Genomic DNA, 56,336 nt, shown 5'->3' with positions numbered 1-56,336 from the left:
GGCTTCCGGAGCGAGGCGCCGGAGTTCGCGGCTGTCGATTCGGAAGAGGACTCCGCGGAGGAGGCGTAAGCCTCTTCTGACGGGTCATTCCCCCAACCTTCCAGGAAACGAGAACGTTCATGAGCAACGGCATGGATAGCAAGCAGGGCGCGGGCGCTTCCCGCGGCCCCGGTGGTGGCGGTGGCGGCTACGGCGGCGGTTCGCGCGGTGGCGACCGTGGCGGTGATCGCGGCGGTGACCGCGACCGTGGTGGTGATCGTGGCGACCGCGGCGGCATGGGCGGCGACGACGACAAGCGCGGTGGTCGTGGCTTCGGCCGCAAGAAGGTCTGCCGGTTCTGCGCGGAGAAGAACGCGTCGGTGGACTTCAAGGACCAGGCGACGCTGAAGTACTTCGTCACCGAGCGCGGCAAGATCATCCCCCGCCGCATCTCCGGCAACTGCGCGAAGCACCAGCGTGAGGTGGCGATCGCCATCAAGCGCGCCCGCGGCATCGCGCTCCTCCCCTACAACGCGGTGGTCGGCTAGCCGCCGGTCCGCAACACAGGAGACAGAAACATGAAGGTCATTCTGCGTGAGGACATCGACAACCTCGGCAAGTCCGGCGAGCTCGTCACGGTGAAGGACGGCTTCGGCCGCAACTTCCTTCTGCCGCGCAAGAAGGCGGTCCTGGCGAGCGAGCAGAACATGCGCCAGCTGGAGCACGAGAAGTCCGTGCAGACCGCTCGCAACGCCAAGCTGAAGGGCGCTGCCGACGAGCAGGCCAAGAAGCTGGGCAACGTCAAGGTCACCATCAAGCGCAAGGTCGGCGAGCAGGACAAGCTGTTCGGCTCCGTCACGGTGCTGGACATCGCCGAGGCGCTCGCGTCCCAGGGTCAGCAGGTGGATCGCCGCCAGCTGCACCTGGCCGAGCCCATCAAGTCGCTGGGCAGCTACGACGTGGAGCTGCGCCTGCACCGCGAGGTGACGGCGAAGATCAAGGTCGACGTGGTGGCCGAGTAGTCCACCGCTTCACCTGAAGCGCTCCATGGCTTCACGGGAAGGGCCGTCCGGGCAACCGGGCGGCCCTTTTCGCGTCTCGAGGGGCCCCCCAGGTCGCCGGGGGAGTCCGGCTCGCGCCGCTGCCGGTCCGTTCCACGGCATCCGCGTGGAGGCGGAGGCCCGGGCGTGGGTACTTCAGCGGCGGACACCGCCTGGAGGTCCCTGCCCATGAACGCCCCATCACGCCCCGCCGCCGCGCACCACCCCGACCTGGACTGGCTCCGGGTGCTGGCCATCGTGGTGCTGCACCTGTTCCACACAGGGATGATGTTCAACACCTGGGAGTGGCACATCAAGAGCCCCCAGGCGCTGCCCCAGCTGGAGCCCGTCATGGGCGTCCTGCACCTGGTGCGCATGCCGCTCTTGATGGTCATCTCCGGCGCGGGCACCGCGTTCGCGCTCCGGCGGCGCACGTTGGGGGCGTTCGCGAAGGACCGGACGAAGCGGCTGTTGCTGCCGCTGGTGTTCGGCATGTTCGTGGTGGTGCCGCCGCAGATCTACGTGGAGCGGCTGTTCCGGGGGCAGTTCCAGGGCGGCTACGCCGCGTTCTACCCGACGGTGTTCGACTTCGTGCCCTACCCCGCGGGCAGCTTCAGCTGGCACCATCTGTGGTTCGTGGCCTACCTGTTCCACTACTGCATCCTGGCCCTGCCCCTGTTCGCGGCGCTGCGAACGGAGCGCGGGGAGCGGTTCCTCGCGCGGGCGGACGCGTGGCTGTCGCGGGGGGTGAACGTGCTGTGGCTCGGGGTGCCGCTGGTGCTCGTCCGGGTGCTCCTGCGCGGCTTCCCGGAGACGCACGCGCTGTTCGATGATCCGCGCACCTTCCTCATGTACGGCCTGCTCTTCCTGTACGGCCACCTGCTGGGCCGCTGCCCGGGCGTGTGGGGCCGGCTGGTGACGCTGCGGCACGGGCTGCTGGCCCTGGCGGTGGCGGCGCTCGTGGTGGAGGTGGTGTGGCCGTGGCCGGTGATGCCGGTGGTGCCCGCCATCGTGGGGGGCTCCATCCTCATCTGGAGCGGGCTGCTGGTGGCGCTGGCCTACGCGCGGCGGCACATCCGCGTGTCCCCCGCGTGGCTGCCGCACGCGCAGGCGCTGTCGTATCCGTTCTACATCTTCCACCAGACGGTCATCGTGTGCGTGGGCTACCTGTGCCTGCGGCTGCCGGTGGGGCCCTGGGCCATGCTCCTGACGGTGCTGATCGTGTCCTTCGCCCTCACGCTGGCGCTGTGCGAGGCCGTGTCCCGCGTGGCGTGGCTGCGGCCGCTCTTCGGCATGAAGCCCCGCGCGGCACGGACGGTCGTCCTCGCTCAGGAGGCGGTGGGGTGAGGGACCGGGACGAGATGCCTGCCAGGCCGTGGCGCTGGCCCCAGCTGCGACTGCGCCCGGCGCTCAAGCTCCTGGCGTTCGGGTTGGCCCTGGGGCTGTGGCAGGGCAGCGCGGTGCGGCTGACGCAGCTCATGCAACGGGACCCGGGCCACTGGGCGCCGGCCTTCATCTGGGAGGTGACCAGCGCGCTGGTCGTCACGCTGCTCCTGCCCATCTTGATGACGGCGGTGCTCAACGCGCCGTCGCCTCGCGTGGGTTGGGCGCGCTTCCTGGGCATCCACGCCGCGGCGTTCCTCCTCTTCACGTCGCTGCACATCGCGGGGATGGCGGGGCTGCGGCACGCGGTCTACGCGCTGCTGGAGCTGGGGGACTACGACCTGGGGCCTCCCGTGTACGCGCTGCCGATGGAGGCCCAGAAGGACCTCATCACCTACGGCCTGGGCTGCGCGGTCATCGCGCTCGTGTACGAGTGGCGGGAGCGGCAGGCGCGAGCACTGCGGTCCGCGGAGCTGGAGGGTGAGCTGCGGGCCGCGCAGCTCCAGTCGCTCACGGGCCAGCTGCACCCGCATTTCCTCTTCAACGCGCTGCACACCATCGGGTCGGTGATGTACGAGGACCTGTCGCGCACGGACCGGCTGCTCAGCGACCTGGGCCAGCTGCTGCGCGCGAGCCTGGAGCGCACCGAGCCCACCTGGACGCTGGCCGAGGAGCGGGGACACACCGAGCGCTTCGTCGCGCTGCTCGCGGCGCGCTTCGGCGACCGGCTGGAGGTGCGCTGGGACGTGGCGCCGGGACTCGAGTCCCAGCGCGTGCCGTGCTTCGCGCTGCAGACGCTGGTGGAGAACGCGGTGAAGCACAACCAGGACCGGGTGGGGACACTGGAGGTGCGCATCCGCGCGCGCGCCGGAGCGGACCGCTGGGCGCTGGAGGTGGAGGACACCGGGCGCGGTTTCGGAGCGCCCTCCCCTGCTTCAGGGCCCGGCGTGGGGCTGACACAGCTGGGGCGCGTGCTCGCGCTGCTGCATGGCGACCGGGCCCGCCTGGAGCGCGGCGCGGGACCGGAGGGCGGCGCGTGCGTGACGGTGTGGCTGCCGCGAATGGAGGCCGCGTCATGACGGTGTTCCGCGTGCTGGTGGTGGACGACGAGGCGCCCGCGCGCGCGAAGGTGAAGCGCCTTTTGGAGGCCGACGCGCGCTTCACCTGCGTGGGCGAGGCCCCGGATGGGACGGAGGCGCTCGCGCGCATCGAGTCGCTGCGGCCGGACCTGGTGGTGCTCGACGTGCAGATGCCCGGCCTCACCGGCTTCGAGGTGCTGGAGGCGCTCGGACCGGACGCCTGTCCCGCCGTCATCTTCTCCACCGCCTACGAACGCTTCGCGCTCCAGGCCTTCGAGGCGCACGCGGCGGACTACCTCCTCAAGCCCTATGACGCCGGCCGCTTCAGCCGGGCGCTCGACAAGGCCCATGCGCTGCTGAGCGCGGGCACCCACGGCGCGGCCGCGCTGGACGCCCTGCTCGCCACGGTGGCCCGGGCCCGCCCGGAGCGCCCCCTGGAGCGGCTGGTGGTGAAGGTGGGCGAAGGCTGGGTCCCGCTGCGCCTGGACACCGTGTGGCGCCTGTCCTCGGAGGACAAGTACGTGCGGCTGTACACCGCCCAGGGCGAGCACCTGGTGCGACAGACGCTGCGGGCCCTGGAGGAGCGCCTGGACCCGACCCGCTTCGTGCGCGTGCACCGCGGCGACCTGGTGAACCTGGAGGCCGTGGCCCGCCTGGAGCCGTGGACCCACGGGGACGGCATCCTCGTGCTGAAGGACGGCGCCACGGTGATCCTCAGTCGCACCTACCGGGAGGCCTTCCTCCAGCAGTGGGGCGCCGCCGAATAGCCCGACGCGCCGGGTCGGTTCACCCGGCGACCGGGCGGAGGTGCCACGGCGGGTCATGGCATCCCTCCCAGACCTACCGGGTGCTACAGGTCTGTTGAATGGAAACTGGACGTTCGCTGGAACGTGTCAGACGCTGCCTGTAGAGGTTCCAAGCAGCCATGCAGAACGTCCTGGACGGTAGGGAAGGACGGCGGGTCCACGAGGATCTCGCCGCGGAGCGTGCGGTGCTGGGCGCCGTGCTGGCGGACAACGGGCTCATCACGCCCGTGGCGGAGGTCGTCCACGCGGACGACTTCGCCAGCCCTTCGCACGCGCAGATCTTCGCCGCGATGATGCGGCTGGATCAGCAGAGCAAGCAGGTGGACCACCTGACGCTCGCGGAGGAGCTGAAGATCCTCGGCCAGCTGGTCGCGGTGGGCGGCCCCGCGTACCTGATGGGCCTGGACCAGGTCGTCCCGCTGGCGGCCAACGCCGTGCAGTACGCCCACATCGTCAAGGACCAGGCGCTGCGGCGGCGCCTGGCCAACGTGGGCCGGGAGATCCAGGACCTCGCCAGCCAGGAGACGGGCGAGCTGGACGTCCTGCTCGACGAGGCCGAGCGCAAGGTCTTCCTCCTCGCGGAGAAGAAGCGCGAAGGCGACCTGCGGCCGGTCAGCGAGCTGATGGAGCAGACGCTCGACCTGCTGGACAAGATGAAGACCGCGGCGACGGGCGTGACGGGCCTGTCCACGGGCTACATCGACCTGGACAACCAACTCACTGGCCTGCACGCCGGCGAGCTCATCATCCTCGCGGCGCGTCCCGGCGTGGGCAAGACGTCCTTCGCCATGAACATCGCGGTGCACGCGGCGCTCAAGGAGAACAAGGCGGTCGGCATCTTCAGCCTGGAAATGCCCGCGGATCAGCTGCTCATGCGTCTGCTCGCGTCCACGGCGCGCGTGGACATGAAGAAGCTCAGAGGCGGCCGGCTCTCCCCGCACGACGAGGAGAAGTTCCAGGAGATGGCGGGCGCGCTCTACAACGCGCCCATCTACATCGACGACTCCGGCGGCCTGTCCCCGTTCGACCTGCGCGCGAAGGCGCGGCGCGTGAAGCAGAAGGACCCCCGGCTGTCGCTGCTCGTCATCGACTACCTCCAGCTGATGCACCAGAAGGGCAAGGTGGAGAGCCGCCAGTTGGAAGTGGCGGAGATCTCCCGCGCGCTCAAGCAGCTGGCCAAGGAGCTGGAGGTGCCCATCATCGCGCTCAGCCAGCTCAGCCGTAAGGTGGAGGAGCGCAAGGGCGGCAAGCCCATGCTGTCCGACCTGCGTGAGTCCGGCTCCATCGAACAGGACGCCGACGTGGTGATGTTCATCCACCGCGAGACGGAGGAGGACGGCGGCGAAGGGGGTGGCGGTGGAGGGGGCGGCGGTGGCGGTGGCGGCGGAGGGGGCGCGAGCAGCACGGTCATCCCCGTGGAGCTCATCGTCGCCAAGCAGCGAAACGGCCCCATCGGCTCCATCGACCTGGTGTTCCTCGCGGAGTACACGCGCTTCGAAAGCCGCGCCCGCAGCGAGTAGCCCTCTTTTGCGTCAGTCCCGGCCGGTGCGCAGGTAGCCCGTGACGTGCTCGCGGGCCGCCCGCACCGCGGCCTCCGGCCCGGTGCCCCGGCCCAGCTCCGCCGCCAGCGCGGACGCCAGCCGGCAGCCCGTGCCCCGGCGCTCCGGAGGCCGCTTCAGCCTCCGCCCCCGCATCACCAACGTGCGCCCGGAGAAGGCCAGCACGTCCGCCAGGCCCTGCCCTTCCGGCAGGTGCCCGCCCTTCACCAGCACCGCGCCGAAGCCGCGCTGACACAGCGCCTCCGCCGCCTCCTGCGCGTCCTCCACCGTGCCCAGCGCGGGCCGGCCCAAAAGCCACGCGGCCTCGTCCAGGTTCGGCGTCACCAGCACGCGCGGGCCCGCCAGCGCCAGGTAGTGCCGGGGCGTCAGCCGCGACAGCTGCTGCCCTCGCGACGAGCGCACCACCGGGTCCACCACCCACCAGGCGTCCGCGTCCTTGAGCGCCGCCTTCGCCGTGGAGAGCTGCGACGGGCCGGGCACCACGCCCCACTTCACCGCGTGCACGGGGCCCCACTCGCGCGCGGCCGCCACCTGCGCGGCCAGCATGCGCGGGGAGGCCGGCACCACCGCGAACGTGTGCGAGCCCTGCGCCGTCTGGGCCGTGGGCACCGCCACCGCGTCGCCGCCCCGCGCCCGCACCGCGGCCACGTCCGCCAGGAGCCCCGCCCTGCCCGTGGGCTCCAGTCCCGCCAGGAGCAGGACGCGCGGCCTCACCGGCGGTGCTCTCGCGCCTTCTGCACCAGCGACTTGTAGACGCCCAGGTGCACCGGGATGGTCCCCAGCATCAGCTCCGGGTGCCACTGCACGCCCAGCGCGAACGCGTGCGCGGTGGATTCAATCGCCTCCACCACGCCGTCCGGAGACACCGCGCTCACCGTCACGTCCGTGCCCGGCTTGTTCACCGCCTGGTGGTGCGTGGAGTTCACCATCAGCTGCCCGTGCCCCACCGCCTCCGCCAGCAGCGTGCCGTTCTTCACCTCCACCGGGTGCTGCGGCTGGGTGCGGTCGTGCTTCTGCTCGTGGTCGCGCGCGCCGGGCACCTCGCGCGGGATGTCCTGGAACAGCGTGCCGCCCAGCACCACGGCCAAGAGCTGCATGCCGCCGCACACGCCCAGCACCGGCAGGTTGCGCTTGAGCGCGCCCCGGATGAGCTGCGCCTCGAAGGCCGTGCGGCCCTCCTTCAGCGGCCCCATGCCGTCCCGGGCCTCCTCGCCGTACGCAGACGGAGGGATGTCGAACGCGCCGCCCGTCACCACCAGCCCGGACACCCGCTCCAGGTAGGCGTCCACGCAGGACGCGTCGTCGGTGTACGGCAGCACGAAGGGCAGGCCCCCCGCGCGCAGCACCGCCTCCGCGTAGGGCACCTTCAGCTCGTAGCGGGGGAAGGCGGAGTCGGCCGGCTGGACCCAGTCCGGGCTGAGGCCGATGTTGGGACGACGCGGGGTCGTCCCGTGATGACGCGGTGGAGGATGGTTCATGGTGGGGGAGCTCCCTCGGGTTAGAGGCCAGTCCCCCGCGCGCTGTCAAACGCGGCGGCAAGCTGGCGCACCCGCTCGGCGATGTCCTGGGCGAGCAGGGCGTCGGACACCACCGCCGCGCCGTGCGCCCCCGTCGCCGCCACCTGCGCGATGTTCGCCAGGCCCACCCCGCCAATCCCCACCACCGGCAGCGGGCTCTCCGCCACCACCCGCCGGAAGGCCTCCAGCCCCAGCACCGGCGCCCGCACCACCTTCGTGGTGGTGCCGAACAGCGGCCCCACGCCCACGTAGTCCGCCCCCGCCGCCAGGGCCGCCCGCGCCCCTTCCGTCCCCCGCGCCGTGACGCCCACGTACCTTGCCGGGCCCAACAGCTCCCGCGCCGCCTCCGGGGGCAGGTCCTCGTCCCCCACGTGCACCCCGTGCGCGTCCGACAGCAGCGCCAGGTCCACCCGGTCGTTGATGAGGCACACACAGCCCGCCTCCCGGCAGCGGGCCACCACCTCCCGGGCCGCGGCCAGCGCCTCCCGGGGCGGGGTGTGCTTCATGCGCAGTTGGAGGACGCGGGCGCCGCCAGCGAGCAGGCGCAGGGCCTTGTCCACCAGGGACAGCTCCGGGCGGACGCTGTCGTCCACCAACAGGTACGGGCCTTGGGGAAGCGGAGGGCGGGGCGAGACGTTCATCGGATTCCGGGCCTGGGGACAGCGGCGTTGACAGGCGCCCCTCCTGCTATAAGGTGCCGCGCTGTTTTCCAAGCAATTCCGAGGATTTGAATCATGGCTGAAGGCATCAACCCGAAGCACCTCGACAAGCGCACCGCGGATCGCTACCAGCGCAGCGGCCAGGTGGACGAGGACGCGTACAAGAAGCACCTCGAGGAGCTGCCGGACGTGGCCGACAAGGCCGTCCCCATCGAGACGCTGATGGATGGCGACATCGAGGACGACTTCGATGACGAGGACGAGGACGAGGACGACACGGACGACGACGCCTCCGACGAGGACGACGCGGACGAGCCGGCCGACGAAGAGGACAAGGCGTCCGAATGAGCCCTTCGGAGAAGCGGGGTGAGACCTTCGTGATGACGGGGGAAGCGAGCCCCGCCTCCGAGGAGTCCCTGTCTTTCAGCACCTTCGTCGTCGGGTTGGGCTCCGCCGTCCTCATCCACCTGGGGGGCGCGCCGAACCCGGAGACGGGCCGCATGGAGAAGGACCTGTCCGCGGCCCGGCAGAACCTGGACCTCCTGGCGATGCTCCGCGAGAAGACGCGCGGCAACCTCACCGCCGAGGAGGAGAAGCTGGTGGACAACCTCCTGTCCGACCTGCGCCTGCGCTACGTGGAGGCAAGCCGGAAGTGAAGCCCCCTGAAGTCACCCGCCCGGGGGCGCTGCCCCGGGGCGTCCGCATCGCCGCCGCGCTGTGCCTGGTGCTCTCCTCCGTGACGGGGTTCCTCGCCTGCAACGAGGCCTCCGTCATGATGAACTTCGAGGCGCACCGGGAAGCGCAGCGGGAGCACACCCCCGCCCTGGCCCTGCTGGGCAAGGACCCCGCCGTCACCCAGGCCATCATGGAGGCGCAGCTGTCCGCGCTCTCCCCCATGCGCGAGTCCCGCGCCCTGGTGCTGACCGGGCTGACCATGGCCTGCACCCTGCTCTTCTTCGCCTCCAGCCGCATGCTGCGCTCCCCGGAGGGCATGCCCCGGGACGGCTTCCGGCAGCTGCTGGGCGGCGCGAGCATCTTCGCCGCGCTGATGCGCACCATCGACGGGGCCCAGTGGACCGTCGTGGCCCGGCACACCAGCCAGGCCATGGTGGAGGGGCTCAAGGGCCTGCCGGAGTTCAAGGACCCGGCCGCCGCCGAGCAGCTCCACGCGCTCGTCCCGTCCCTGATGACCCTCAGCGCGGTGCTGTCCACGGTGCTCGTCGCCGGTGGCTTCGCCCTGCTCGCCCAGTACTTCCGCAGTCAGGGCGTGCGCGAGGCCATCCTCACGCTCGACGGGCCCACCGAAGACCGCTGAGGTTGCTGGTGCGGGGCTGACGCGGCGCGGCGCGAAGGCCGTCCGCCTGCTTCAGCCCGCGTCCGTCTCCGCGCGGGGCTGGGCGGGCCCCAGCAGCAGCGCCTCCAGGGAGGCCATGGCGTCCGCTTCGGAGCCGGCGGCCGTGCCTTCCAGCGGCAGCACGCGGGCCAGCGGGGCGCGGGGCATGCGCAGGAGCTCGTCCCGGGTCAGGCCGTAGACGTACGCCAGGTGCCCCATGGGCCAGCGCGACTGGAGCCGGGCGAACGCCTCGTCGTCCAGTTCCTCCAGGGGACACGGCAGCTCCGCGTCCTCGTACACCACCTTCTCCCCACCCACCCGCCGGCCGTTGCCGTAGGCAATCACTTCCTCGCCCTCGTCCGCGTCGTACACGTAGGCGTGCACGGTGGCGTTGGCGGCGGCGGAGAGCAGGCGGGCCAGGGCGTGGTGGGCGGCGTACCAGTGGGCGCCCTGCCGGCCCTGGGAGAAGGGCCCCAGGAAGGCCAGGCGCACCACCTTGCGGCGGCGGTTGATGGTGACGCGCAGCGCCGTGGCGGCCGGGACGCTGTCCGTCGACAGGGCCTCCCGGGCCAGACGCACCAGCGCCAGCCCGGAGAAGGTGTCGAGTCGAACGAGATAGCCGCCGTGTGCGTCCAGAGTGAAGCCCCCGAGGATGGGCGCCGCCTATAACCGACCCCCCCACCCCCTGGCAACTTCGCCACCACGATTACCCGGCTGCTTCCAGCAGCTCAAAGTATTCCGGGGAAATCGCAGGGCGTACGGGCAGTGTCGCCTTGCCAAGGGGTCCCCGGCCCTTACGTTGAGTTCATGCGACTCGACAAATACACGGTGAAGGCACAGGAGGCGATCCAGGAGGGTCAATCCCTGGCTCGCCGGGCCGACAATCCCCACTACGAGCCGGAGCACCTGGCCACGGCGTTGCTGGGGCAGAAGGACGGCATCGTCGACCCCCTGCTGCGCAAGATTGGCGTGGACGTGAAGCTCTTCGCCGGCCGGCTGGGCGAGGCGCTCCAGAAGCTCCCGCGCATCCAGGGCGGCGAGAGCGCCATGCTCAGCCAGCGCCTGATGAAGACCTTCGACAAGGCGGAGGACGAGGCCAAGGCGCTGAAGGACGACTTCACGTCCTCCGAGCACCTGCTGCTCGCGCTGACCCAGGACAAGGGCGCCGTCGGCGAGGCCATGAAGTCCTCCGGCGTGACGCGCGAGCGCGTGCAGGCGGGCCTCAAGGAGGTGCGTGGCTCCTCGCGCGTGACGAGCGCCGACGCGGAGTCCACCTACCAGGCCCTGGAGAAGTACGGCCGCGACCTCACGGAGGCCGCGCGCAGCGGCAAGCTGGACCCCGTCATCGGCCGCGACGAGGAGATCCGCCGCTGCATCCAAGTGCTCAGCCGCCGCACCAAGAACAATCCCGTGCTCATCGGTGAGCCGGGCGTGGGCAAGACGGCCATCGCGGAAGGCCTCGCCCGCCGCATCGTGGACGGCGACGTGCCGGAGGGCTTGAAGAACAAGCGCCTCATCACCCTGGACCTGGGCGCCATGGTGGCCGGCGCGAAGTACCGCGGCGAGTTCGAGGAGCGCCTCAAGGCGGTGCTCAAGGAGGTCTCGGACGCGGCCGGGGAGATCATCCTCTTCATCGACGAGATGCATACGCTCGTGGGCGCCGGGAAGGCCGAGGGCGCCATGGACGCGGGCAACATGCTCAAGCCGGCGCTCGCGCGCGGCGAGCTGCACTGCATTGGCGCGACGACGCTGGACGAGTACCGCAAGCACATCGAGAAGGACGCCGCGCTGGAGCGCCGCTTCCAGCCGGTGTTCGTGGGCGAGCCCTCGGTGCACGACACCATCAGCATCCTGCGTGGCCTGAAGGAGCGCTACGAGGTGCACCACGGCGTGCGCATCCAGGACTCCGCGCTCGTCGCGGCGGCCACGCTCAGCCACCGGTACATCGCGGACCGCTTCCTGCCGGACAAGGCCATCGACCTCGTCGACGAGGCCTCCAGCCGCCTGCGCATTGAAATCGACTCCATGCCCACGGAGATCGACGACATCCGCCGCAAGGTGACGCAGCTGGAGATTGAACGCGAGGGCCTGCGCAAGGAGACGGACCCGCACTCGCGCGAGCGCCTGGCCACCATCGAGAAGGAGCTCGCGAACCTCAACGAGAAGTTCAACTCGCTCAAGGCCCACTGGGACGAGGAGAAGAAGGCCATCGCGGCGCTGCGCTCGCTCAAGGAGAAGCAGGAGAAGGCGCGCAACGACCAGGCCGCGGCCGAGCGCCAGGGCGACCTCAACCGCGCCGCGGAGCTGAAGTTCGGCGTCATCCCGGGCCTGGAGAAGGAGGTCGCGGCGCAGAACGCGAAGCTGGCGGAGCTGCAGAAGAACCAGAAGTTCCTCAAGGAGGAGGTGGACTCCGAGGACATCGCCTCCGTGGTGGCCAAGTGGACGGGCATCCCGGTCTCCAAGCTGATGGAGGGCGAGATGCAGAAGCTGGTCAAGATGGAGGACCGGCTCGCCGAGCGCGTGATTGGCCAGCGCAGCGCGATTGAGGCCGTGTCCAACGCCGTGCGCCGCGCGCGCAGCGGGCTGCAGGACCCCAACCGGCCCATCGGCTCGTTCATCTTCCTGGGCCCCACGGGCGTGGGCAAGACGGAGACGGCGAAGGCGCTGGCGGAGTTCCTCTTCGACGACGACACGGCCATGGTCCGCATCGACATGTCCGAGTACATGGAGAAGCACGCGGTGTCGCGGCTCGTCGGCGCGCCCCCGGGCTACGTCGGCTACGAGGAGGGCGGCCAGCTCACGGAGGCCGTGCGCCGCAGGCCGTACACGGTGGTGCTCTTCGACGAAATCGAGAAGGCGCACCACGACGTGTTCAACATCCTGCTGCAAATCCTCGACGAGGGCCGGGTGACGGACAGCCAGGGCCGCACGGTGGACTTCCGCAACACGGTGCTCATCCTCACGTCCAACATCGGCTCGCAGGCCATCCAGGAGGGCATGGCGGGCACGGACGTGCTGAACGAGAAGACGCGCGGCGAGGTGATGGAGGCGCTGCGCGGCCACTTCCGGCCGGAGTTCCTCAACCGCGTGGATGAGATCGTCGTCTTCGAGCCGCTGCGCAAGAAGGACATCTACCGCATCGTCGACATCCAGCTGGGCAAGCTCCAGAAGCTGCTCCAGGCCAAGCGCCTCACGCTGGACCTGACGGACAGCGCGCGGGAGCTGCTGGCGGAGCGCGGCTACGACCCCACGTACGGCGCCCGGCCGCTGAAGCGCGCCGTGCAGAAGTACCTGCTGGATCCGCTCGCGCTCAAGGTGCTCAACGGCGAGTTCGCGCCGGGCGAGCACATCCAGGCGGACGCGGGCCCCGACGGGCTCACCTTCGCCAAGGTGCTGGTGGACAACTCGAAGGGCGTGAAGAAGACGGCGTAGTCCGCTTCACGAGACCGGGGATTCGCTTCAACGGCGGGCCGCCTTCCCTCACGGGGAGGCGGCCCGTTGTCTTGTCACGCGCGGCGGTGCTTGTCGTAGAGCGCGTCGCGCCACGCGAGCAGGTCCGGGAAGCGGGCGGCGAGCCCCGGATGCGTCCACACCTCGCGCGTGCCCGGGCCCATGGGCAGGTGCCGGTCCGCCGGCGGCCCCAGGAGCACGAGCATCACCGCGGCGGTGACGTCGGCGTAGGTGAAGCCCGTGCCCAGCAGGTAGGACCGGCCGCCCAGCGCCGCGCGCAGCTTCTCGTAGGCGGGGGCGACCTTGGCCTCGATGACCTCCGGTGTGCCGTCCGCCACCTGGTGCTTCTTCACCACGTAGCGCATGCCCAGGCGCGCGGAGGGCGCGAACAGCGGACGCAGGAAGCCGGGGACGAACTTCGGCAGGGCCTCCGCCTGGGCGCGGGAGATCGTCAGCATGCGCGGCATGGCGTAGGCGCGCGCCGCGTCCAGCACCTCTTCGCTGGTGTCGTTCCACGCGGTGATGGCGTCCAGGTGCGCGGCCGGGAAGAGCGCGCTCCCCTGCCCCAGCTCCTCCGCGCGCTTCGCGATGGCGAACGAGCCGTGCGTGGCCGGCTGGGGCGGATCCACGAGCAGCGGCACCGAGGGCTTCACGCCGGGCGCCACCTGCTTGCGCAGCCAGCGCTCCTGGATGAGGGGGACGTAGTCCTGGTAGCGGTAGGCGACGCGGTGGTGGTCCAACGCCCACCGGGCCTTCTCCGTCCAGCCCGAAGAGGTCAGTCCGACGAGGGTTCGCATAGGGGGCGGGACCCTAGCAGGCCCGACGAGGCGGGCCTCAACGTTCGCGCAGGAAGGCGTCCAGGTCGGAGAGCTTGAGCAGCCGGGGCTCGGCGGTGGAGAGCACGGCGTCGCGCGCGGCGGTGGCCAGCGCGCGGACCCGCTCCGGCTCGCGGTGGGCCTTGCGCAGGGCACGGGCCAGGATGAAGCGGATGTTGGCCATCTCCAGGGGCGGGGCCGCCGTCTGGCTCCAGGCCTCCAGGGAGTGCTCCGCCCACTGGCGGGCCTCCTCCACCTCGCCCCTCGCCAGGGCAAGCTCCGCCATCATCTCCTCCACCTCCATGGGAGGCCGGGCCTCCTTGCCCGCGAGCTTGTGGTGCAGGGCCAGGTACTCGCGCGCCGCGTCCCGGGCCTCGTTGAGCTGCTTCGCCCGGGTGAGGGCCACGGTCAGGACGCGCAGTGATTCGCCCAGCTCGGTCTCCGCCTTCAGCTCCCGCAGGATGGCCACGGAGCGCTTCGCCGCCGCGACGGCGCGCTCGGTCTGCCCCAGCCGCATCCAGGCCTCCGCCTGGCATCGCGACGGCGCCGCGAAGATGGGGTCGCTGCGGCCATCGGCCCGGGCTGTCTTTACCTCGTCCTCCATCTCCTGGATCAGCGCCAGGGCGTCCGTCAGCCGGCTCTGGTTCATGAGGATCTGGGACTGGTTGGTGCCCGAGCGGATGCGGAAGACGGAGCCCTTGGGGTACAGCTGGTTGTAGATGTCCCGGGCCTCCTGCATGCGGCGCTCGGCCTCGTCGTAGCGGCCCATGCGGTAGGCCGCCGCGCTCAGGTTCGACCGCAGGCCGCCGACGTAGCGCAGGGGCTGGTGGTCCGGGCCATAGATGCGCGCGTAGCGGCGCAGGCTCTCCAGGAAGGCCTCATAGCCCTCCTGGTAGCGCCGCAGCTCGACCAGGGTCCCGCCCAGGTTGTTGATGGCCATGACGGTTTTCGGGTGGTCCGGACCGTAGGCGGCCTCCAGCACGTCCCTGGCGCGCTGAATGGTCGCGAGCGCCTCCTCCGCGCGCCCCATCGAGCGCTGGATGGAGGCCATCGTGAGCAGCGCGCGGGCGAGCCGTGGCGAGTCACGGCCGTGCAGCCGCTCCTGGAGCGCCAGCGCCTGCTGGAGCACGGGCAGCGCCTCCGACGAGCGCGACTGCTGCTCCAGCGAATTGCCCTCGTACGCGAGCAACTGGGACTCCAGCTCCAGGCTGCCGCCGGAGCGCTCCAGGAGCGCCCGGGCCTCCTCGGCGTGCGCCTTCGCCTGCTCCGGACGCTGGGTCACCTCACCGTCCACGAAGACCAGGTAGACGACGGCCTCCGCGGCGCGCAGGTCGTCGCGTCCCGACAGCGACGCGAGCATCGCGCGGCGCAGCGCCGGCTCCGCGGACTCGTCTCGCAGGTAGGAGCGGGCCTCCCCTTCGATGAGCAGGGCCTCGCCCAGCAGCGGCTTGTAGCCCAGGGCTTCCGCCTCCTTCACGATGGGGGCGACGCGATCCACGGCGTCCTGCCACCGGTCCGCGCCCAGGCGGGCCCGCGCTTCGTCCAGCTTCGCGTACGCGGCCTTCACGCGAGCGGCGACCTCCGGCCGCTCCGGTGGGGGCACGGGCTGGGACAGCGCCTCCACGTCCGCGCAGCGCGACAGCGGGCTCAGCGCCTGCGCGGCTTCTGGAGCGGTGGCGACGCCCGCCCGGTCCGCGGAGAGGAGCACCTCCGTGAGCGCGGTGAGCTCCCGGCGGCGGCGCTCCAGGCAGTTCGTGCGCAGGTCCAGCACCGCGGTGGACTGCGTGCCGTGCTCGTGCGTGGCCATGCACGCGTCGCGGCGGCTGTCGTTCCAACGCGACACATAGGTGTCCAGCGCGCGGGCGGTGGTCTCGTAGGCGGCGACGGCGTCCGGAGCGCCCGTGGCCTGGAAGGCCTCGAGCAGCGCCGCCTTGCGGTCCGCGTCCCAGATGCCCTGGAACCGGGTGGGGTCGTCCGCGCAGGGCGACGGGCCCCGGGCGACCACCACCGCGGCCGCGATGGCGAGCACGCCCACGCCCACGCCCGCCGCCGCCATCTTCGCGCCGGTGCGCGGGAAGGCCGCCCGTTCCAGCGCGTCGAGCAGGACCGCCATGGAGGGATGGCGGGCTCCCGGCTCCGGCGACAGCCCGCGCACGATGAGCGCGTGCACGGCGCGCGGGACGTTGCTCCGGTTCGCCACTCCTCCTGCTTCAGCGGTGGAGGGCCGCTGGCCGTGCAGGGCTTCGTACAGCGAGATGCAGAAGGCGTACTGATCCGACCGCGCATCCGCGGGCGCTCCCGCGAGCACCTCTGGCGCGATGTACCCGGGCGTGCCCGCGACGCTGGTTGCCAGAGGGGGCTTCTTCTGCGACGCGGGCTCGGCCGGGGCTGGCGAGTCTGCGTCCGGGACCTCGGTGGACTCCAGGCGCGCGAGCCCGAAGTCGGTCACGCGGGCGCGGCCCTCCTTGTCCACGAGGACGTTGTCCGGCTTGAAGTCCCGGTGCACGACGCCCGCCGCGTGCGCCGCCGCGAGCCCCCGGCCCGCCTGGAGGTACAGCCGCACCACGTCGCGCCAAGGCCGGGGCGCGGCCTTCAGGTGCTGGCGCAGCGTGCCGCCGTCCACCAGCTCCATCGCGATGAAGACGACGTCCCCGAACGTCCCCACGTCGTGCACGGTGACGACATGCGGATGGCGCGTGCGCGCGGCGGCCTGGGCCTCTCGCAGCAGCTGCTCCGTCAGCCCCGTGGCGCCGCCCGTCGAGGGCAGCGTGCGCAGCAGCTTCAGACCGATGCGCCGGTCGAGGCTCGGGTCATAGGCCGCGTGGACGACGCCCATCCCACCCGCGCCCAACCGCTCCAGCACCACGTAGCGTCCCAGCAGCGCGCCCTGGGCGACCTGCGGGAAGCCCGACCGGGAGACCCGCGTGCGCGGCGCTTCCGACAGCACCACCGCGGTGGGCGCGGCGTGCACGTCGGGCGAGGAAGCGGCGCGCACGCGCAGGAAGTCCGCCAGGGCCTCACGGCAGGACGCACAGGTGTCCAGGTGGGACTCGGCGCGCTCGCGCAGGGACTGGGACGGGATGCCGTCCGCGAGGTCGAGCAGCTCGACCTCCTGGAGGTGGGCGGAGGACTCGGGCATGGATGGGCTCACCCTTTCTTCAGGAGGGACGCGAGGCTGAGCTCCAGGCTGCCGTCGAGCACTCGCAGCAGGCTGTCCAGCTGGGACGTGTTGAGCGCGAGCCTCCGGGCCAGGCCCTGGCGGGTGTCCTCCAGGAGCGCTTCACGCGCCTTCGCCATCCACCGGGACACCGTGGAGGCGTGCACCTGGTGCAGCGCGCCCAACGACTCCACGCCCAGGCCCTGCACCAGCCCCATGCGCAGCAGGTTGCGGTCCCGGGGTGATAGCCCGGCCAGGGCCTCCGCGAAGGCGGCGCGGAAGGCGGGACGGTAGCGGTGGCGGATGTGCTCCAGCTCCGGATCCGCGGCGCCCAGGTCCGCGGCGATGAGCGCGTCATCCAGCGGCGTGCTGCGCTCCGGCCTGCGCTTGAGCGACAGCGCGACGCCCAGCGCCACGGCCTCCGCCCACCGCCGCAGCGGCCCCCGCCCCGCGTACTCCGTGAGGCGTGGCGCGCGGCCCCCCTCCTCCACCAGCAGCCGCAGGCGCGTGAGCTGGAGCACCTCGTCCACGAAGGCCCCCGAGTCCTCCACGCGGCGCACCGCGCGTCCCGCGGGCACCAGCACGGTCGCCTCCAGCGCGTCCAACGCGGCCCGCTGACCCTCCACCGCCGCCAGCGCCAGGTACAGGTCCTCGCAGTGCAGCGAGGCCAGGGCCTGCGTGGGGGGCTCGCCCGGAGGCGTGTGCAGGCCCAGGTGCGCGGCGAAGGTATTGGGCGGAAGCCAGCCGCCCGGCCACGCCGCCTCGCAGCGCTCCAGGATGGCGCTCAGCACGGGCACCAGCCCCGCGTCCTCCTCGGAGGTCAGGGGTCGCGCGGCCCCCCGGAATGCCGCGACCAGCTCGGATGGAAGGTGCGCCATGTCAGCGAGGCCGGCCTCCCAAGGACCGGCAAGACCAGGACGTTAGCGAAAGCCCCGGGCCGTGAGGAAGGGCCCGCTACGCCAGGAAGGTCTCCAGGTCAGCGACCCACCGCCAGGTGCCGGAACGGATGGGGGAGGCAGCGCCCGCGTGGAAATCCCACCGGGGCCGCGCATCGCGCGTGCGGGTCATGCATCCGACCGGCGCGTGAAGTCATCGGGCTCACTTCCCGGAGGAGTGCGACATGAAGATCGGAATCATTGGCGCGGGGTTGATCGGCGGAACCCTGGCTCGCAGGTGGACGAAGCTGGGGCACGAGGTGTCCATCGCGAATTCGCGCGGGCCGGAGACCCTGCGTGACCTGGCGAAGGAGACGGGCGCGAAGGCCGTCACCGTCCAGGAGGCCGCGAACGCCGGAGAGGTCGTCGTCGTGACCATCCCCCAGAAGGCAGTGCCGGACCTGCCCAAGGGCCTCTTCGCGAAGGTGCCGAAGGACGTCGTGGTCATCGACACGGGCAACTACTACCCCGTGCGCGACGGGCAGATCGCGGACCTGCTCAGCGGCACCACGGAGAGCGAGTGGGTCGCGAATCATCTGGGCCGCCCCGTCATCAAGGCCTTCAACAACATCTTCTTCCAGAGCCTGCTGGACAAGGGCACCCCGAAGGGCACGCCCGGCCGGGTGGCCCTGCCGGTCGCGGGGGATCCGCCCGAGCACCGCGCGAAGGTGCTCAAGCTGGTGGAGGAGCTCGGCTTCGACGCCATCGACGCGGGCAGCCTCGCCGACTCCTGGCGCCAGCAGCCCGGCACCCCGGTCTACACGCACGACCTTGATGCCGCGGGCGTGAAGAAGGCCCTCGCCGCCGCCGAGCGCTCGCGTCTGCCGGAGTACCGGAACAACGCCGACACCTCGCTGAAGAACTTCCTCGCGTCGCAGAAGTGAGCAGGACGCGCAAGCCAGCGACTTGAGCACCTCGGAGTCGAACGGCGCGGCGGGCGGCCTCTCCCGCCGCCGCCGTGAGTCGTAGCGTAGAATGCGCGTGCGCCCATGACCTCCGCCTCCGAAGCCCCGCTGCTCGTCACCGCTGAGCTGGAGCCGGAGACCTTCGCGCGCCTGGACGGCCTGCGCCGCCGCTACTTCCCGCCCGAGCGCAACGTCATCCCCGCGCACGTCTCCCTCTTCCACCACCTGCCCGCGTCCGAGCAGGCCGCCGTGGAGGCCGCGCTCGAGGTCGTCACCGAACGTCCCGCGCCCACGCTGCGCTTTGGAAAATTGCGAAGCCTGGGGCGCGGCATGGCGGTGGACGTGGAGGCGCAGGGCCTGGTCCCCGTGCACCGCGAGCTGACCCGAGCGTTCGCGGAGTGGCTCACGCCGCAGGACCGGCAGCCCTTCCGGCCCCACGTCACGCTGATGAACAAGGCCTCCGTCGAGGAGGCGAAGGCCGCCCTCGTGGAGCTGGGCGCGGGCTGGTCCTCCTTCGAGTCTCCCGCCCCGGCGCTGCTGCTCTGGCGCTACCTCGGAGGCCCGTGGGAGCTCGTGCGGCGCTTCCCGTTCACGGGCCGCGCTGGATGAGCTGCTCCACCGCCTCGCGCACGTCCTGCAGGAGCGACGGATCCCTCACCGCGATGAAGATGGTGTCGTCGCCCGCGACCGTGCCCGCCAGGCCCTCCACCTCCTCGCGGTCCAGCGCCAGCCCGAAGATCTGCGCGTAGCCGGGCGCCGTCTTCAGCACGAGCATGTTGGGCGGCGCCTCGATGATGGTCACGCGCGGCGCGAGCGGCACCGGCACCACCGGCGGCTCCGTGCGCTGATAGCGCCCGTTCACCTTCTGCACGCTCAGCTTCTTCAGCCGCCGCGACAGCGTGGACTGGCTGGGCGCGTGCCCCGCCTCCTCCAGCAACGTCTGCAGCACCGCCTGATCCGGAACGTCCTGCCGGGAGATGAGCTGAAGGATGGCGTCGTCCAGGTTCATTCACGTTCACCATGCATGCGGCTGAATACGCACGCAAGGCGCATGAAAAATCCCAGTGAATGTTCTTGCGCGCTGCGCCGTTCTGCATAATATCCGCGCCTCCTCAGCGAATATGCACGAATTCAAGTGCATATTCAGCAGTACCCCATCCATCCGGCGCGGCCGGGGGAGCACGAAGCCCATGAAGCATGTCACCCGCATCCAGGACCTGGGCCCGGAAGGCGTCGAGGCGGTCCTCTCGCAGGCGGCCGCGTGGAAGCAGAAGGACCCCGGGGCGCTGTTCCCCGGGAAGATCCTGGGCATGGTGTTCTTCAACCCGTCGCTGCGCACGCGTACGTCCTTCGAGGCCGTGATGCTGCGCGCGGGCGGGCACGCCATCGTGCTCGACGTGGGCTCTGGCGTGTGGAAGCTGGAGGACCGGCCCGGCGCGGTGATGAACGCGGACCGCGCGGAGCACATCAAGGAGGCGTCGCCCGTCCTGTCGCGCTTCGTGGACATGCTCGGCATCCGCACGTTCTCCCAGGGCGGCGGTGACGAGGAGGACGAGGCCGACCCCGTCATCAACGCCTTCCGCAAGTGGGCCACCGTGCCGGTGGTGAGCATGGAGTCCGCGCGCGAGCACCCCTGCCAGGGCCTGGCGGACGCGCTCACGCTGCGCGAGACGTTCGGCACCACGAAGAAGCTGCCGGTGACGCTCACCTGGGCGCCGCACATCAAGCCCCTGCCCAAGGCGGTGCCCAACTCGTTCCTGCTGTCCGCAGCGGCCGCGGGCTGCGAGGTGCGCGTGGCGCATCCGCCGGGCTTCGACCTGCACCCGGCCGTGCGCGCGGAAGCCGAGGCCTACGCCAAGGCCACCGGCGGCAGCATCACGTACACCCACGACCAGGACGAGGCGCTGGTGGGCAGCCGCGCTGTCTACGCGAAGTCCTGGGGCCCCACCGCGCAGACCGCGAGCACGCCCACGGACGTGGCGGCGCTGCTCGCGTCGTACTCGGGGTGGATGCCCACGCGCCGGCACATGGCGAAGGCCGCGAAGGACGCGGCGTTCCTGCACTGCCTGCCCGTGCGCCGCAACGTGGAGGTCGCCGACGAGGTGCTGGATCACGCGAGCAGCCGCGTCGTGGACGAGGCGGGCAACCGCTACCACGTGCAGCGCGCCCTCCTGGCCTGGATGCGCGGCGGCTGAGCCGTAGAAGCCCGCCGCCCCACCCTTCTTCGTCCCCTTTTTGATTTTCCAGAGGTCCACCGTGCCTTTGTCTCCCGACCCGTACGCCGCCCTTCGCAACGCGGCGAAGTACGTGAAGCAGTTCCGCAGCAAGACCTTCGTGGTGAAGCTGGGCGGCGCCGTGCTGACGGATCCGCGCACGCGCAAGACGGCGTGCGAGCAGATCGCCCTGCTGTGGGCCTTCTCCATCCGCCCCGTCGTGGTGCACGGCGGCGGTCCGGAGCTGGACGCGCTCTGTGACGCCCTGCACCTGCCCATCGAGAAGGTGGCCGGCCGCCGCGTCACCTCCGCGCCCGTGCTGGACGCGGCGAAGATGGTGCTCGCGGGCAAGCTGCACACGGACCTGCTCGCGGACCTCCAGGCCGCGGGCGTGCCCGCGGTGGGCCTGTCCGGCGTGGACGCGGGCCTCATCAAGGCGCGCAAGCGTCCGCCCGTGCTGGTGACGGAGCCCGGCGAGACGCAGGGCCGCATGGTGGACTACGGCCTCGTGGGCGACATCGAGTCGGTGGACACGCGCGTCGTGGAGCACCTGCGAAGCGCGGACTACGTGCCCGTCATCGCCCCGCTGTCGGGCGGCCAGGACGGCGCCGTGTACAACACCAACGCGGACACGGTGGCGGCGGCCCTGGCGGCGGCGCTGCATGCGGAGAAGCTCTTCTTCATGGTGGAGGTGCCGGGGCTCCTCAAGGACGTCTCCGACCCGTCGTCGCTCATCTCGCTGGCCACGCTGTCGGACCTGGCGTCCCTGGAGGCGGAAGGGCGGCTCACGGGCGGCATGCGTCCCAAGGCGCACGCCATGCGCCACGCGCTCGTGGGCGGCGTGGGCAGCGTGCACCTGGTGAGCGGCAAGCAGTCCGACGCGCTCCTGGAGGAGGTGTTCACCAACGAGGGCAGCGGCACCATGGTCGTGCGCGAGCACCCGGTGAAGCACGGCGAGGCCAAGGGTTGAACCCCGCCGAGCTGCTCACCGCGCTGGTCGCCACGCCCAGCGTCTCCGGCGACGAGGCCCGCATCGCGGACCTCGTGTCGGGCCATGCGGAAGGCTGGGGTGCCCGCGTGCACCGCCAGGGCCACAACGTGTGGTTCAGCGTGGGCAGCGGTCCGAAGCGCCTGCTCGTGAACTCCCACCTGGACACGGTGAAGCCGTGCGCCGGGTGGGACACGGAGCCGCACGAGGCCGTGTGGAAGGACGACACGCTCTACGGCCTGGGCGCCAACGACGCCAAGGGCTGCGTCACCGCCATGCTCCTCACCGCGAAGGCGCTCCTGGAAGAAGGCGCGCCCTCCGGTGTCGAGTGCGTCTTCGCGCTCACCGCCGAGGAGGAGACGGGCGGCAAGGGGCTGGGCCCCCTGCTCTCCACGCTGGGGCCGCTGGACGCCGCCATCGTGGGCGAGCCCACGTCGCTCAAGCCCTGCACGGCGCAGCGGGGCATGCTGCTGTTGCGCTGCGTGGCGCACGGCAAGAGCGGCCACGTCGCGCACGCGCACACGGGAGGCCTGGGCTCGGAGTCCAACGCCATCCTCAAGGCGGCCCGGGACATCCAGGCAGTGTCCGCGCTGCGCTTCCCCGCGCACCCGCTGTTGGGTGAGGCGCGGGCACAGGTGACGCAGGTGTCCGGCGGACTGGCGCGCAACCAGGTGCCGGACCGGTGCGAGTTCTTCGTGGACCTGCGCACCACGCCGGGCATGGACCACGCGAAGGTGGCGCAAGACGTGGGCGAGGCGTTGGAGAGCGAGGTGGTGGTGCACTCGGCGCGCTACCTGCCCAAGGGCACGGACGCGTCGCACCCGCTGGTGCGCGCGGCGGTGGCGGCGTCGGGCCAGGGGACGGTGGGCTCCAGCACCACGTCCGACTGGGCATTCCTGGGCGACATCCCGGCGGTGAAGGTGGGCCCGGGCGACACGCTGCGGAGCCACCAGGCGAACGAGTACCTCACGCGCGCGGAGCTGGAGGCGGGGCTCGCGTTCTATCGACGACTGCTGCACGGCTATGCCGGGGAGGTGTCGCGTGGCTGAGACATTGTGGGGCAAGGGCCAGCCGCTGGACGCGGCCATCCACGCCTTCACCGTGGGCGATGACCCGGTGGTGGACCTGTCGCTGGTGCCGCACGACGCGCTGGGCAGCGCCGCGCACGCCCGCATGCTCGCGCACGTGGGGCTGCTCGCGCCGGACGCCGCGAGCTCGCTCGTGGCCGCGCTGCACGCGCTGCACGACGAGGCGCGCGCGGGCCGCTTCACCATCCGCCCGGAGCAGGAGGACGGCCACACCGCGCTGGAGGCCGCGCTCGTGGAGCGCACCGGCGAGGCGGGCAAGCGCATCCACCTGGCGCGCTCGCGCAACGACCAGGTGCTGCTGGCCCTGCGCCTCTTCATGCGCGAGGAACTGCTCGCGCTGGGCGCGCGCACGGCGGAGCTGGCGGGCACGTTCCTCGACTTCGCGCAGGCGCATGCGGACCTGCCCCTGCCCGGCTACACGCACCTGCGCCGCGCGATGCCGTCCACCTTCGGCCTGTGGGGCATGGCGTTCGCCGAAGGGCTGCTGGAGGAGTTGGAGGCGCTGAAGGGCGTGTGGGGGCGGCTCGACCGCTGCCCGCTGGGCGCCGCCGCGGGCTTCGGTGTGCCGCTGCCCATCGACCGTGAATATGTCGCGCGGTTGCTCGGTTTCAGTCGAGTTCAACGCAGCCCCATCGACGCGCAGGACAGTCGGGGGCGGCATGAAGCGGCGCTGCTCACCTGGGCGTGCTCGGTGGCGGGCACTCTGGAGAAGTGGCTTTGGGACGTGCAGCTCTACAGCATGGACGAGTTCGGCTTCCTGGCCCTGCCGGATGCCTTCACGACCGGCTCGTCCATCATGCCGCAGAAGAAGAACCCGGACGTGGTGGAGCTGGCCCGGGGCCGCTGCCGCGAGCTGCGCGGCCTGGCGCATCAGGTGGAGGCGGTGGCCGGTGGGCTTCCCTCCAGCTACCACCGTGACTTCCAGCTGCTGAAGCGCCCCACCCTCCAGGCCCTCACCAGCGCGAAGGCGCTGCTGGAGGTGCTGTCGCGGCTGGTGCCCGCGCTGAAGGTGAACGCGGAGAAGGCTCGCGCGGCGTGCGACGACACGCTCTACGCCGCGCACCACGCCTACGCGCTCGTGGCGAAGGGCCAGCCCTTCCGCGACGCGTACCGGGAGGTGGGCCGTCAGTTGAACGACGGCAGCTTCCAGCCGGACCGCGGCGCGCTGACGGCCACCCACCTGGGGGGCGCCGGCAACCTGGGCCTCGCCACCGCGCGCGAGGAACTGAACGACGCGCGCGACTGGCTCACGCGCACCCATGCACAGCAGGCCGAGGCCGCCGCGCGCGTCTGGGCCCCCTGAACCCTTCCTCACCCCCTTTCGCAGCAACAGGAGTCCGAAGATGAGCAAGAAGTCCGTGGTGCTGGCGTTCTCAGGCGGCCTCGATACCGCCTTCTGCACGGTGTACCTGCGCGAGCAGGGCTGGGACGTCACCACCGTCACCGTGGACACGGGCGGCTTCCCGCCCGAGCAGTTGGAGCGCATCCAGGCCCTGTCCCAGAAGCTGGGCGCGGTGGCGCACCACACGGTGGACGCGCGCGACACCCTCTTCCAGGGCTACCTGCGCTTCCTCATCGCCGGCAACGTGCTGCGCGGCCAGCTCTACCCGCTGAGCGTCTCCGCCGAGCGCGCCTGCCAGGCCGTGGAAGCGGTGCGCATGGCGGAGAAGCTGGGCGTGCAGGCCGTGGCCCACGGCAGCACCGGCGCGGGGAATGATCAGGTCCGCTTCGACGTGGCCTTCCGCACGCTCGCGCCGCAGCTGCAGCTGATCACCCCCATCCGCGACCTGGCGCTCTCCCGCCAGCAGGAGATCTCCTTCCTCGCGGAGCGCGGCTTCCACCTGCCGGCGAAGACGGGCACGTACTCCGTCAACGAGGGCATGTGGGGCACGTCCGTGGGCGGCCGCGAGACGCTGGACTCGTGGAGCACCCTGCCGGAGGCAGCCTTCCCCGGCGGAGAGATCCCGACCGACCTGAAGCCGCTGCCGCTCGTCATCTCTTTCGAGAAGGGCGTGCCGGTGGCGCTCGACGGCAAGGCGCTGTCGGCGGTGGACGTGGTGGAGAAGCTCAACGCCATTGGCCGGCCGTACGGCATTGGCCGGGGCGTGCACCTGGGCGACACCATCCTGGGCATCAAGGGCCGCGTGGGCTTCGAGGCGCCCGCGGCGCACCTGCTCATCGCGTCGCACCGCGAGCTGGAGAAGCTGGTGCTGTCGGGCAAGCAGCTCTTCTGGAAGGAGACGGTGGGCAACCTGTACGGGTCGCTCTTGCACGAGGGTCACTTCTTCGACCCGCTGGTGAAGGACCTGGAGGCGTTCCTCGCCTCCTCGCAGGACCGCGTGACGGGCGAGGTGAAGCTGGTGCTCACCCCGCGCGCCCACGTCGTGGAAGGCGTGCGTTCGCCGCACTCGCTGATGGACGCGAAGGTGGCGACGTACGGAGAGGCCAACGTGTTGTGGACGGGGACGGAAGCGGCGGGGTTCGCCAAGCTCTACGGCGTCGCGCAGATGCTCTCGCAGAAAGCGAAGTGACGACATGAAGATCCACGTCGACAAGGTGGGCAGTGTCACGCGCAACCTCCAGGTGGGGCGCACGGTGCACCTCACGGATGAAGTGCGGTGCGAGGAAGGCGCCGTCATCGCGGTGCGCATCCACGGGGAGAAGAGCGTCTACAACCAGTTGGAGGACGTGAACGGCCGGCTCGTCACGCTCCACGCGGGCGACATCGTCGTGGGCGCGCTGGGCCACCGCAACGCCCTGCACGGCTACGAGGGCGTGGTGCCCGCGTCCGTCACGGTGGGCGACAAGCTCAACATCCTCAACATGGGCGGCGTCATCGGGAAGTGCACGTCGCACAACCCGGGCGTGGGGCCGCCGTTCGAGGCGGAGGTGCTGGGCCAGGTCCTCACCTTCCCGGAGTTCCAGTCGCGCGCGGGCCAGCACGCGCACATCTCCACCGGCGCGCTCAAGGGCACGGCGAGGGCGGTGACGTGCCCGGTGGTGTACGTGGTGGGCACCTGCATGAACGCGGGCAAGACGTACGCGGCCAGCGTCGTCGTGCGCAAGCTCTCCCAGGCGGGCTACCGCGTGGGCGGTGCGAAGCTCACCGGCGTGTCGCTGATGCGCGACACGCTGTCCATGCAGGACAGCGGCGCGGACGTGGTGATGGACTTCACCGACGCGGGCGTCGTGTGCACCGGGGCGCGCACGGCGTCCAAGGTGGCGCGCATCGTCTTCTCGGAGATGGCGGCCCAGGAGGTGGACGTCATCGTCGCGGAGACGGGCGACGGCATCATGGGTGAGTACGGCGTGCAGGCCATCCTGGCGGACCCGGAGCTCAAGGCTCTGGGCGGCGCGTTCATCCTGTGCGCGAACGACCCGGTGGGCGCGGCCGGCGGCGTGCGGCACCTGCGCGAGGTGTACGGCATCGAGATGGACATGGTGGCCGGGCCCGCCACGGACAACGCGGTGGGCGTGCGCTTCGTGGAGCAGGTGGTGGGGCTGCCCGCTCGCAACGCGCGCGCGGATCCGAACGCCCTGGGGAATCTCATCGTGGAGAAGCTCGCGCCCAAGCTGGGTGCGGGGAGGAAGTCATGACGTCGCCTGCGCACATCTACATCCTGGGGGCCTCCGGTTTCGGCGGAGGCGAGCTGCTGCGGCTGCTCGCGGGCCACCCCGGCAACGCCGGCATCCGCGTGGTGTCGCGGCACCACGCGGGCGCGCCCATCCACAAGGTGCACCCGCACCTGCGCGGGCTGGTGGACGGCCGCTTCGAACCGGAGCCGGACTGGCGCTGGCTCGCGGACTCGCCGCGCCCGGTGGTGTTCAGCGCGCTGGGGCACGGGGACCTGGCGTCGCAGTTCGCCGGGCTGGAGAAGCAGTGGGCGGACGCGGGGATCGCGGACCGGATGCTGCTGGTGGACCTGTCGTCCGACTTCCGCCTGGACCACCCGGGCCGGTACGCGGGCGCCTACGGCCGGCCGCACCCGTCCCCGGACCTGCTGGGCACGTTCACCTACGGCCTCACGGAGTGGAAGCGTGAGCAGGTGAAGACGGCGAAGCGCATCGCCAACCCGGGCTGCTTCGCGACGGCGGTGCAGCTGGCGCTCCTGCCCATCGCGGCCACGCCGGGGCTGGGCCTGCTGGCGGTGTCGGGCGTGACGGGCTCGTCCGGCTCCGGCTCGCTGCCGGGCGAGGGCACGCACCACCCGACGCGCGCGCACGACTTCCGCGCGTACAAGCCGCTGGAGCACCAGCACGAGGCGGAGGTGGAGGTGATGCTGGTGGCGCACGGGGCGCAGCGGCACCGGCTGGCCTTCGTGCCGCACTCGGCGCCCATGGTGCGCGGCATCTTCGCCACGGTGCAGTTCGAGTGGCCGGAGCACGGCGGCGCGGTGGTGACGCAGTCGCTGACGGAGAAGTACCGCCGCTACTACGAGGGCTCGAAGTTCGTGCGCATCGTGGAGGGCACGCCGCGGGTGGCGGCCGTCACGGGCAGCAACTTCTGCGACATCTCCGTGGCGACGAAGGGCCGCTCCGTGGCGGTGATGGCGGCGCTGGACAACCTGGTGAAGGGCATGGCCGGGCAGGCGGTGCAGAACTTCAACGTGGCCCTCGGCTTCCCCGAGGACACCGGCCTGCGCCAGGCGGCCTGCTACCCGTAGGACGTTGAACGCGAGGCGGCTTCGGCACGGAGCCGGAGCCGCCTCAAGCCGCGGGCGTCTTCGTCACGTCGCTCGGGGAGGAAGCCGTTCCCTCGGGAGCGGCAGGTGCTTCGGCGGCGGCGCCACCCTCGCGCTGCTCCAGCCGCGCGCCTCCGGCTTCCGCAGCCTTGAGGAACTCGTCGTACTCCGACTTGCGCGCCGCGGCCTTCTCCTGGGCGGCGGCGGAGCCCTTCTCCGCGGCCGCACGGCCCGCGCGGATGGCCCGGGCGCTCAGCAGGGTGCCGCCCACGAAGGCCAGGATCCGCAGCCCCGACGCGAAGCTCCACCCCGTCGTGAGGCCCTCCAGGCCGTCGCGCACGAAGTTGAGCGCGACCACGAACACGCCCCCCGAGACCGCGGCCCCCACGGCCGTGCTCCACGTGCGCAGCGCGACGATGCGGGCCGCGCCGTAGCAGAGCGCCGGCAGCACCGCGAGCACCCACAGGTCCTCCAGCACCACCGCCACCGGGATGCGCAGGAAGTCGGAGGGCAGCGCGTTCACCCGCGAGTGCAGGCGCAGCACCAGCGACACGCTGAGCATGGCCCCCAGCACCAGCGACAGGAAGCCCAGTCCGACGATGAACTGGAAGCGGCGGACGCGGACGCGCAGGGGCTCGAGGACACCGGGTTTGGAGCTCACGGCCCCAAAGCCTAGCGCACTCTCACCCTTCGTCCTCTTCCCCGACAGCCGCGTCCCCCAACGAGCGAGGAGGCGGGCCGTCGCCGTAGAAGACCTCCTCCAGCACCAGCCCCTGCGGAGGCGCGGTGGCCCCGGCCAGCTTGCGCTCGCGCGAGGCCAGCACCTCCGCCACCCAGGCCTCGGGGCGGCGGCCCTTGCCCACCTCCACCAGCGTGCCCACCAGGTTGCGCACCATGTGCTTGAGGAACGCGGTGCCCTCCACCACGACGGCCACGGTGTCGCCGGACGTGCCCTCCACGCGCACCTGCCGGATTTCGCGCACCGCGTGCTTCGCCTGGCAGTCGGCGGCGCGGAACGCGGAGAAGTCGTGCCGGCCCAGCAGCGCCTGCGACGCGCGGCGCATGGCCTCCACGTCCAGCGGGGCGAACACCTCCCAGTGCGTCGTGCGCAGGAGCGGCGACCGCGTGCGCCGGTTGCTCAGCCGGTAGCGGTAGCGCTTGCCGCGCGACCAGCGGCGCGGGTCGAACTCCGCCGCCACCTCCTCCGCGGACACCACCGCGATGTCCGGCGGAAGGATGCCATTGAGCCCCATCGTGTATGCCTTCATCGGCAGCACGCGCGGCGAGTCGAAGCAGGCCACCTGCCCCGTCGCATGCACACCCGCGTCGGTTCGGCCGGCGGAGGCCACGAACACGCGCTCCCCCAGGAGCTTCTGGAGCGCGTCCTGGAGCGTGGACTGGATGGACGGGCCATTGGGCTGCACCTGCCAGCCCACGTACCGGGTGCCTTCGTATTCGAGCGTCAGCTTCAGCCGGGGCATGGTGCGGCAACCAAGGACACGCGGGTCAGCGCGTCTTCAGCCATCCCTCCAGCACATCCGCCGCGAGCTTCGCCAGGGACACGTTCGCCTTCCGGGCCTGGGCCTCCAGCTTCTCGTACAGCGCGGGGTCCAACGGCAGCGCGAGCAGGCGAGGCTCGGTGGCGGAGCCCTCGTCCAGGCGCATGGCCTCCGTGGGCGGGCCCTCCACCGACGCCACCACCTCCGCCAGCTCCAGCGCCACCTCCGACGTGGGCGCGGACGACTGGCGCGTGGACAGCCGCTTCAGCTCCTGCGGACGCTCGTCCTCGAAGAGCTGCTTGACGAAGTTGGCCAGATGCAGCGGCGTGGGGGTGAAGTCATACGCGTCCAGGAAGGCGTCCAGGTCGCGCTGCATGTCCAGCGCCGTCTGGTAGCGGCGCTCGCGGTCCCGGGCGAGCGCGCGCATCAGGATGGCCTCCACGCGCTCCGGCAGGTCCTCGCGGAAGTACGACGGCGCGTAGATCTTCGCCTCGGTGATGCTGCGCATGACGGCGACGTCGGAGTCGCCGGTGAAGAGCTTGAAGCCGGTGAGCCACTCGTAGAGGACGGTGCCCAGCGAGAAGATGTCGCTGCGGCAGTCCAGCGGCCGGCCCAGGCACTGCTCCGGGGAGAGGTAGCTGAGCTTGCCCTTGATTTCGCCCGAGCGCGTCTCCTCCACCTGGTTGGCGGCCTTGGCGATGCCGAAGTCGAGCACCTTCACCGAGCCGTCGAACGCGACGATGATGTTCTCCGGCGTCACGTCGCGGTGGACGATGTTGAGCGGGTTGCCGTAGCGGTCCTTCTTCGTGTGCGCGTAGTGCAGGCCCGCGCAGACGCAGGAGGCAATCTTGAGCGCGTACACCATGGGGAAGGGAATCCCCATGGACTCGGCCTTGGGCACGACGCGGCGCATGTCGCGGCCGGACACGTACTCCATGGCGATGAAGTAGCTGTCGACGATCTTCCCCAGGTCGTGGATCTGCACGATGTTGGGGTGGTTGAGCTGGGCGGCCAGCCGCGCCTCGTTGAGGAACATCTTCACGAAGGCCGCGTGCTTGGACAGATGCGGACGGATGCGCTTGATGACGATGGGCGTCTCGTCACCGCTGGCATCCACCTGGTGCGCGAGGAAGATCTCCGCCATGCCCCCCACGGCAATCCGGTCGATGAGCCGGTAGTTGCCGAAGCGGAACGCGTCGCGCGGGGGCGAGGAGGCGGCGGGAGCCATGGAGGCAATCTAGCCGCGCCCTACCCGGAGGCGCTAACGAAGTTGGACGACGTGCACCTTGAGCGCCGGTTCCTCCCCCGGAGGTGTTGGAAAGTCGAGCCCCGAGGGACCGAGCGACCCCGCTGTCTTCCCCACCCTGCCCGCCCGCGTCACGCCCTCCAGCACCATCGCTTCGAACCGGCGCGAGGGCAGTCCCGCCAAGTTGCAGCAGGCGACCAGGCGGCCCCTGGGAGCCACCACCTTCGCTGCGGCCTCGGCCAGCCGGGCGTAGTCGCGAGCGGCGGAGAAGCGCGTCGTCTTCGTGGTGGAGAACGAAGGAGGGTCCGCGACCACGACGTCGAAGCTCTCCCCCTTCTTCGCCAGCCGTCCGAGCCAATCGAAGACATCGCCAGCCACGTAGTCGTAGCGGTCCACGGATTGACCGTTGAGACGCGCGTTTTCCTCGCCCCACTCGAGCACGCGGCGGCTGGCGTCCATGTTGAGCACGCGCTTCGCGCCCCCGGCGCTCGCGGCGACGCCGAAGGCGCAGGTGTACGCGAAGAGGTTGAGGACGGTGAGACCGGAGGCCTGGGCCTGGAGCCAGGCGCGGGTGTCGCGCATGTCCAGGTAGAGGCCCACGGAGAGGCCCTGTCCCGGGCGGATGTGGAAGGACAAGCCGTTCTCCTTCGCGACGAAGTCCTCCACGGGTTCACCGCGAGCCGCGGACTCCGGAGCCAGCGCGTCCTTCGCAACGTTGGCGAGCACGCGCGCCTCCCGGGGACGGCGCTTCAAGTAGACACTGCGAGGCGTCCACGCGGAGACGGCGGCATCGAGCAGCGTGGCCTCTTCCGAGTCGGTCAGGTCGCGGTAGAGGCTGACCACGACGACGTCGCCAAAGACGTCCGCCGTCACTTCGGGCACGCCATCCGCGGCGCCGTTCAGGAGGCGGAACGCGGAGGTGGCGGAGTCCGAGAGCAGCGGACCCCGGCGGGCGCGGGAAGCGCGCAGCAGGTCCACGAGATGGGAAGGCAGGGCACTCACGCGCCCCTTCTACCCTACGAACCCAGCCGTGCGCGGGACCAGACGCGGGCGAGCGCGGAGGCGGCGTCGCGGGCCAGGTCCACGTAGTCGCTGCCGAGCAGTTGTCCCTCACGGACGCAGACGCGGCCATCGACGATGGTCCACGCCACGCGGGCGGCGACGAGCTGGCCCAGGAGGAAGGGCGAGTAGCCCGTCTCCGGGTCGGCGGCGGGGATGGCATCGTAGACGACGAGGTCCGCGACGCTCCCCTCGTCCACCCCGCCCGAAGGCTTGCCGTACAGGCGGGTGCACAGCTCCGCGGGGCCGCTGACGAACAGGTGCGCCAGCGAGTCATCCAGGTCCGGCATGCGCCCGGAGCGCGCCAGGGACAGCATGCTGACGAGCGCCCCGGCGAGCTCCTCCTGGAGGGTGCCATGGCCGCCGGTGCCCAGGCCCACGAGGTGGAGGCTGGACAGCGCGCCATCGGCGGACTCGGCCGCGCGGTCCATGGAGCGGGTGGCGCGGGGCGTGAGGGCGATGAAGGTGCCGGAGGCGGCCAGCCGTTCGGCCTCGGAGCGCTCGACGGCGCGGGGGTAGCCGGCGATGGCGTGGGGGCCCAGGAGGCCCAGCGCATCCAGGCGGGGAACGACGCGGCGGCCGTGCGTGGCGTAGGTGGTGGAGAGGTCGTCCTCGTTCTCCGCGAGGTGGAAGACGACGGAGGCGTTCAGTTCCTCGCGCAGCCGCGCGATGCGGGACAGGAGGGCGTCCTCGCAGGTGTAGGACGCATGGAAGCCCAGGGCGCCACGGACGCGGGGGTGTTCGCGGTAGCGGCGGACGAAGTCGGCGTTGGCATCCGCTTGAGCGTCAGCGACGGAGGCGCCATCCAGGCTGTGCGTGGAGTGGGACACGACGAGGCGGATGCCCAGCGCGTTCGCGGCGCGGGCCTGGGCCTCCAGGCCGCCAGCGACGTCGCCAGGGCACGACAGGTGGTCGACGACGAGGGAGACGCCATCGAGCAGCGCACGGGCGGCGGCGAAGCGGGTGAGGATCTCCACGTCCTCGGCGGTGAGGAGGTTGGCCACGCCGCGCATGCGCTCCAGGCGCGAGCGGGGCTGGCGCAGGAGGAAGTCGCCATTGGGGGGCAGGAGCTGCCCGTTGACCAGGTGCGAGTGACAGTCCACGAGGCCAGGAGCGACGAGCCGGCCGCGACAGGCGACCTCCCAGTCACCGGGGAGCACGGGCACCTCGGCGTCCGGGGCGACGCGGCGGATGATGCCCTCTTCCACGACGACAGCCATGCCGTGGCGGACGCGACCGTCCGCACGGAACACGGCGCAGTTCTTCAGAAGCAGTCGGCCTTCCATGGACCTTCCCGTTTTAGCACGGGGTGGGTGGAGGATGAACCCCGTCCCCTACGGAGAGTCCCCGAGGGGCGGATCCATGCAGGACCGCAGGAAGAAGGGGCCGTCATGCTCCTCGACAAAGGTCCACTCCATGGACTCGGGGAAGATGGCGCACCATCCAGGCGAATCATGAACCCCCCGTTTCCAGACCATCCCATCCAGGATGTTCGGGGGTGGGGGTGAGATGGCATCAAAGCGCAAAACCGGCACCCAGGGCTCCGACACCAGGAAGAACGAACCGCCCTGCTGTCGCGAGTAATGCACCTCTGCCTTCAGCGCGATCTTCACCAGGAACGTTTCGGCGAGGGCAAACAGGGAATGGCGAACAGCGTCGCCCCGAGAGAATCCGGGCAGGAAGGTCTGCCACCACGAATCTCTCTGTTCCTGCGACAGCGTCGGGTCGAGCAACTCCAACCCCGAAACCAGCCCCTCCAGGTCCTGGGTGGGCCACGTCCAGTTCTTGTTCATTCGAGGCGTCCTCCTCCAGCCGGAGTGATCGCGGCCGTGACCGACTAACGCCCCCAGCCCTGACAATATCCTGAAAAGGAGCGCCTGGCCGCCGTGAACACTCCGGAAGGATGGCTCGCGATGTGCCTCAATCCGAGTAGATGCAGCGCATCGTCACCGGATCGAAAACGGCATTCTGTCCTTGTCCGAAGTCGACCACCAGGAACGGAGGGGCGGTCCTTCTCAAGTGAATCCTCACGGGCTCAGGCTCCGTCTCGAAGCGAAAGGTGGCGGGCTGCTGCAGCCACCACGCTTTCGCCCGCGCGTACTCCTCCTCCGACAAGGCACCATCCGCCCTGCTCGAGAATGCCCGGACCCGGGCCTCGTTGTCCTGAAGCAGGGCCTTGAGGCGGCCCCATTCCCCCCAATGTCTACCAGCCACCTGCGTGAAAGCGGGCGACAGCGTGAGAAATGACAACAGGGTCAACGAAAGCGTCACCCATCGCCAGAACCGGACGATCTGATCAGACTCCTTCCGGGCGACGAAAAAGAACCCATGGCCCATAAGGAGGACCAGCCATCCGCAGACCGCGACCTCCGTGAGCAGGTCCACAGGTGGAGCACCAGGGAAGGGGTGCGGATCCCCCCACAGGATCTCGCAAATCCCCAGAACATTCAGCACGGCCGCGATGCCCACCGACGGCACGAAGCCACACACCAATCCAATGATTCCCAACCGAGGGAGCCAGCGGGGAGACACGCTCATCCCTGAGTTCGGCGCTCAAAGCGCCACCTCCACGCCCAGAGCGCGGCGATAGCGCCCAATACCAGGGACAGCAACCACAGCATCGCGATTCCGGGCAGCGTCACCCCCGGCCCCAGCGGAATGTCCAGCACATCCAACCAACGAAGCCAGTCTTTAGGCAAGAAGCTCATGAGAGCGATCGATGCCACCGGCCCAAAGTACGCCCCAACGAAGATCCAGACAACTTGCACGAATCGCATGACCGTCCTACGGACTGGGCGTTCCCTGGATGAGCAGTGACCATACGGCGGGTGCCATGGCTCACCCACCAGTTTATACGACTCGTGTTTCTCCCGGGAGGAACAACACCCAGGTCCCGGAAGAATCGCGCGTTTCCCCAGACAGTGCCAAACCCGTCATGGCTGCAGACGAACAGTTTCAGCGTGGGGCCTTCGAAGAGCCGGAAGTCGTCCCACCCGTCAATTCCTCTCCAAAGGCTCTCGTCTTTCAGGTCCGGACCGTCAGGAGGGAATTGTAGCTGTGGCAAAACCCAGGGGTCGGATCCCTGGCCTGAGCCCCCTCTGGGAACGTGGGTGGCGCGAAACGAGGAGGTTGTGCCAGTGGGGCATGTCCGAACGCACCTCCATCAGGAGACGCCTGGAGGGGTGCAAAAAGATCCCGGCCCATCGGTATAAAATCCCCCGCCGCACTGCTGTCCGCTCGGGCATTCCGAAGTCTCTTCGCACTTCCGCTGACAGGTACCTGCTGACTCCGGTGTTGTCAGCGGCCAGAACATGCAATCCAGATCCTCCTCGCAGTCGGCATTACTCCTGCAGGCCCCTCCCTCTTGAACATGAACCGGGGCCATCTTGGAACCACGGCTACCAGCACAGGAAGAAAGGAGGATCAGCAGCACCAGCAAAGGCCATTCGGACTTCATGTTCTCACCTATGACCATGGGCAGTTGGACGGGAGTGATAGGTGCTGACGACAGCGCCAACGCTCGCAACGCCGAGGAGGCCCGACCAGGGTTTTGACGCCCGATGCGCGAGGTCCTTGTCGGCCAACGCTTGTGGCGTCGTGGAGGCATATCCGCCATTCGAACACTGGTTGCCCTCTGTCCGATAGACCAGCCCCGCCCCTGCGACGGAGAGGTCATACCCATTGGCCAGCCTCCACGCATGGGTGTCCTCGACTGCGGCCGTTGGGCTTGAACAGACGTCACCTGTGCGAGACCGCTCGGCTCAAGGAACCGAAACGGATTGTTCCGCGGGTAGGTGGGCATGCGGTAACCCGTCATCGCCATGGCGCTTACGTAGCCGGGGTTCGCCAACATCGGCTCCGGCTTCAAGAACCGCCCGTGTTCGGGTCGTAGCCTCCCGCCTCGGCAGGCAGGGGGGCTCGGGTACTTGAGGCCAGGGGACCCGGTATACTCCCAGTCCCATGACACCGCTGAGCCCCGGAGTCGCCACCGCCACGGAGCAGGACGCGCCGGCCGCTTCTGGCACCCTGCGCTTTCGCCGCCTGTGGCTGTTCTCCCCCCGGGCTGACCTCGCCATCCTGGGCATTCCCCTGGCGCTGACCCTGGTGGCCGCCTTCGCCAGCACGTTCCTCGCCCCGGATGCGGCGGACAACGCCCACCGGCTGCTGGGCTGGACCGCCCAGAACCTCCTGGGCAATGCCACACACGTCATCCTCACGTTCCTGCTCTTCGGCGTGCACCGCGACGTGCTGACCGCCGCCCCCAAGCAGCCGCGCACCATCCTGGCAGGTGCGCTGGCCATGCTCGGCGTGGGCGCGGCGCTGTTCTTCACCTTCTACGCCGACCGCTCCATCCATACCTTCGCCGTCGCCGTCATCTTCAACGTCTTCGGCATGCACCACACCCTGTCGCAACACCGGGGCCTGTGGTCCCTGCACGGCCTTCGCGGCGGCCAGGAGGGCCTCGCGCCGCCCTCCGCGCTCGAGCGCAAGCTCCAGCAGCTCTACGTCCCGCTGCTCCTCTCCATCCTCCTCATCCGCATCTTCTTCGTCGCCGAATCCGCCGCGCCTGGGGCCCCCGCCTACCTCGACGTGGGCCAGGGCGCCGTCCTGCCGTGGCAGACGCTGCCCCTGCTCATCGCCGTCTGGCTGGGCTACTTCCTCCTGCTCTTCCGCAGCGTGCTCCGCTCCGGCGCCGCCAGCGGCCCCAAGGTGCTCTACCTCCTGGGCATGGCCACCGCGACCGGCCTCGCGCTCGTGGCTCCGTCCTGGGGCTACGTGATGCTCCCAGGCATGCACGGCCTGGAGTACTACGTCCTCAGCGCCCGCATGCTGGAGCCGCGCGAGGGTGACGCCCCCCGCCTGAGCCAGAAGCTCATCTGGCCCGCGATGGTCGCGTCCATGCTCCCGCTGTTCGCGCTGGGCGTGGTGCATGGCTTCCTGCTGGATGGCCCCATGCGCGGCTCGCTGGGCGTCGGCGGCGGCGCGCAGGCGCATCCCCTGCTCCGTGCGCTGACCTGCCTGGGCTTCGCGTGCGTGCTCGCGCACTACTTCGCGGACGCCTTCATCTTCCGCTTCCGCATCCCCTCCATCCGGCAGGTGATGCTGCGCCGCCTGGGCTTCGCCTCCGCCCCCCGCCCGGCGCCCTGAGCCGCGGGAGTCCCCACCCCGCAAAGAAAAATGGCAGGCCCTGCCAAGTGGAGGGACCTGCCATTTCCGCACAACCGAGGTGGCTCAGTTGTAGGTGTTGTTCTGGCCGAAGTTCTTCATCGTCTTCTTCTTCAGCGCGTCGGACGCCGTCTGGCCGTCGTTCGCCACGTTGTCCTCACCGGCCAGCGCCGCGGCCGAGGCGCCGAACAGCTTGCGGATGTTGTCGCCGAACAGCGTGATCACGCCGATGGCGGCGATCGCGATGAGGGCCACGATGATGATGTACTCGGTCATGCCCTGACCACGGTTCTTGCGGAACTGCTTCTTGGGGGCCTTCGCGATCGCGTTCATGGGAAGCTCCGGGGGTCGTTGCAGCGGTGGAGAGACACACCCTGCGGGAAGTCAGGGTCGATACAGACAGTACAACGGGCGGGCAAGCGCCTCCATCCGTCATCGGGAGGATGGGGGTGCTGATCAAGGAATATCGCGGGATTGGAGCCTCTCAAGGGCGGATCCGTTCCTGTTTCAGGGCCCGCCGGGCGCCGCCGTGGGCGTACGGGCCGTGTTCTCACAGGCGGCCGGCGGCAGGGCCTCGCAGTAGGCCTTGAACGCCTTCTGCAGCTTCGTGTCCTGGGGATGGCGGGCCGCCACCTCCCGTCCCACCGCCAACGCCCCGTCCGCGTTCATGGGCGTCCACACCGTGCGCGCCGACCAGGTCCGGGCCGTCACCAGCTTGAGGTACTCCGTCACCAGCTCCGGGGAACGGCCGCCCTTCGCCACCTCCGGCTCCAGCAGCGACGCCGCCAGGGACAGGTCCCCCTGCGCCAGCACCGCGCGGCCCAGCGCCAGCGCCGACGCGGGGTCCTCCGGCGCCAGCGACCGCCACAGTGCCGCCACGCCCCGGACCACCGGGTCCTTCTCCGAGTGGTAGCGCTCCACGTTGCGGTACAGCCCCGCGACCTGCTCGGCCGTGGGCGGGTGCTCGCGCAGGTACTGATGCAACAGCAGCCCCGGCCCGCTGTCCGGCGCCCGGCGCTCGTCCTTCACGCGCACGTCCAGGTTCGCCAGGAAGAAGGCCACCGGCGACGCGTACTCCAGCAGGTTGTGGTCGTCCGTGTTGATGGGCCCCTCGCCCGCGAAGTCCTTCTGGCCGGCCTCGGTGTGCACCTGCTTGGACAGGAGGCCGAACAGGTCGTGGATCTCCACCCGCGCCAGGTCCGCCTTCACGTCCGGCCGGGCCATGCGCGCCGCCACCGCCGCCGCGTCGAACGACAGCGGCTTGCGGCTGGCCACCATCACCAGGTCCTCCGGCCCCAGCCACGTCGTGGCGTGCGGGAAGGTGTCGTGCAGCGTGCGCATCACCAGCCGCACCAGCTCGCGGTTGCTCTCGTAGGTGTGGATCCACTGCACCAGCACGCCGTCGTCCGTCAGGTGCTTGTCCACCAGCTGGAAGAAGTCGCGCGTGAAGAGGCCGGACACGCCCGTCACCCAGGGGTTGGACGGCACGCTGACGATGAGGTCGTACTTGATGGGCGCCAGCGCCATGAACGTCTTCGCGTCGTCGATGTGCACGTGCGTGCGCGGATCATCCACCGCGTTGCGGTTGTCCGCCTTGAACAGGCGCGCCGCCTCGATGACCGCCGGCGAGATCTCCACCATGTCCAGGCGCTCCACCGGGTGCGCCAGCACGCTGCCCGTGGTGATGGCCGCGCCGGAGCCGATGACCAGCACGTTCTTCGGGTCGCGCGGGTGCAACAGCACGCCCAGGTGGCCCGCCATCACCTGCGTCTCGATGTCGCCTCCGTTCGTGGCGTCCGTCTTGCCGTTGATCTTCATGAAGCGGAGGCTCTCGCTGGCCAGGTCCCCCACCATCACCGTGGCGAAGGTGTCGTCCGCGTAGAAGCGCGGGACGATGGTCCGCTCCGTGTCCTCCACCAGCTTCGCGTAGCTCTCCGGCGGCTTCTGGTACGCGCGCACCGCCGCGATGCTGGACAGCCGCTGCGGCCAGCCCTGCATGCTGCCCAGCACCACCACCGCCAGCACCGCCGCCACGCCCACCGGCGCGAAGGTCCGCCACGCGGGAACCGCGCCCTCCCCTTCCTTCGGCACGGACAGCGCGCGGAACGCCAGCCCCGCGGCGATGAGGTTCGCCACCGCCCCCGCGATGAAGTTGCCCTGCATGCCCCAGAAGGGCATCAGCACCAGCCCGCCCAGCACGGAGCCGGAGATGGTGCCCACCGTGTTCCACAGGTACACGCCGCCCAGCTCGCGGCCCACCTCGGACACCTTCGCCGTGGCCACGCGGGCCGCCGCCGGGAACGCCGCGCCCATGATGAACGTGGGCACCAGCAGCACCACGCAGCAGAACGCGAACGTGATGCCCTGGAAGATGGGCCACGTCTCCACCGCGCGCGTGAGCATCCACTCCGACCAGCGGAACAGGTGCGGCAGCCGCACGTACAGCGGCAGCGCCACGCAGAGGCTCAGCACCAGCCCCACCTGCGTCCAGCCATACAGCTTCAGCGAGTCCCCGCCCTCCTTGCGCGTCATCAGCCAGAAGCTGCCCAGGCCGATGCCCAGGATGAACGCCGTCAGGATGAGCGTGAAGGCATACGTGGACGCGCCCAGCACGATGGCCAGCAGGCGGATCCACGTCACCTGATACAGCATCGACGTGAAGCCAGACAGCATCACGCCGATGAGCGCGGCGCGCACCGCCCGCCGGGGATAGGCCACGTCCTCCACGGCCGCCGCCGCCCCCACCACCACCGCCGGTGGGTGCTGCCGGGCCAGGGCCAGCGCCGCCAGCGCGAGGAACACGTTGAGCCCGGCGGCGATTTGCGCGGACGCGGACAGGCCCACCAGCGGCACCAGCCGCGTGCCCGCCACGTACACGCCCACCGCCGCGCCCAGGCTGTTGATGGCATACAGCCGCGCCAGCTCCCGGCGCACCCCCGCGAGGCTCGCCGCGAAGTGGCGCACCAGCGCCGGCAGCGTGCCGCCCATCAGCAGCGTCGGCACCACCAGCGACAGCGAGGACACGAGCAGGCGCGGCGCCACCCGCAGGCCCTCCGGCACGTGGGGCGCCAGGGCCAGCCACAAGTGCTCCAGCCCGCCCAGCACGGTGGGGAACGCCAGCGCGTACAGGCCCACGCCCAGCTCCAGCACCCCGTAGAGGGCCAGCGGGCTCTTCACCCTGTCCGCTGTCCGCCCGAAAACAAACGCCCCCAGCGCCAGGCCCCCCATGAACGTGGCCAGCACGACGGCGTGCGCCTGCCCGCTGTTGCCCAGCACGTTCCCCAGGTATTTGGACCAGACCAGCTCATAGACGAGTGCCGTGGCCCCGGACAGGAACAGAAGGGCGGCCACAAGGTTCTTCGGAGGACGTGGGGTGCGGGTCATAGGGACAGCACTCGACGTTACCCGGTATGTTTCAGGTCCACCAATGAACGCCCAACTCCTGCAAGCCGCGCAGCTCGCCTGGTCTCCCCACCTCCGGGTCACACGTGCCGAGGGGGACTGCGCCCAGGTGCTGCGCCGCGACGCCAAGACGCTCGTGGGCACCTCCCTGCACACGGCGCTCGGCGTGTCACAGGAGCGCGCCCGTGAACTGGATGCACGCGCCAGGGAGGACCGCCGCGCGGTGGAGTTCGTCACCGTCTCCGCGGGTGGCCCCACCGGCAACCCGCCCGCGTCCCACCTGCGGCTGGTGCTGGGCATGGACGGCGAGGAGGCCGCCGCGGGGGTGCTCGACCTGGGCACCGTGCTGGAGGGCGCCCCGCCGGTGCAGATCTCCAAGCTGTCGTCGTCGCTCAGCCATGAGATCCGCAACCCGCTCTCCTCCGTGAAGATGGCGGTGCAGACGCTGGCCCGGAACACCGGCCTGTCGGACCGGGACAAGCGGCGGCTCACCATCGCCAACCGCGAAATCCGGACCATGGAGCGCATGCTGTGGCTGCTCTCCGAGTACGGCCGGGAGAGCGCCGCGAACCTGGACGCCCACGCCCTGCGCTCGGTCGTCCAGGAGGCGACCGCCATGGTGGCCCCGGAGTTGGCCGAGCGCCGCATCGAGGTGGATGTGAAGGAAGAGGCGGACCTGCCCCGCGTGCGGGTGGATCCCAACCGGTTGAGGCCCGTGCTCGCTCAAGTCCTGCTCAACGTGGCCATGGGCCTGCCCGAGGAGGGCCGCGTCCAGGTGACGCTGCGCCAGCCCGACCCGGGCCACGTCAGCCTCATCCTGGATGATCCGGCGGCGGCCCTGCCCCCGGAGGAGCGGGGCACGCTGTTCGACCCCTTCGGCTCGCGGCTGGCGCGGGGCGCGGGGCTGTCCCTGGCCGCCCTGCGGCGGGTGATGACGGGCGTGGGGGGCGACGTGGCGGCCCAGGGGAGTGCGGAGCCAGGGATGGTGTTCACGCTGACGTTCGCCGCCTGAGGACCCCATGGAGACCCTCCTCATCGTCGACGATGACGTGTCGCTGCTCGAAACCCTCACGATGCACTTCGAGGAGATCGAGCAGGACGACGGGCAGCCGCGCTACCAGGTCGTGACGGCCACCAGCGCCGCCGCGGGCCTCAAGGCCGCCCAGGAGAACATGCCCAGCGTGGTCATCCTGGACATGATGCTCCCGGACCGGACGGGCCTGGAGATCATCGAGGAGATGAAGGGGCTGTGCGGCGACGCGCGCATCATCCTCGTCACCGCCTACCACGACATGGAGACGACCATCCGGGCCATGAAGGCCGGTGCGTTCGACTACATCCACAAGCCCTTCCCGGACCCGGCCGCGCTGGACCTCGTCGTGGAGCGCGCGCTGGAGTACCGCCAGCTGTCGCGCCGCGCGGATGAGGTCCACCGCGAGAACGCCGTCGTCCGCCTGGGCGACATCGTGGGCACCAGCCCCTCCATGCAGCAGCTGGTGAAGGAGATAGGCAAGGTCGCGAGCAGCACCGCGACGGTGCTGATCAACGGCGAGAGCGGCACGGGCAAGGAGCTCATCGCCCGCGTCATCCACAACTACTCCTACGACGAGCCCCGCCCCTTCATCGGCATCAACTGCTCCGCCATCGTGGACACGCTCTTGGAGAGCGAGCTGTTCGGCCACGAGAAGGGCGCCTTCACCGGCGCCGTGGGCGCCAAGCCCGGCAAGTTCGAGCTGGCCGAGGACGGCACCGTCTTCCTGGATGAGATTGGCGACATGTCGCTGATGCTCCAGGCGAAGCTGTTGCGCGTGCTCCAGGAGCGCGAGTTCGAGCGCGTGGGCGGCGTCAAGCGCGTGAAGCTGCGCGCCCGCGTCATCGCCGCCACCCACCGCCACCTCGCGGACGAGGTGGACCAGGGCCGCTTCCGCGAGGACCTCTACCAGCGCCTCAAGGTCATCACCCTCGTCATCCCGCCCTTGCGCGAGCGGCGCGAGGACATCCCCCCGCTGGTGAAGCACCTGCTGGAGCGCATCAACGAGAAGGTGCACAAGCGCGTCACCCGCGTGCCCCACGAGGTGATGGAGCGCCTCACGCGCCTGCCCTGGCGCGGCAACGTGCGCGAGCTGGAGAACGTCCTCACCCGCGCCGTCGTGCTCGCCCCCGGCGACGTGCTCCGGGGCGACGACCTGCCCGCCCTGGAGGCCCACCCGTCAGGCCCCCTGGACCCCCACCGCGCCGCCGGCGCCGCGGGCGGCATGTTCGCGGCCCCCGCCGTGGACGACGCCAGCCTCATCCCCACCCTGGAAGAGGCCGAGCGGCAGCTCATTGCCCGCGCCATGGCCGTCACGAAGGGTCACAAGGGGCGCACATGTCAGATCCTGGGCATCAGCCGTCCGACCCTTGAACGAAAGCTTCAAAAGTTCGGTCTTGCACAGGGTCAGGGTCCACAGGTGCACCCTTATCCCGTGAAGGATGCTTCCTGACAGTGTCCCAGCCCGGACAAACCGGTGTGTCCCTTTAACGTTTCGTTCAAACTGATCAGACTGTTTGAACGTTCTGTTTCAGGTTTTGGACACAGTTGGGGGGGCGGGACCGGGCTGTAGCGCTAAGTACCCGGCATTCCTCGAACTGTTCCCCTGGGAATACTTCAAGTGCCCGTGGCACGCCTCTTGGAAAGGGCAAGGTCCGTCCGCAGCAGCAGCAGCGACCAACCTTCCCCATCCTCTTCCGTCTTTCCAGGAGACTCCCATGCACGGCTTCAACCGCCCCCTCGGCCCCATCGGTTCCAATGTCGTGGCGCCCCTGCAGGCGACGTCGTCCGGGATGATGGTGACCGCGAACAAGCTGGTCCCCGGCCAGGAGGCCATCGACTTCAAGGGGTACTTCAAGGTCGAGTCCTTCCCGCACAACTCGACCATCTACCGCCCCGGCGACACGTCGGACCGCGTGTACCTGCTGAAGTCCGGCCGCGTGCGCCTGATGCGCATTGGCAAGAACAGCACCCGCTCGGTGGTGTCCATCCTGCGCCCGGGCGACCTGTTCGGCGAGCTGTTCCGCCCCGAGGGCACGCCCATCGAGGAGATGGCCGTGGCGGCGGGCGAGGCCGAGGTGTGGAGCATCGAGGGCCGTGACTTCCGCGCCCAGCTGGAGGCCCGTCCGGCCCTGGCGGTGGACGTGGTGCGCGCCTACGCGGACCGCGTGCGCTCGCTGCGCAAGCGCGTGCTGGGCCTGACCTTCAAGGAAGTGCCGGCCCGTCTGGCGGACACCCTCCTGACGCTGGTGGAGGCGCACGGCGAGCGCTGCCCGCACGGCGGTGAGACGGACCTGCGCGGCATCACCCAGCAGGACCTGGCGGACCTGGTGGGCGCCTCGCGCTCCTTCGTGTCCACGCTCATCAACGAGATGAAGCGCGAGGGCGTGCTCGGCAACGTCGGCCGCATCCTCTGCGTGCGTGACCAGAAGGCCCTGCGCAAGCTGGCCTCCAAGGAGAAGTAAGACCGCGCGTCCCCGTCCAGGGGACCGTGACGTCCAACGGGCCTGACCGCGGAGTGCATCCGCGGCCGGGCCCGTGGTGTTTTTGAGCGCACGGGGCTGTTCAGAACGTGAAGCCCATGCCGAACTCGGGGGCGAAGCTCCGGTCCTGCCCCACGGGGCGCACCTCGGAGTCCAGGTAGAGGCTGCGCGCCCCGCCCCGCAGCATGAGGCTGCCCAGGTGCAGCGCCAGGCCCGCGCGCACGTCCATCTGCCGGTAGGGAAAGGGCGTCACCTGGAAGCGCGCCTCCACGTCCAGGGGCCCCAGGACGCACGCCTCCACGGACATGCCCAGGCTGGGGCCCACGTAGACGCGGCCGGGAAGATCCACGGTGGAGACGCCGGCCTCCGCGCGCATGCGCAGGTCCTCGCGGACGAGGGGGGAGTACGTCACGTGCATCTCCCCCAGGGTGCGCGCGTCGCGGGACGAAGCCCCTGCCCCGGTGCCCATCAGCCGGGACAGCCGCAGGTCCACTCCGAACTGGCGGAGGTCCCAGCCGACGTCGAAGTCCACGCCCATGCCCCCCTCGACGGGAGACGCCAGCACGCCCGCGCGGAAGGAGAACGGCACGGCGTGCCGCAGCGAGTTGCGCTCGGGCGTCGCGTCCGGCGCGTCGATGTCGTGGCCGTGGTGGGTGCCCGTGCTGGCGATGGCCTCGCCCATTCCACGGAACAGCAGCTCGAAGACCGCGCCCAGGATGATGGCCGCGGCGTCGTCTGACGCGCTGGCGCTGCAACAGTCATCCGTGGAGGACACCGTCGTCGTCTTGGAAGAACGGTTCTGGTTCTCGTCCTCCTTCTTCGAAGCGTCGTCATCGGCGCCAATGGCGGACGCCTTGTGGACGGGCTTCGACGTTTCGTTGGAATCCGAGCGCTTGCCGAAGCGCGCTTCGGCGGGAGGCGCGGCGAGCAGGCCCGCGAGGAGCCCTCCGCCCAGCACGACCTTGGGGAACGACATGGGGTTGAACCCCCTCCGCGAGGCACGGCCGGCCCGACCGCCCCTCACGCGTCGCATTCAAATCCCGGGGGCCCACGGGAAGTCAACGTCGGGTGTCAGCGAAGCGTGACGGAGCGCGTTGCGCGCTTGCCCTCGGACGGGGGGCCGCACAGCATGCGCGGCCATCGTGCCCGTCCCCAACGAGTCCCCGAGCCCCCATCGCACGTACACCGACCGCCGCGCGGCCGCCCAGGCGGACCTGACGGCGCTGGACCGCGTCAGCGCGAGGTACGCCAACCTGCGCACCGTGGCCTTCGTGGCGGCGCTCGTCATCGCGGCGCTGACGCTGATGGGCCGGCTGCCCAAGCCCTGGTGGTGGGCCGCGGCGGGCGCGCTCGCCGTCTATGGCCTGCTGGCGGTGCTGCACCACCAGGTGTTCCTCAAGGAGCAGCGCGCGCGCCTCTTCGTCCTCCTCAACGAGCGGGGCCTCGCGCGGCTGGAGGGCGGCTGGCATTCCTTCACCGACACGGGTGAGCGGTTCCTCTCCCCCAATCACTTGTATGCGACGGACCTGGATGTCTTTGGCCAGGGCAGCCTCTTCCAGCTCATCAACGAGACGGCGACGCGCGCGGGCGAGGAGCGGCTGGCGGCGTGGCTGTCCGCGCCCGCGACCGCGGAGACGGTGGTGACCCGGCAGGGCGCCGCGCGCGAGCTGGCCCCGCGCGTGGACTTCCGCCAGGAGCTCTGCGTGGACGCCCGCGTGGTGGCGAAGGACAAGGCGGACCCGGCCCTCTTCATCCAGTGGGCGGAGGCCGGGCCGTCGCTGGACGCCATCCGCTGGTCACGTCCGCTGGCCGTGCTGCTGCCCCCGGTGACGCTCACCCTCTTCATCCTGGGCACGGTGGGCGTGATTCCAGACAGCCTCGTGTGGCTGGGCCTGTTCGCGCAGCTGGGCATCGCGGTGGCCACGCGCCGCACGCTGAAGCGGATGGACGACGCCGTGGAGCAGGGCGAGCGCGGCTTCGTGCGCTACGCGTCCCTCTTCGAGCGCGTGGAGGGACAGACCTTCGAGCACCCGCGCCTGAAGCAGCTCCAGTCCGGCCTGCGGGCGGAAGGCGGCCCCCCGGTGTCCGCGCTGTTCCGGCGCTTCAGCCAGCTGTACTCGCTCATCGAGTTCAAGCGGCACCAGTTCCACGCCCTGGTGCACTGGCTCACGCTCTGGGACATCCACGCCCTCTTCGCGCTGGAGGGCTGGAGGGCCGCCCATGGACGCGACGTGCGCCAGTGGTTCGAGGGGCTCGCGGAACTGGAGGCCCTCTGCTGCCTGGGCGGGCTCGCCCATGACCGCCCCGCCTTCACCTGGCCCCAGCTGGAGGCCCAGGGCCCGAGCGTGATGGCCACCGCGCTGGGACACCCGCTCCTGGACGCGCCCGTGCCCAACGACGTGTCCCTGCCCGGTCCGCGCCACGCACTGCTGATCACGGGCTCCAACATGAGCGGCAAGACGACGCTGATGCGCGCGCTGGGCGCCAACGTGGTGCTCGCGCTGGCGGGCGCGCCGGTGTGCGCGGCGACGTTCCGGCTGTCCCCGGTGCAGGTGCTCACCAGCATGCGCGTGAAGGACTCGCTGGAGCGCGGCGTGTCGTACTTCCACGCGGAGGTGCTGCGGCTGAAGACGGTGCTGGACGCGGCGGCCGCCGCGAAGGGCCAGGCCCTGTTCCTGCTGGACGAAATCCTGCTGGGCACCAACACCCGCGAGCGACAGATTGCCTCGCGCGAGGTGCTGCGGCTCCTGCTCGCCTCCGGCGCGTGTGGCGCGGTGACGACGCATGATTTGTCATTGGCGGTGCTGGCGGACGAGCCGGGCTCGCACGTGGTGAACGTCCACTTCCGCGACCACCTGGAGGACGGGAAGATGGTGTTCGACTACCGGCTCCGGCAGGGGGTGGTGGACACCACCAACGCGCTGCGGGTGCTGCGCCTGGCGGGCGTCCCGGTGAACGACCCGGACGCCCCGGCCTCCTGACATGCCCCTCGCGCCCCCTTCGTGAGACAGGGGGCGCGAACGGGCAAGCGGACTACTTCGCCAGCTCCACCAGCGCCGCGGCACCCATGCCGCCGCCGATGCACATGCTCACCACGCCGTAGCGGCCGTCCCGGCGCTTCAGCTCGCGCAGGATGGTGGCCACCATGCGCGCGCCGGACACGCCCAGCGGGTGGCCCAGGGCGATGGCGCCGCCGTTCGGGTTCACCTTGTCCAGCGGGATGCCCAGCTCGCGGATGCAGTGCAGCGCCTGCGCGGCGAAGGCCTCGTTGAGCTCGAACACGCTGATGTCTTCAATCTTCAGCTTGTTGCGCTCCAGCAGCTTGCGGATGGCGGGCACCGGGCCCACGCCCATGATTTCAGGCGGCACGCCAGCGACCACGTAGTCCACGAAGTAGCCCAGCGGCTTGACGTTGAGCTCCTTCGCCTTCTCCTCGCTCATCACCACCGCGGCCGCCGCGCCGTCCGTCAGCGGCGACGCGTTGCCCGCCGTCACCACGCCCTTGGCGTTGAAGGCCGGGCGCAGCTTGGCCAGGCCCTCCACCGTCGTCTCCGGGCGCAGGATGGTGTCCACGGAGACGGTGACTTCCTTCTTCGTGCCGTCCTCGTCGAACATCGTCGTGGTGACGGGGAAGATCTCCTCCTTGAACTTCCCCTGCTCGCGCGCGGTGGCCGCGCGGCGCTGGCTCTCCGCCGCGAACTTGTCCGCGTCCTCACGCGTGACGCTGTAGCGCGTGGCGATGTTCTCCGCGGTGGCACCCATGGAGGTGTAGACCTCCGGGATCTTCTCCATGATCTCCGGGTTCGCGGAGACCTTGTTGCCACCCATGGGCACCATGGTCATGGACTCGGTGCCGCCGGCGATGGCCACCTGCATCATCCCGGACTTGATGCCCTGCGCCGCCTGCGCCACGGACTGCACGCCGGAGGAACAGAAGCGGTTGATGGTCATGCCCGGAACGGTGTCCGGCAGCCCCGCGAGCAGGCTCGCGTTGCGGGCCACGTTCATGCCCTGCTCGGCTTCCGGCATGGCACAGCCCAGGATGACGTCCTCCACGTCCGTCGGCTTCAGGCCGGGGACCTGGGCGACGGCTTCCTTGATGGCAAGGGCCGCGAGCGTATCCGGACGCGTGTCCTTGAACTCTCCCTTGTGGGCGCGGGTGAAGGGGGTGCGCACCGCGCTGGCAATCACGACTCGACCGGACATGTCAGGTGTCTCCCTGCCCGGACAGCGTCCGAGCGTGCTTCGGAATTCGTGTCTGGAAACCCATTGAGTAAACGCCCCGCGCTAGTTGCGCAGCGGCTTGCCCTTCTCGAGCATGAACATCATGCGGTCCTGGGTCTTCTCCTCGCCGATGAGGCTCAGGAACGCTTCCATCTCCAGCTCCAGCAGCTTCTCCTCGGTCACCAGCACGGACGGGCTGGTGTCACCACCGGAGAGCACGCGCGCCAGCTTCTGGGCGATCTTCCGGTCGTGGGCGCTGATCTGATTGTTGAGCTGCATGTCGTACAGCATCATGTCGATGGTGGCCGCGCCGTTGGGGCCCGGCAGCCGGAAGCGCGTGGGACGCGGCGGGCGGAAGCCGCCGTTCGCCAGCCCCAGCACGCGCGACTTCGCGTCCGACAGGAGGAAGTCGCGGTTGCCCGTGATGCCGTCCTGCTGCGACAGGAAGCCGAACTCGCGGGCCTCCTCCGCGCTCGTCGCCACCTTCGCGGTGCCGATGGCGAGGAACACCTTCTTGAGGAAGGGCAGCGCGTCGAAGTCCTTGTCCGCCGCGTAGGCGCCGAACACGTTGCGCAGCAGCATCATGGTGCCGCCGCCGCCCGGGATGAGGCCCACGCCCACTTCCACGAGGCCCATGTACAGCTCCGCGCTGGCCTGCACCGCGTTGCCACCCATGGTGACCTCCGCGCCGCCGCCCAGCGTGAGGTTGAAGGGCGCCGTCACGACGGGCACGGGGCTGTAGCGCATGCGCTGGTTCGCGGCCTGGAACGCGGACGCCATCTTGCGGATGGAGTCGAAGTCCTCGCTCTTGGCCGCCATCAGCATGGCCATGATGTTCGCGCCGGCGGAGAAGTTGGACCCGTCGTTGCCGATGACCAGGCCCTTGAAGTTCTTCTCCGTCTCATCCAGCGCGGTGTTCATCATCGCGATGATGTCATCGTCGATGGAGTTCATCTTGGAGTGGAACTCCAGGAGCGTCGCGCCGTCGCCCATGTCCCACAGCGACGCGCTGTCGTTGCCGGTGATCTTCTTGTTGCCGCGCTTCAAGTACTCCACGCGGAACGTGCGCGCGTTCTCCTGCACCGGCTTCACGGACTTGGACGGGATGTCCCAGTAGGTGTCGCGGCCGTCCTGCACGCCGTAGAAGGACGTGCGGCCCTTGGCCAGCATCTCCTCCACCCAGGCGGCGGGCTTGAGGCCCAGCGCCTTCATGCGCTCCACGCCCTTCTGGACACCGTAGGCGTCCCAGACCTCGAAGGGGCCCAGGTCCCAGCCGAAGCCCCAGCGCACGCCGCGGTCCACGTTGACCAGGTCGTCGGCGATTTCCGGGATGCGGCGGCTGGAGTACGCCAGCACGTCCAGGGTGACGCGCTCGGCGAACTTGCCGGCCTTGTCGTCCGCGTTCATCACGGACGCCACGCGCTCCTTGACGTTCTCGATGTCCTTCGCGGCGCCCAGCGAGTCGAAGCGCACCTTGGCCTGCGGCCGGTACTCCAGCGACTTCAGGTCCAGCGCGAGGATGTCCTTGCCGCCGGAGGCGCGGTCCTTCTTGTAGAAGCCGCCGCCCGTCTTGTCGCCCAGCATCCCCTTCTCCACCATCTTCTGGAGGAAGTCGGGGGCGGCGAAGACGTCGCGCTCCTCGTCGTGGGTCAGCGTGTCGTAGCAGTTCTTCGCCACGTGGGTGAACGTGTCCAGGCCCACGATGTCCGCGGTGCGGAACACGGCGGACTTGGGACGGCCCATGGCCGGGCCGAAGATCTTGTCCACCTCTTCGATGGACATCTCCGTCTTCTGCATCTCGGAGATGGTCCGCATCATCCCGTACACGCCGATGCGGTTCGCGATGAAGTTGGTGGTGTCCTTGCCGTAGACGATGCCCTTGCCCAGGACCTCTTCACCGAACTTGTGGACGGTCTTCACGACCTCCGGGTTCGTCTCCTGGCCCGCCACGAGCTCCAGCAGCTTCATGTAGCGCACGGGGTTGAAGAAGTGCGTGACGAGGAAGTTCTTCTTGAACTCCGCGCCGCGGCCTTCGGTCATGCCCACGATGGAGAGGCCGGAGGTGTTGGAGGAGATGATGGCGTCCTTGCGGGCGTGCTTCTCCACCTTGGCGAACAGGGCCTGCTTGACGGCCAGGTCCTCCTTCACCACCTCGATGATCCAATCGCACTCGCCCAGCCGCGCGAGGTCGTCCTCCAGGTTGCCCACTTCGATGGCGGCCAGCACCTGCTCGGACACGATGGGGCTGGGCTTCGCCTTGCGCAGGTTGGCCAGCGCTCCTTGAGCGAACTTGTTGCGGAACGCCTTGGAGGCGGTGTCCTCGCCCGGAGCAGCCTTGGGCGGAACGATGTCCAGCAACAGGGCGCGCACGCCGGAGTTGGCCAGATGCGCGGCGATGCCGCTGCCCATCACGCCAGCGCCAAGCACCGCCACTTTTCGGATCCGGGTCGTCATCGGAAATTGGCTCCCTTGAAAGGAAGTAGGGGACTGCACAAATGTAGGCGATTGACCCGGAAGTCAACCGGCATTGCCGTCGGGTGTGCTCGCCAGGAGGTCGGCTCCCCGACTACAAGTCGGGGCCCATGGCTCGCCTCGACCCGCACTCGTACAACGACAGCACGCAGCCTGAGACCGAAACGCTGGACTGGAAGGCGCGCGTCGATTTCCGGACGCGCCGCCTGCACGCGGAGGCCACGCTGACGCTCAAGGAGGCGTCAGCGGGGCCCCTCGACCTGGACACCCGCGACCTGGACATCCGGGGCGTGGTGGATGCCCAGGGTCGCCCCTTGCCCTACATCCTCTCCCCTCCCGAGCCCATCCTGGGAAGCCGGCTGCGGATTGAGCTGCCCGCGGGGGTGAAGCAGCTCACGGTGCGCTACCGGACCTCTCCGGAGGCCAGCGCCCTGCAGTGGCTGTCCCCGCCGCAGACGGCGGGCGGGCAGCAGCCGTTCCTGTTCAGCCAGTGCCAGGCCATCCACGCGCGCAGCGTGGTGCCGCTGCAGGACACGCCGCGCATCCGCATCCGCTACCGCGCGTCCCTGCGCGTGCCCAAGCAGCTCAAGTCCGTGATGGCGGCGTCCTTCGTGGCGCGCGAGGAGCACGGCGTGGAGGCGGAGGAGCACTACGAGATGCCGCAGCCGGTGCCCCCGTACCTGCTGGCGTTCGCGGTGGGCAGCCTCACGTCGAAGGAGCTGGGGCCGCGCTCGCGGGTGTGGGCGGAGCCGGAGGCGCTGGAGGACGCGGCGGACGAGTTCGCGGGCGTGGACGACATGCTCAAGGCCGCGGAGTCGCTCTTCGGGCCGTACGACTGGGAGCGCTTCGACCTGCTCCTGATGCCGCCGTCGTTCCCGTACGGCGGCATGGAGAACCCGCGCCTGACGTTCCTCACGCCCACGCTCATCGCGGGGGACAAGAGCCTGGTGAACGTGGTGGCGCACGAGCTGGCGCACTCGTGGACGGGCAACCTGGTGACGAACGCGTCCGCGGAGCACTTCTGGCTCAACGAGGGCTTCACCGTCTTCGCGGAGCGCCGCATCCTGGAGGCGCTGGCGGGGCCGGAGGTCGCGGCGCTGCACGCGGCCCTGGGGCGCCGGTCGCTGGACGAGGCGCTGCACCACTTCCGCGCGCACCCGCAGCTCACCGCGCTGCGCACGCACCTGGCCGGCGTGGACCCCGACGAGGCCTTCTCCCAGATTCCCTACGAGAAGGGCTACCTGCTGCTGCGCGCGCTGGAGGACGCGGTGGGCCGTCCCACCTTCGACGGCTTCCTGCGCCGCTACCTGGCGAAATACCGCTTCCAGGCGCTCACCACGGAGGAGTTCGTCCGCTTCACGGAAGGCGAGCTGCCCGGCGCGCTGGCGAAGGTGGACGCGGACGCGTACCTGAACCGGCCCGGCGTGCCGGAGAGCGCGCCCCGCCCTGCCTCCGCGCGGCTGGAGGCGCTGGAGAAGCTGCGCGGGAAGGTGCCTTCGCAGGCGGACACGAAGGACTGGACGCCCACCGAGTGGCAGCTGTTCCTGGAGTCCATGCCGGCGGACACGTCCAAGGACGTCTTCCGGGAGCTGGACGCGAAGTACTCGCTCACCGGGAGCCGCAACTCGGAGGTGCTGGTGGCGTGGCTGGTGGCGGCGCTGCGCGCGGGCTTCGACGCGCCGCTCGGCCGGGCCGAGGAGTTCCTCGGTGAGGTGGGCCGGATGAAGTACCTGAAGCCGCTCTACAGCGTGCTCGCCTCGTCGCGCGACCACCGCAAGGTGGCGCGCGCGGCGTTCGAGAAGCACGGGGCCAGGTACCACCCCATCGCGCGGCAGGGAGTCGAGCTCATCCTCGCCCGCGCGTGAGGCTTTGACTACTTGAGGGTCGCGTCCAGGCGCTTCTTGGACAGGGCCAGGTACTCCGGGTTCATGTCGATGCCCACGTAGCGGTGGCCGTGCTTCAGGGCGGCCACGCCGGTGGTGCCGCTGCCGTTGAAGGGGTCCAGGACGAGCGAGTTCTCCGGGCAGCTCGCCTCCAGGATGCGCTCCAGCAGGGCCACCGGCTTCTGGGTGGGGTGGCTGCCGAAGGCCTTCTCCTCGCCGCGCGGGGCCGTCTGCGTCCACATGCGGCCGGCGCCGTCGGCGGTGAGCTCCTCGTCACCGTTGCGCGGCAGGGCCCACACGTCGCGCATCTGCTTGCCGCCGTTCTCCGCCTTCATGCGCTGGTAGTTGAAGACGTGCTTCAGCTTGCCGCCGGACGACGGCGAGGCCCAGATGAGCAGCTCCGTGGAGTGCGTGAAGTAGCGGCACGCCAGGTTGGGGCTCGCGTTGGGCTTGTACCAGGTGACGGTGTTGAGCAGCTTGTAGCCCAGCTTCTGCATGGCGAAGCCGGCGTTGAAGATGACGTGCTGCGTGCCGCTCACCCACAGCGTGCCGGTGGGGCGCAGCAGGCGCTGGCAGGCCGCGAGCCACTTCGTGGTGAAGGCGTGGTCCTCCTCCACCCCGCGGGAGACGTCCCACTGGCCCTTGGCCACGGAGACGCGCTTGCCGTTCTTGCAGGTGGTGCCGCCGTTGGAGAGGAAGTACGGCGGGTCCGCGAAGATGAGGTCGAAGGACTGCTCGGGCAGCTGGGCCATCAGCTCCAGGCTGTCGCCCTGCAGCAGCGTGTAGGCCTCCCCGCGCTTCGCGAAGACGCTGTCGTTCTGGGAGCGTCGGACAATCTTCAGGGCAGGGGCAGCAGCTTCCGCGAACATCACGCCTCCGTCTTTGGGACAGACGTCTTCAGGGACGCGGCGGACTGTGCGGTCAGTTGGCTGCTACGTCGAATTTCTGGCCTGTAATTGGCTGTAGCAGCGAAAGCGCGCGCGAAAATTTGACGAGCGCGGGGAGTTGAAACACCGCGAGCAGGGCGGGAGCGCCTCTGTCTTTCGAGGCCCTCCACGACCCTGCTCGTGGGGTACAGCGGATGCTGTCGAACGGAAGGACTACGCCTTCTCGGGCTCGGCGGCCTTCGCGCCCTTCTTGGCGGCCGGCGCGTTGTTCGCGTACTTCTTCTTGAAGCGGTCGATGCGGCCGGCCGTGTCCAGCAGCTTGTACTTGCCGGTGAAGAACGGGTGGCAGTTCGAGCAGACTTCCACGCTGAACGAGCCGCGCGTGGACTTGGTCTCGACGATGTTGCCGCAAGCGCAGGTGATGCGGGCGGGCGGATAGACCGGGTGCATTTCGGGCTTCATGGCTTCTCTCCAGTGCGCCTTGCCCCCGCCCAGGATGGGAGGGAGGTCCAGCGTTGTAGTGGGTCGGGGCTTATACCGACCGCCCCGTCCATTCTCAAGGATGCGCGTCCGGACCGGGGGTTTCTCCTCGGGGGCCCCTCCCCCGGGGCCGGCCGGGGACCAGCCAGGGGGGCGAGGGCTAGGTGGGGCTGGGGGTGGTGACGGGTGGGAGGGCCCCCGCCGGAGGGGCGGCCCGCCACAGGCGCCGGGCCGTGGCGGCCATGAACACGCCCATGGTGCCGTTGAGGTACAGCCACACGGTGTGCAGGTGGTGCCTGGCGACCCAGAACCACACCATCAGCGCGATGTTGAGGGCGAAGACGAGCGCCACCACGCCCAGCGCCGACACGATGCCCGCCCGCCGCTTGAAGATGAGCAGCAGGATGGTGAGCGGGTTGAGGACGGTGAACAGCTCGTTCACGACGACGAACCCCATGGGCAGCGGATCCGCCGGGTCGTTCGCGAAGAGGCCGAACTTCGCCACGGTGAGGATGTGGATCAGCGCGCCCACGGAGAAGCACACGAACCACACGGCCAGGATGAGGCGGTTGGGCCATGGAGAGCCGCCGCGGGATGTCTCGGATGTTTCAACGGTCATGACTTGTCCTCCAGGGCCTCGCGCAACAGCGTGGCCACGTGCCGCACGTACGGCTCCTGCATGAGTTGATGGTGTCCCCCAGGGACGTCCCTCACGTCCAGTCCCCCCCGGACCCAGGGCTCCCAGCTCCGGTGGCGCGGCACCCCGGGGGTGGGCGTCGCCTCCGTGGCGGCGAGCAGCAGGGCCGGGCCTTCGTAGGGGCCGGGGGTGTAGCGGTCCATGGCGCGCAGGTTGGCCTGGTAGACGCGGAACAGGGCGCGCAATTGCTCGCGGCCCGTCGCTTCCTCCAGGAGGCCGGCCTGGACGCCCACGGCGAGGAGCGTCCCCAGCATGGCGTCGTCGTCCATGCGCTCCAGGGCCTCGTCCGTCACGGGCAGGGTCAGGGAGAAGGCCTGGGCCACCGTCTGGGCGAAGGCGACGCGCACGCCGGCGTCGGGGTCCTTCTTCGGGGCCTCGGAGGAAGGCTGCTGCACGCCGGGGACGAAGGCATCCACGAGCGCCAGCAGCCCCACGGCCTGTCCCTGCGCGCGCAACTGGCGGGCCATCTCGAAGGCGATGACGCCGCCGAGCGACCAGCCGGCGAGGAGATAGGGCCCCTCGGACTGCTCCGCGCGGATGGCGGCCACGTACAAGGCCGCCATCTCCTCCACGGTCTCCGCGACGGACTGGCCCACCTGGAGGCCCCGCGCCTGGATGCCGATGACGGGCTGGTGGGGCCCCAGCAGCCGCGCCAGCTCCGGGTACGCGAGCACGTTGCCGCCGCCCGGGTGGACGAGGAACAGGGGCCTGCGGCCCGGCTCGCCCTTCTCCAGCGGGACGAGCGGCGACCACGCTCCGGCTTCGTCGCGCAGCAGCTTCGCCAGCTCCTCCACGGTGGGGTGCTGGAAGAGCGCGGCCAGGGGCACTTCGCGGCCCAGCCGTTCGCGCAGCTCGGCCACCATGCGGACCGCGAGCAGTGAGTGGCCGCCCAAGGCGAAGAAGCTGGTGCGGACACTGATGGGCTGCACGCCCAGGACCTCCTCCCACACCGCGACGAGCTGGGACTCCAGCGCGTCACGGGGCGCGACGAAGTTCTCGGTGTGCGCGGCGGAGACGTCCGGCTCCGGAAGGGCCTTGCGATCCACCTTGCCGTTGGAGTTGAGCGGCAGCGCCTCCAGCACCACCACTGCCCCGGGCACCATGTACTCCGGCAGCCGCTGACGCAGGCTGGCCCTCAGCGCCTCTGACTCCAGCGTCTTGCCTGCCTTTGGCGCCACGTACGCCACGAGGCGCTTCTCCGCCCCCTCCCCCTTCGCCACGACGACGGCTTCCTTCACCGCCTCCTGCTGGCGCAGGGCTGCTTCGACTTCCCCCAGCTCAATGCGGAAGCCTCGCACCTTCACCTGGAAGTCCACCCGGCCCAGGTACTCCAGCACGCCGTCCGCCCGGTACCGCACCCGGTCTCCCGTGCGGTACATGCGGCTGCCCGCGGGCCCGTAGACTTCCGGCAGGAACTTCTCCGCCGTCAGCTCCGGCCTCAGCAGGTAGCCGCGTGCCTGGCCTTCTCCCGCCAGGTACAGCTCTCCCGCCACACCTACCGGCACGGGTTGGAGGTAGCGGTCCAACACGTACGCCCGCGTATTCGTCAGCGGTCGGCCGATGTTCGGCACCTCTGCGCGTCCCACCAGCGACCAGGTCGAGTACGTCGTGTCTTCCGACGGGCCGTAGAGGTTGTAGAGCTTCTTCACCGTCGGCACCGCGTACACGGCCTTCGCCAGCGTCTCCGGCAACGCTTCGCCCGCGAGATTCACCACGCGCACGGACGGCGGTACGGCATTCAGCCGTACCAACTGCGCCATCGCGGACGGCACCGTGTTGATGAGCGTCACCTCTGCTTCGGGCTTCTCTTCCAACAGGTGCAGGGCGTTGCGCACCACCACCACGCTGCCGCCTCGCACCAGCGGCGCGAAGAGTTCGAAGACGGAGAGGTCGAAGTTCAGGCTCGTCGCCGCGAGCACCGCCTTCGTCTCTTCCTCCGTGAACGTCTCCGTCGCCCACGCCAGGAAGGCCACCGCGTTCCGGTGCGTCACCGCCACGCCCTTCGGGCGGCCCGTGCTTCCCGACGTGTAGATGAGGTACGCCACGTTCTCCGGGCGCACCTCCGACGTCACCGGGCAGCACGACTCCTCCGCCCACTCCTCTTCACGGTCCAGGCACACCGCCTGTGCACTGAAGGGGGGCAGCGACTCCAGCAGGTGGGAATGCGCCACCAGCGCCGGGCCCTGCGCGTCTTCCAGCAGCCAGCCCAGGCGCTCCTTC

At 70.2% G+C, this 56,336-nt stretch carries 51 protein-coding genes (2 of these 51 cut by a window edge); 26 read left to right on the top strand and 25 right to left on the bottom strand.

Features of this window, described 5'->3' with window-relative positions; all coding sequences use genetic code 11:
- The 7 genes from rpsF to dnaB all read left to right on the top strand — a co-directional run.
- Positions 1-69, top strand: the final stretch of a protein-coding gene (gene rpsF / locus AABA78_RS20520) for a 30S ribosomal protein S6 (protein ID WP_120524745.1). 411 nt of this gene lie to the left of the window's left edge; the window shows 69 of its 480 coding nt (coding positions 412-480); the start codon falls outside the window, past its left edge; it ends in the stop codon at positions 67-69.
- A 50-nt stretch (positions 70-119) separates the two neighbouring features.
- A complete protein-coding gene (rpsR, locus tag AABA78_RS20515) occupies positions 120-527 on the top strand; it encodes a 30S ribosomal protein S18 (protein WP_171420861.1) in 408 nt (135 codons plus the stop codon).
- Between the two features lie 30 nt (positions 528-557).
- A complete protein-coding gene (gene rplI / locus AABA78_RS20510) occupies positions 558-1,001 on the top strand; it encodes a 50S ribosomal protein L9 (RefSeq protein WP_120524743.1) in 444 nt (147 codons plus the stop codon).
- Between the two features lie 207 nt (positions 1,002-1,208).
- Positions 1,209-2,366: an acyltransferase family protein gene (locus tag AABA78_RS20505; RefSeq protein WP_338264879.1), complete on the top strand. Its 1,158-nt coding sequence runs from the start codon at positions 1,209-1,211 to the stop codon at positions 2,364-2,366.
- Positions 2,363-3,481, top strand: coding sequence for a sensor histidine kinase (locus AABA78_RS20500; RefSeq protein WP_338264877.1), 1,119 nt, complete (start codon positions 2,363-2,365; stop codon positions 3,479-3,481). The genes AABA78_RS20505 and AABA78_RS20500 overlap by 4 nt, the downstream gene beginning before the upstream one ends.
- Positions 3,478-4,248 (top strand): LytR/AlgR family response regulator transcription factor, encoded by a 771-nt coding sequence (locus AABA78_RS20495; protein ID WP_338264876.1) that lies wholly within the window; start codon positions 3,478-3,480, stop codon positions 4,246-4,248. Before AABA78_RS20500 ends, AABA78_RS20495 begins: the two co-directional genes overlap by 4 nt.
- 158 nt (positions 4,249-4,406) lie before the next feature.
- Positions 4,407-5,807 carry a replicative DNA helicase gene (dnaB, locus tag AABA78_RS20490; protein ID WP_338264874.1) on the top strand — a complete coding sequence of 467 codons (1,401 nt, stop codon included), beginning with the start codon at positions 4,407-4,409 and terminating at the stop codon, positions 5,805-5,807.
- Positions 5,808-5,819: 12 nt separating this feature from the next.
- Here the strand turns inward: dnaB and thiD are convergent, their stop codons facing one another.
- From thiD to thiE, 3 genes are read right to left on the bottom strand one after another with little or no spacing between them, the layout of a single operon-like run.
- Positions 5,820-6,560: a bifunctional hydroxymethylpyrimidine kinase/phosphomethylpyrimidine kinase gene (gene thiD / locus AABA78_RS20485; protein ID WP_338264872.1), complete on the bottom strand. Its 741-nt coding sequence runs from the start codon at positions 6,558-6,560 to the stop codon at positions 5,820-5,822.
- Complete coding sequence (locus tag AABA78_RS20480; RefSeq protein ID WP_171422206.1) at positions 6,557-7,324, bottom strand: gamma-glutamyl-gamma-aminobutyrate hydrolase family protein; 768 nt, start codon at positions 7,322-7,324, stop codon at positions 6,557-6,559. Before AABA78_RS20480 ends, thiD begins: the two co-directional genes overlap by 4 nt.
- 20 nt (positions 7,325-7,344) lie before the next feature.
- Complete coding sequence (thiE, locus tag AABA78_RS20475) at positions 7,345-8,004, bottom strand: thiamine phosphate synthase (RefSeq protein ID WP_338264869.1); 660 nt, start codon at positions 8,002-8,004, stop codon at positions 7,345-7,347.
- 93 nt (positions 8,005-8,097) lie between these two features.
- On the opposite strand from thiE, the gene AABA78_RS20470 reads away from it, so the two are divergent.
- Genes AABA78_RS20470 through AABA78_RS20460 form a run of 3 tightly spaced genes read left to right on the top strand, consistent with a single transcriptional unit; the run spans position 8,098 to position 9,337 of the window.
- Positions 8,098-8,370 carry a hypothetical protein gene (locus tag AABA78_RS20470; RefSeq protein ID WP_120525621.1) on the top strand — a complete coding sequence of 91 codons (273 nt, stop codon included), beginning with the start codon at positions 8,098-8,100 and terminating at the stop codon, positions 8,368-8,370.
- Positions 8,367-8,678: a DUF1844 domain-containing protein gene (locus AABA78_RS20465; RefSeq protein WP_338264867.1), complete on the top strand. Its 312-nt coding sequence runs from the start codon at positions 8,367-8,369 to the stop codon at positions 8,676-8,678. Before AABA78_RS20470 ends, AABA78_RS20465 begins: the two co-directional genes overlap by 4 nt.
- A complete protein-coding gene (locus AABA78_RS20460) occupies positions 8,675-9,337 on the top strand; it encodes a hypothetical protein (RefSeq protein WP_338264866.1) in 663 nt (220 codons plus the stop codon). Before AABA78_RS20465 ends, AABA78_RS20460 begins: the two co-directional genes overlap by 4 nt.
- A gap of 51 nt (positions 9,338-9,388) precedes the next feature.
- Here the strand turns inward: AABA78_RS20460 and AABA78_RS20455 are convergent, their stop codons facing one another.
- Positions 9,389-9,934: a hypothetical protein gene (locus AABA78_RS20455; protein ID WP_338264864.1), complete on the bottom strand. Its 546-nt coding sequence runs from the start codon at positions 9,932-9,934 to the stop codon at positions 9,389-9,391.
- Between the two features lie 228 nt (positions 9,935-10,162).
- Between AABA78_RS20455 and clpB the strand changes: the two genes are divergently transcribed.
- Positions 10,163-12,787 (top strand): ATP-dependent chaperone ClpB, encoded by a 2,625-nt coding sequence (gene clpB, locus AABA78_RS20450; RefSeq protein WP_338264862.1) that lies wholly within the window; start codon positions 10,163-10,165, stop codon positions 12,785-12,787.
- A gap of 74 nt (positions 12,788-12,861) precedes the next feature.
- On the opposite strand, the gene AABA78_RS20445 is transcribed toward clpB, so the two are convergent.
- From AABA78_RS20445 to AABA78_RS20435, 3 genes are read right to left on the bottom strand one after another with little or no spacing between them, the layout of a single operon-like run.
- Positions 12,862-13,602: a glutathione S-transferase C-terminal domain-containing protein gene (locus tag AABA78_RS20445; protein ID WP_338264860.1), complete on the bottom strand. Its 741-nt coding sequence runs from the start codon at positions 13,600-13,602 to the stop codon at positions 12,862-12,864.
- 37 nt (positions 13,603-13,639) lie between these two features.
- Entirely contained in the window at positions 13,640-16,759 is a 3,120-nt protein-coding gene (locus AABA78_RS20440; RefSeq protein WP_338264858.1) for a protein kinase domain-containing protein, read from the bottom strand.
- 8 nt (positions 16,760-16,767) lie between these two features.
- Positions 16,768-17,655: a hypothetical protein gene (locus AABA78_RS20435; RefSeq protein ID WP_338264857.1), complete on the bottom strand. Its 888-nt coding sequence runs from the start codon at positions 17,653-17,655 to the stop codon at positions 16,768-16,770.
- Positions 17,656-17,897: 242 nt separating this feature from the next.
- Here AABA78_RS20435 and AABA78_RS20430 point away from each other — a divergent pair, with 242 nt between their 5' ends.
- Positions 17,898-18,596 (top strand): NADPH-dependent F420 reductase, encoded by a 699-nt coding sequence (locus AABA78_RS20430; RefSeq protein ID WP_338264854.1) that lies wholly within the window; start codon positions 17,898-17,900, stop codon positions 18,594-18,596.
- A 105-nt stretch (positions 18,597-18,701) separates the two neighbouring features.
- On the top strand, positions 18,702-19,226 hold the full coding sequence (locus tag AABA78_RS20425) for a 2'-5' RNA ligase family protein (RefSeq protein WP_338264853.1): 525 nt from the start codon (positions 18,702-18,704) through the stop codon (positions 19,224-19,226).
- Here the strand turns inward: AABA78_RS20425 and AABA78_RS20420 are convergent.
- Positions 19,207-19,626, bottom strand: a complete 420-nt coding sequence (locus AABA78_RS20420) for an arginine repressor (protein WP_171414706.1) — start codon at positions 19,624-19,626, stop codon at positions 19,207-19,209. The genes AABA78_RS20425 and AABA78_RS20420 overlap by 20 nt on opposite strands.
- Before the next feature lie 181 nt (positions 19,627-19,807).
- Here AABA78_RS20420 and AABA78_RS20415 point away from each other — a divergent pair, with 181 nt between their 5' ends.
- The 7 genes from AABA78_RS20415 to argC all read left to right on the top strand — a co-directional run bounded on the left by AABA78_RS20415 (position 19,808) and on the right by argC (position 27,570).
- Positions 19,808-20,812, top strand: a complete 1,005-nt coding sequence (locus AABA78_RS20415; RefSeq protein ID WP_120525612.1) for an N-acetylornithine carbamoyltransferase — start codon at positions 19,808-19,810, stop codon at positions 20,810-20,812.
- A 61-nt stretch (positions 20,813-20,873) separates the two neighbouring features.
- Positions 20,874-21,800 carry an acetylglutamate kinase gene (gene argB / locus AABA78_RS20410; protein ID WP_120525611.1) on the top strand — a complete coding sequence of 309 codons (927 nt, stop codon included), beginning with the start codon at positions 20,874-20,876 and terminating at the stop codon, positions 21,798-21,800.
- The gene (locus AABA78_RS20405) at positions 21,797-22,867 is read left to right on the top strand and encodes a M20/M25/M40 family metallo-hydrolase (protein WP_338264847.1); all 1,071 of its coding nucleotides are present in this window, start codon (positions 21,797-21,799) and stop codon (positions 22,865-22,867) included. Before argB ends, AABA78_RS20405 begins: the two co-directional genes overlap by 4 nt.
- Positions 22,860-24,209: an argininosuccinate lyase gene (gene argH / locus AABA78_RS20400; protein WP_338264845.1), complete on the top strand. Its 1,350-nt coding sequence runs from the start codon at positions 22,860-22,862 to the stop codon at positions 24,207-24,209. Before AABA78_RS20405 ends, argH begins: the two co-directional genes overlap by 8 nt.
- A 40-nt stretch (positions 24,210-24,249) precedes the next feature.
- A complete protein-coding gene (argG, locus tag AABA78_RS20395) occupies positions 24,250-25,437 on the top strand; it encodes an argininosuccinate synthase (protein WP_338264844.1) in 1,188 nt (395 codons plus the stop codon).
- Positions 25,438-25,441: 4 nt separating this feature from the next.
- Positions 25,442-26,503, top strand: a complete 1,062-nt coding sequence (locus AABA78_RS20390; protein WP_338264843.1) for a hypothetical protein — start codon at positions 25,442-25,444, stop codon at positions 26,501-26,503.
- On the top strand, positions 26,500-27,570 hold the full coding sequence (gene argC / locus AABA78_RS20385; RefSeq protein ID WP_338264842.1) for an N-acetyl-gamma-glutamyl-phosphate reductase: 1,071 nt from the start codon (positions 26,500-26,502) through the stop codon (positions 27,568-27,570). Before AABA78_RS20390 ends, argC begins: the two co-directional genes overlap by 4 nt.
- 43 nt (positions 27,571-27,613) lie before the next feature.
- On the opposite strand, the gene AABA78_RS20380 is transcribed toward argC, so the two are convergent.
- The 8 genes from AABA78_RS20380 to AABA78_RS20345 form a co-directional block, all read right to left on the bottom strand.
- On the bottom strand, positions 27,614-28,249 hold the full coding sequence (locus AABA78_RS20380) for a hypothetical protein (protein ID WP_338264841.1): 636 nt from the start codon (positions 28,247-28,249) through the stop codon (positions 27,614-27,616).
- 22 nt (positions 28,250-28,271) lie between these two features.
- Positions 28,272-29,069: a tRNA pseudouridine(38-40) synthase TruA gene (truA, locus tag AABA78_RS20375; RefSeq protein WP_338264838.1), complete on the bottom strand. Its 798-nt coding sequence runs from the start codon at positions 29,067-29,069 to the stop codon at positions 28,272-28,274.
- Between the two features lie 25 nt (positions 29,070-29,094).
- The gene (locus AABA78_RS20370) at positions 29,095-30,315 is read right to left on the bottom strand and encodes a serine/threonine protein kinase (RefSeq protein WP_338264836.1); all 1,221 of its coding nucleotides are present in this window, start codon (positions 30,313-30,315) and stop codon (positions 29,095-29,097) included.
- A 33-nt stretch (positions 30,316-30,348) separates the two neighbouring features.
- The gene (locus AABA78_RS20365) at positions 30,349-31,335 is read right to left on the bottom strand and encodes a class I SAM-dependent rRNA methyltransferase (RefSeq protein WP_338264835.1); all 987 of its coding nucleotides are present in this window, start codon (positions 31,333-31,335) and stop codon (positions 30,349-30,351) included.
- A gap of 14 nt (positions 31,336-31,349) precedes the next feature.
- Positions 31,350-32,678: an amidohydrolase family protein gene (locus tag AABA78_RS20360; RefSeq protein ID WP_338264833.1), complete on the bottom strand. Its 1,329-nt coding sequence runs from the start codon at positions 32,676-32,678 to the stop codon at positions 31,350-31,352.
- A gap of 48 nt (positions 32,679-32,726) precedes the next feature.
- Positions 32,727-33,185 (bottom strand): hypothetical protein, encoded by a 459-nt coding sequence (locus AABA78_RS20355; RefSeq protein ID WP_338264831.1) that lies wholly within the window; start codon positions 33,183-33,185, stop codon positions 32,727-32,729.
- 127 nt (positions 33,186-33,312) lie between these two features.
- Positions 33,313-33,870: a hypothetical protein gene (locus AABA78_RS39270; RefSeq protein ID WP_338264830.1), complete on the bottom strand. Its 558-nt coding sequence runs from the start codon at positions 33,868-33,870 to the stop codon at positions 33,313-33,315.
- Between the two features lie 56 nt (positions 33,871-33,926).
- A complete protein-coding gene (locus AABA78_RS20345; RefSeq protein WP_338264828.1) occupies positions 33,927-34,169 on the bottom strand; it encodes a hypothetical protein in 243 nt (80 codons plus the stop codon).
- A 1,183-nt stretch (positions 34,170-35,352) separates the two neighbouring features.
- On the opposite strand from AABA78_RS20345, the gene AABA78_RS20340 reads away from it, so the two are divergent.
- On the top strand, positions 35,353-36,540 hold the full coding sequence (locus AABA78_RS20340) for a hypothetical protein (RefSeq protein ID WP_338264827.1): 1,188 nt from the start codon (positions 35,353-35,355) through the stop codon (positions 36,538-36,540).
- A gap of 84 nt (positions 36,541-36,624) precedes the next feature.
- On the opposite strand, the gene AABA78_RS20335 is transcribed toward AABA78_RS20340, so the two are convergent.
- Complete coding sequence (locus AABA78_RS20335; protein ID WP_120530620.1) at positions 36,625-36,891, bottom strand: hypothetical protein; 267 nt, start codon at positions 36,889-36,891, stop codon at positions 36,625-36,627.
- Positions 36,892-37,065: 174 nt separating this feature from the next.
- Positions 37,066-39,909, bottom strand: a complete 2,844-nt coding sequence (locus AABA78_RS20330) for a fused MFS/spermidine synthase (protein ID WP_338264826.1) — start codon at positions 39,907-39,909, stop codon at positions 37,066-37,068.
- 76 nt (positions 39,910-39,985) lie between these two features.
- Between AABA78_RS20330 and AABA78_RS20325 the strand changes: the two genes are divergently transcribed.
- The 3 genes from AABA78_RS20325 to mrpC all read left to right on the top strand — a co-directional run bounded on the left by AABA78_RS20325 (position 39,986) and on the right by mrpC (position 43,455).
- Positions 39,986-40,972 (top strand): sensor histidine kinase, encoded by a 987-nt coding sequence (locus AABA78_RS20325; protein ID WP_338264825.1) that lies wholly within the window; start codon positions 39,986-39,988, stop codon positions 40,970-40,972.
- A 7-nt stretch (positions 40,973-40,979) separates the two neighbouring features.
- Positions 40,980-42,443 (top strand): sigma-54-dependent transcriptional regulator, encoded by a 1,464-nt coding sequence (locus tag AABA78_RS20320; protein ID WP_171419508.1) that lies wholly within the window; start codon positions 40,980-40,982, stop codon positions 42,441-42,443.
- A 265-nt stretch (positions 42,444-42,708) separates the two neighbouring features.
- Positions 42,709-43,455, top strand: a complete 747-nt coding sequence (mrpC, locus tag AABA78_RS20315) for a Crp/Fnr family transcriptional regulator MrpC (protein ID WP_014395195.1) — start codon at positions 42,709-42,711, stop codon at positions 43,453-43,455.
- Between the two features lie 100 nt (positions 43,456-43,555).
- On the opposite strand, the gene AABA78_RS20310 is transcribed toward mrpC, so the two are convergent.
- On the bottom strand, positions 43,556-44,449 hold the full coding sequence (locus AABA78_RS20310; protein WP_338264819.1) for a hypothetical protein: 894 nt from the start codon (positions 44,447-44,449) through the stop codon (positions 43,556-43,558).
- A gap of 166 nt (positions 44,450-44,615) precedes the next feature.
- Here AABA78_RS20310 and AABA78_RS20305 point away from each other — a divergent pair, with 166 nt between their 5' ends.
- Positions 44,616-46,454, top strand: coding sequence for a MutS-related protein (locus tag AABA78_RS20305; RefSeq protein WP_338264817.1), 1,839 nt, complete (start codon positions 44,616-44,618; stop codon positions 46,452-46,454).
- Positions 46,455-46,506: 52 nt separating this feature from the next.
- On the opposite strand, the gene AABA78_RS20300 is transcribed toward AABA78_RS20305, so the two are convergent.
- A complete protein-coding gene (locus AABA78_RS20300) occupies positions 46,507-47,679 on the bottom strand; it encodes a thiolase family protein (protein ID WP_171419503.1) in 1,173 nt (390 codons plus the stop codon).
- Positions 47,680-47,760: 81 nt separating this feature from the next.
- Positions 47,761-50,151: a 3-hydroxyacyl-CoA dehydrogenase/enoyl-CoA hydratase family protein gene (locus AABA78_RS20295; RefSeq protein ID WP_338264815.1), complete on the bottom strand. Its 2,391-nt coding sequence runs from the start codon at positions 50,149-50,151 to the stop codon at positions 47,761-47,763.
- Positions 50,152-50,279: 128 nt separating this feature from the next.
- On the opposite strand from AABA78_RS20295, the gene AABA78_RS20290 reads away from it, so the two are divergent.
- A complete protein-coding gene (locus AABA78_RS20290; RefSeq protein ID WP_338264814.1) occupies positions 50,280-52,034 on the top strand; it encodes a M1 family metallopeptidase in 1,755 nt (584 codons plus the stop codon).
- Between the two features lie 8 nt (positions 52,035-52,042).
- Here AABA78_RS20290 and AABA78_RS20285 read toward each other — a convergent pair whose 3' ends face one another.
- The 4 genes from AABA78_RS20285 to AABA78_RS20270 all read right to left on the bottom strand — a co-directional run.
- On the bottom strand, positions 52,043-52,921 hold the full coding sequence (locus AABA78_RS20285; protein ID WP_338264812.1) for a DNA-methyltransferase: 879 nt from the start codon (positions 52,919-52,921) through the stop codon (positions 52,043-52,045).
- 231 nt (positions 52,922-53,152) lie between these two features.
- Positions 53,153-53,401, bottom strand: a complete 249-nt coding sequence (gene rpmE, locus AABA78_RS20280; RefSeq protein WP_171419494.1) for a 50S ribosomal protein L31 — start codon at positions 53,399-53,401, stop codon at positions 53,153-53,155.
- Between the two features lie 178 nt (positions 53,402-53,579).
- Positions 53,580-54,038, bottom strand: a complete 459-nt coding sequence (locus AABA78_RS20275) for a hypothetical protein (RefSeq protein ID WP_338264809.1) — start codon at positions 54,036-54,038, stop codon at positions 53,580-53,582.
- On the bottom strand, positions 54,035-56,336 hold the 3' end of the coding sequence (locus AABA78_RS20270; RefSeq protein WP_338264807.1) for a non-ribosomal peptide synthase/polyketide synthase. Its footprint extends 20,654 nt past the window's final position; only the last 2,302 of its 22,956 coding nucleotides appear in the window; the start codon falls outside the window, past its right edge; it ends in the stop codon at positions 54,035-54,037. Before AABA78_RS20270 ends, AABA78_RS20275 begins: the two co-directional genes overlap by 4 nt.

This window comes from Corallococcus caeni, assembly GCF_036245865.1.
Lineage (GTDB): Bacteria > Myxococcota > Myxococcia > Myxococcales > Myxococcaceae > Corallococcus > Corallococcus caeni.
The sequence above is the reverse complement of the archived record's forward strand: the minus strand, read 5'-3'. Positions and strand labels throughout refer to the sequence as shown.

Bases quoted from the DNA above. Each gene is read 5' to 3' on its own strand.
- rpsR (WP_171420861.1), top strand. From the start codon at position 120: ATGAGCAACGGCATGGATAGCAAGCAGGGCGCGGGCGCTTCCCGCGGC.
- rplI (WP_120524743.1), top strand. From the start codon at position 558: ATGAAGGTCATTCTGCGTGAGGACATCGACAACCTCGGCAAGTCCGGC.
- AABA78_RS20505 (WP_338264879.1), top strand. From the start codon at position 1,209: ATGAACGCCCCATCACGCCCCGCCGCCGCGCACCACCCCGACCTGGAC.
- AABA78_RS20495 (WP_338264876.1), top strand. From the start codon at position 3,478: ATGACGGTGTTCCGCGTGCTGGTGGTGGACGACGAGGCGCCCGCGCGC.
- dnaB (WP_338264874.1), top strand. From the start codon at position 4,407: ATGCAGAACGTCCTGGACGGTAGGGAAGGACGGCGGGTCCACGAGGAT.
- AABA78_RS20480 (WP_171422206.1), bottom strand. From the start codon at position 7,324: ATGAACCATCCTCCACCGCGTCATCACGGGACGACCCCGCGTCGTCCC.
- thiE (WP_338264869.1), bottom strand. From the start codon at position 8,004: ATGAACGTCTCGCCCCGCCCTCCGCTTCCCCAAGGCCCGTACCTGTTG.
- AABA78_RS20470 (WP_120525621.1), top strand. From the start codon at position 8,098: ATGGCTGAAGGCATCAACCCGAAGCACCTCGACAAGCGCACCGCGGAT.
- AABA78_RS20465 (WP_338264867.1), top strand. From the start codon at position 8,367: ATGAGCCCTTCGGAGAAGCGGGGTGAGACCTTCGTGATGACGGGGGAA.
- clpB (WP_338264862.1), top strand. From the start codon at position 10,163: ATGCGACTCGACAAATACACGGTGAAGGCACAGGAGGCGATCCAGGAG.
- AABA78_RS20445 (WP_338264860.1), bottom strand. From the start codon at position 13,602: ATGCGAACCCTCGTCGGACTGACCTCTTCGGGCTGGACGGAGAAGGCC.
- AABA78_RS20440 (WP_338264858.1), bottom strand. From the start codon at position 16,759: ATGCCCGAGTCCTCCGCCCACCTCCAGGAGGTCGAGCTGCTCGACCTC.
- AABA78_RS20435 (WP_338264857.1), bottom strand. From the start codon at position 17,655: ATGGCGCACCTTCCATCCGAGCTGGTCGCGGCATTCCGGGGGGCCGCG.
- AABA78_RS20430 (WP_338264854.1), top strand. From the start codon at position 17,898: ATGAAGATCGGAATCATTGGCGCGGGGTTGATCGGCGGAACCCTGGCT.
- AABA78_RS20425 (WP_338264853.1), top strand. From the start codon at position 18,702: ATGACCTCCGCCTCCGAAGCCCCGCTGCTCGTCACCGCTGAGCTGGAG.
- AABA78_RS20420 (WP_171414706.1), bottom strand. From the start codon at position 19,626: ATGAACCTGGACGACGCCATCCTTCAGCTCATCTCCCGGCAGGACGTT.
- AABA78_RS20415 (WP_120525612.1), top strand. From the start codon at position 19,808: ATGAAGCATGTCACCCGCATCCAGGACCTGGGCCCGGAAGGCGTCGAG.
- argG (WP_338264844.1), top strand. From the start codon at position 24,250: ATGAGCAAGAAGTCCGTGGTGCTGGCGTTCTCAGGCGGCCTCGATACC.
- AABA78_RS20390 (WP_338264843.1), top strand. From the start codon at position 25,442: ATGAAGATCCACGTCGACAAGGTGGGCAGTGTCACGCGCAACCTCCAG.
- argC (WP_338264842.1), top strand. From the start codon at position 26,500: ATGACGTCGCCTGCGCACATCTACATCCTGGGGGCCTCCGGTTTCGGC.
- truA (WP_338264838.1), bottom strand. From the start codon at position 29,069: ATGCCCCGGCTGAAGCTGACGCTCGAATACGAAGGCACCCGGTACGTG.
- AABA78_RS20370 (WP_338264836.1), bottom strand. From the start codon at position 30,315: ATGGCTCCCGCCGCCTCCTCGCCCCCGCGCGACGCGTTCCGCTTCGGC.
- AABA78_RS20360 (WP_338264833.1), bottom strand. From the start codon at position 32,678: ATGGAAGGCCGACTGCTTCTGAAGAACTGCGCCGTGTTCCGTGCGGAC.
- AABA78_RS20355 (WP_338264831.1), bottom strand. From the start codon at position 33,185: ATGAACAAGAACTGGACGTGGCCCACCCAGGACCTGGAGGGGCTGGTT.
- AABA78_RS20345 (WP_338264828.1), bottom strand. From the start codon at position 34,169: ATGCGATTCGTGCAAGTTGTCTGGATCTTCGTTGGGGCGTACTTTGGG.
- AABA78_RS20340 (WP_338264827.1), top strand. From the start codon at position 35,353: ATGACACCGCTGAGCCCCGGAGTCGCCACCGCCACGGAGCAGGACGCG.
- AABA78_RS20335 (WP_120530620.1), bottom strand. From the start codon at position 36,891: ATGAACGCGATCGCGAAGGCCCCCAAGAAGCAGTTCCGCAAGAACCGT.
- AABA78_RS20325 (WP_338264825.1), top strand. From the start codon at position 39,986: ATGAACGCCCAACTCCTGCAAGCCGCGCAGCTCGCCTGGTCTCCCCAC.
- AABA78_RS20320 (WP_171419508.1), top strand. From the start codon at position 40,980: ATGGAGACCCTCCTCATCGTCGACGATGACGTGTCGCTGCTCGAAACC.
- mrpC (WP_014395195.1), top strand. From the start codon at position 42,709: ATGCACGGCTTCAACCGCCCCCTCGGCCCCATCGGTTCCAATGTCGTG.
- AABA78_RS20310 (WP_338264819.1), bottom strand. From the start codon at position 44,449: ATGTCGTTCCCCAAGGTCGTGCTGGGCGGAGGGCTCCTCGCGGGCCTG.
- AABA78_RS20300 (WP_171419503.1), bottom strand. From the start codon at position 47,679: ATGTCCGGTCGAGTCGTGATTGCCAGCGCGGTGCGCACCCCCTTCACC.
- AABA78_RS20295 (WP_338264815.1), bottom strand. From the start codon at position 50,151: ATGACGACCCGGATCCGAAAAGTGGCGGTGCTTGGCGCTGGCGTGATG.
- AABA78_RS20290 (WP_338264814.1), top strand. From the start codon at position 50,280: ATGGCTCGCCTCGACCCGCACTCGTACAACGACAGCACGCAGCCTGAG.
- AABA78_RS20285 (WP_338264812.1), bottom strand. From the start codon at position 52,921: ATGTTCGCGGAAGCTGCTGCCCCTGCCCTGAAGATTGTCCGACGCTCC.
- rpmE (WP_171419494.1), bottom strand. From the start codon at position 53,401: ATGAAGCCCGAAATGCACCCGGTCTATCCGCCCGCCCGCATCACCTGC.
- AABA78_RS20275 (WP_338264809.1), bottom strand. From the start codon at position 54,038: ATGACCGTTGAAACATCCGAGACATCCCGCGGCGGCTCTCCATGGCCC.